Origin of the sequence: Methylorubrum salsuginis (genome assembly GCF_900114375.1) — a bacterium.
GTDB lineage: Bacteria > Pseudomonadota > Alphaproteobacteria > Rhizobiales > Beijerinckiaceae > Methylobacterium > Methylobacterium salsuginis.
On sequence record NZ_FOSV01000027.1, the window covers coordinates 1 to 54,854 of the forward strand.

The 54,854-nt window shown below is 70.0% G+C and carries 58 protein-coding genes and 2 pseudogenes (1 of these 60 running past the window's edge); 32 read left to right on the plus strand and 28 right to left on the minus strand.

The annotated features are described in order from the left end of the window. The 3 genes and pseudogenes from BM140_RS21805 to hrcA all read right to left on the minus strand — a co-directional run. Positions 1-294 (minus strand): transposase (locus tag BM140_RS21805; protein WP_131803795.1); only part of this gene is annotated, 294 nt, incomplete at its 3' end. A gap of 52 nt (positions 295-346) precedes the next feature. After that, a pseudogene (locus BM140_RS21810) lies at positions 347-556 on the minus strand (transposase); the annotation flags it as partial. Between the two features lie 22 nt (positions 557-578). Then, the gene (hrcA, locus tag BM140_RS21815) at positions 579-1,670 is read right to left on the minus strand and encodes a heat-inducible transcriptional repressor HrcA (protein WP_091951190.1); all 1,092 of its coding nucleotides are present in this window, start codon (positions 1,668-1,670) and stop codon (positions 579-581) included. A gap of 214 nt (positions 1,671-1,884) precedes the next feature. Between hrcA and BM140_RS21820 the strand changes: the two genes are divergently transcribed. From BM140_RS21820 to hemW, 4 genes are all read left to right on the plus strand, one after another. Continuing rightward, positions 1,885-2,184, plus strand: coding sequence for a hypothetical protein (locus tag BM140_RS21820; RefSeq protein ID WP_091951078.1), 300 nt, complete (start codon positions 1,885-1,887; stop codon positions 2,182-2,184). Between the two features lie 158 nt (positions 2,185-2,342). Continuing rightward, a complete protein-coding gene (rph, locus tag BM140_RS21825; protein ID WP_091951080.1) occupies positions 2,343-3,056 on the plus strand; it encodes a ribonuclease PH in 714 nt (237 codons plus the stop codon). Beyond that, entirely contained in the window at positions 3,053-3,688 is a 636-nt protein-coding gene (rdgB, locus tag BM140_RS21830) for an RdgB/HAM1 family non-canonical purine NTP pyrophosphatase (protein WP_091951083.1), read from the plus strand. Before rph ends, rdgB begins: the two co-directional genes overlap by 4 nt. A gap of 131 nt (positions 3,689-3,819) precedes the next feature. Next, entirely contained in the window at positions 3,820-4,998 is a 1,179-nt protein-coding gene (hemW, locus tag BM140_RS21835; RefSeq protein ID WP_091951085.1) for a radical SAM family heme chaperone HemW, read from the plus strand. A gap of 4 nt (positions 4,999-5,002) precedes the next feature. Here hemW and BM140_RS21840 read toward each other — a convergent pair whose 3' ends face one another. Further along, positions 5,003-6,199, minus strand: a complete 1,197-nt coding sequence (locus BM140_RS21840; RefSeq protein ID WP_091951087.1) for a penicillin-binding protein activator — start codon at positions 6,197-6,199, stop codon at positions 5,003-5,005. A 118-nt stretch (positions 6,200-6,317) separates the two neighbouring features. Here BM140_RS21840 and rsmI point away from each other — a divergent pair, with 118 nt between their 5' ends. Next, the gene (gene rsmI / locus BM140_RS21845; protein WP_091951089.1) at positions 6,318-7,259 is read left to right on the plus strand and encodes a 16S rRNA (cytidine(1402)-2'-O)-methyltransferase; all 942 of its coding nucleotides are present in this window, start codon (positions 6,318-6,320) and stop codon (positions 7,257-7,259) included. Next, positions 7,243-7,632, plus strand: coding sequence for a YraN family protein (locus BM140_RS21850; RefSeq protein ID WP_091951090.1), 390 nt, complete (start codon positions 7,243-7,245; stop codon positions 7,630-7,632). The genes rsmI and BM140_RS21850 overlap by 17 nt, the downstream gene beginning before the upstream one ends. A gap of 11 nt (positions 7,633-7,643) precedes the next feature. On the opposite strand, the gene BM140_RS21855 is transcribed toward BM140_RS21850, so the two are convergent. Continuing rightward, positions 7,644-8,978, minus strand: a complete 1,335-nt coding sequence (locus tag BM140_RS21855; RefSeq protein ID WP_091951093.1) for an ATP-binding protein — start codon at positions 8,976-8,978, stop codon at positions 7,644-7,646. Further along, positions 8,975-9,643: a response regulator transcription factor gene (locus tag BM140_RS21860; RefSeq protein WP_091951096.1), complete on the minus strand. Its 669-nt coding sequence runs from the start codon at positions 9,641-9,643 to the stop codon at positions 8,975-8,977. Before BM140_RS21860 ends, BM140_RS21855 begins: the two co-directional genes overlap by 4 nt. 175 nt (positions 9,644-9,818) lie before the next feature. On the opposite strand from BM140_RS21860, the gene BM140_RS21865 reads away from it, so the two are divergent. Continuing rightward, positions 9,819-10,490 carry a DNA-binding protein gene (locus BM140_RS21865; protein WP_091951098.1) on the plus strand — a complete coding sequence of 224 codons (672 nt, stop codon included), beginning with the start codon at positions 9,819-9,821 and terminating at the stop codon, positions 10,488-10,490. Positions 10,491-10,678: 188 nt separating this feature from the next. Then, positions 10,679-12,181, plus strand: a complete 1,503-nt coding sequence (locus tag BM140_RS21870) for a phosphomannomutase/phosphoglucomutase (protein ID WP_091951100.1) — start codon at positions 10,679-10,681, stop codon at positions 12,179-12,181. A 117-nt stretch (positions 12,182-12,298) separates the two neighbouring features. On the opposite strand, the gene BM140_RS21875 is transcribed toward BM140_RS21870, so the two are convergent. Next, the gene (locus BM140_RS21875) at positions 12,299-12,796 is read right to left on the minus strand and encodes a pilus assembly protein N-terminal domain-containing protein (protein WP_091951102.1); all 498 of its coding nucleotides are present in this window, start codon (positions 12,794-12,796) and stop codon (positions 12,299-12,301) included. Between the two features lie 347 nt (positions 12,797-13,143). Here BM140_RS21875 and BM140_RS21880 point away from each other — a divergent pair, with 347 nt between their 5' ends. From BM140_RS21880 to BM140_RS21925, 10 genes are all read left to right on the plus strand, one after another. Continuing rightward, positions 13,144-13,329, plus strand: a complete 186-nt coding sequence (locus BM140_RS21880) for a Flp family type IVb pilin (protein ID WP_091951192.1) — start codon at positions 13,144-13,146, stop codon at positions 13,327-13,329. Between the two features lie 167 nt (positions 13,330-13,496). After that, entirely contained in the window at positions 13,497-13,679 is a 183-nt protein-coding gene (locus BM140_RS21885) for a Flp family type IVb pilin (RefSeq protein WP_091951104.1), read from the plus strand. A 221-nt stretch (positions 13,680-13,900) separates the two neighbouring features. After that, positions 13,901-14,413 (plus strand): A24 family peptidase, encoded by a 513-nt coding sequence (locus BM140_RS21890; RefSeq protein ID WP_091951106.1) that lies wholly within the window; start codon positions 13,901-13,903, stop codon positions 14,411-14,413. Positions 14,414-14,611: 198 nt separating this feature from the next. After that, positions 14,612-15,394, plus strand: coding sequence for a Flp pilus assembly protein CpaB (cpaB, locus tag BM140_RS21895; RefSeq protein WP_091951108.1), 783 nt, complete (start codon positions 14,612-14,614; stop codon positions 15,392-15,394). 11 nt (positions 15,395-15,405) lie between these two features. Beyond that, on the plus strand, positions 15,406-16,899 hold the full coding sequence (locus BM140_RS21900; protein WP_091951110.1) for a type II and III secretion system protein family protein: 1,494 nt from the start codon (positions 15,406-15,408) through the stop codon (positions 16,897-16,899). A 105-nt stretch (positions 16,900-17,004) separates the two neighbouring features. Continuing rightward, positions 17,005-17,745: a CpaD family pilus assembly protein gene (locus tag BM140_RS21905; protein ID WP_091951112.1), complete on the plus strand. Its 741-nt coding sequence runs from the start codon at positions 17,005-17,007 to the stop codon at positions 17,743-17,745. 64 nt (positions 17,746-17,809) lie between these two features. Further along, positions 17,810-19,054: a CpaE/TadZ family protein gene (locus tag BM140_RS21910; RefSeq protein WP_091951114.1), complete on the plus strand. Its 1,245-nt coding sequence runs from the start codon at positions 17,810-17,812 to the stop codon at positions 19,052-19,054. A 61-nt stretch (positions 19,055-19,115) separates the two neighbouring features. Then, positions 19,116-20,570, plus strand: a complete 1,455-nt coding sequence (locus BM140_RS21915) for a TadA family conjugal transfer-associated ATPase (RefSeq protein WP_091951116.1) — start codon at positions 19,116-19,118, stop codon at positions 20,568-20,570. After that, on the plus strand, positions 20,567-21,538 hold the full coding sequence (locus tag BM140_RS21920; RefSeq protein WP_091951118.1) for a type II secretion system F family protein: 972 nt from the start codon (positions 20,567-20,569) through the stop codon (positions 21,536-21,538). Before BM140_RS21915 ends, BM140_RS21920 begins: the two co-directional genes overlap by 4 nt. A 163-nt stretch (positions 21,539-21,701) precedes the next feature. Continuing rightward, positions 21,702-22,676, plus strand: coding sequence for a type II secretion system F family protein (locus BM140_RS21925; RefSeq protein WP_091951120.1), 975 nt, complete (start codon positions 21,702-21,704; stop codon positions 22,674-22,676). A gap of 3 nt (positions 22,677-22,679) precedes the next feature. On the opposite strand, the gene BM140_RS21930 is transcribed toward BM140_RS21925, so the two are convergent. Continuing rightward, a complete protein-coding gene (locus BM140_RS21930; protein WP_091951122.1) occupies positions 22,680-23,735 on the minus strand; it encodes a siderophore-interacting protein in 1,056 nt (351 codons plus the stop codon). 304 nt (positions 23,736-24,039) lie between these two features. On the opposite strand from BM140_RS21930, the gene BM140_RS21935 reads away from it, so the two are divergent. The 5 genes from BM140_RS21935 to BM140_RS21955 are packed head-to-tail and all read left to right on the plus strand — an operon-like array spanning position 24,040 to position 29,023. After that, positions 24,040-24,258 (plus strand): MbtH family protein, encoded by a 219-nt coding sequence (locus tag BM140_RS21935; RefSeq protein ID WP_091951124.1) that lies wholly within the window; start codon positions 24,040-24,042, stop codon positions 24,256-24,258. Between the two features lie 35 nt (positions 24,259-24,293). Beyond that, on the plus strand, positions 24,294-25,232 hold the full coding sequence (locus BM140_RS21940; protein ID WP_091951126.1) for a TauD/TfdA family dioxygenase: 939 nt from the start codon (positions 24,294-24,296) through the stop codon (positions 25,230-25,232). 10 nt (positions 25,233-25,242) lie between these two features. Further along, complete coding sequence (locus tag BM140_RS21945; RefSeq protein WP_091951128.1) at positions 25,243-26,064, plus strand: ABC transporter ATP-binding protein; 822 nt, start codon at positions 25,243-25,245, stop codon at positions 26,062-26,064. After that, positions 26,061-28,079, plus strand: a complete 2,019-nt coding sequence (locus tag BM140_RS21950; RefSeq protein WP_091951130.1) for an iron ABC transporter permease — start codon at positions 26,061-26,063, stop codon at positions 28,077-28,079. Before BM140_RS21945 ends, BM140_RS21950 begins: the two co-directional genes overlap by 4 nt. After that, positions 28,076-29,023, plus strand: a complete 948-nt coding sequence (locus BM140_RS21955) for an ABC transporter substrate-binding protein (protein WP_207549494.1) — start codon at positions 28,076-28,078, stop codon at positions 29,021-29,023. Before BM140_RS21950 ends, BM140_RS21955 begins: the two co-directional genes overlap by 4 nt. Positions 29,024-29,075: 52 nt before the next feature. On the opposite strand, the gene BM140_RS21960 is transcribed toward BM140_RS21955, so the two are convergent. From BM140_RS21960 to aqpZ, 4 genes are all read right to left on the minus strand, one after another. Next, positions 29,076-30,185 (minus strand): FAD-binding domain-containing protein, encoded by a 1,110-nt coding sequence (locus tag BM140_RS21960; RefSeq protein ID WP_091951196.1) that lies wholly within the window; start codon positions 30,183-30,185, stop codon positions 29,076-29,078. Between the two features lie 102 nt (positions 30,186-30,287). Next, positions 30,288-30,569, minus strand: a complete 282-nt coding sequence (locus tag BM140_RS21965) for a CsbD family protein (protein WP_091951132.1) — start codon at positions 30,567-30,569, stop codon at positions 30,288-30,290. Positions 30,570-30,676: 107 nt separating this feature from the next. Further along, positions 30,677-31,126 carry a PRC-barrel domain-containing protein gene (locus tag BM140_RS21970; RefSeq protein ID WP_091951134.1) on the minus strand — a complete coding sequence of 150 codons (450 nt, stop codon included), beginning with the start codon at positions 31,124-31,126 and terminating at the stop codon, positions 30,677-30,679. Between the two features lie 215 nt (positions 31,127-31,341). Continuing rightward, entirely contained in the window at positions 31,342-32,115 is a 774-nt protein-coding gene (aqpZ, locus tag BM140_RS21975) for an aquaporin Z (protein ID WP_091951136.1), read from the minus strand. Between the two features lie 461 nt (positions 32,116-32,576). On the opposite strand from aqpZ, the gene BM140_RS21980 reads away from it, so the two are divergent. Then, positions 32,577-33,554, plus strand: a complete 978-nt coding sequence (locus BM140_RS21980) for an HWE histidine kinase domain-containing protein (protein ID WP_091951138.1) — start codon at positions 32,577-32,579, stop codon at positions 33,552-33,554. 10 nt (positions 33,555-33,564) lie between these two features. Here BM140_RS21980 and BM140_RS21985 read toward each other — a convergent pair whose 3' ends face one another. The 5 genes from BM140_RS21985 to BM140_RS22005 form a co-directional block, all read right to left on the minus strand. After that, positions 33,565-34,764: an FAD-dependent monooxygenase gene (locus tag BM140_RS21985; RefSeq protein ID WP_091951140.1), complete on the minus strand. Its 1,200-nt coding sequence runs from the start codon at positions 34,762-34,764 to the stop codon at positions 33,565-33,567. A 148-nt stretch (positions 34,765-34,912) separates the two neighbouring features. Next, positions 34,913-36,694, minus strand: coding sequence for a response regulator (locus BM140_RS21990; protein WP_425287080.1), 1,782 nt, complete (start codon positions 36,692-36,694; stop codon positions 34,913-34,915). Next, positions 36,637-37,098 (minus strand): response regulator, encoded by a 462-nt coding sequence (locus tag BM140_RS21995; RefSeq protein WP_091951143.1) that lies wholly within the window; start codon positions 37,096-37,098, stop codon positions 36,637-36,639. The genes BM140_RS21990 and BM140_RS21995 overlap by 58 nt, the downstream gene beginning before the upstream one ends. A 5-nt stretch (positions 37,099-37,103) precedes the next feature. After that, positions 37,104-39,356, minus strand: coding sequence for an ATP-binding protein (locus BM140_RS22000; protein ID WP_091951145.1), 2,253 nt, complete (start codon positions 39,354-39,356; stop codon positions 37,104-37,106). Between the two features lie 240 nt (positions 39,357-39,596). Then, positions 39,597-40,628, minus strand: a complete 1,032-nt coding sequence (locus tag BM140_RS22005; RefSeq protein ID WP_091951198.1) for a sodium-dependent bicarbonate transport family permease — start codon at positions 40,626-40,628, stop codon at positions 39,597-39,599. Between the two features lie 226 nt (positions 40,629-40,854). Between BM140_RS22005 and BM140_RS22010 the strand changes: the two genes are divergently transcribed. The 3 genes from BM140_RS22010 (at position 40,855) to BM140_RS22020 (ending at position 43,834) form a co-directional block, all read left to right on the plus strand. After that, a complete protein-coding gene (locus tag BM140_RS22010; RefSeq protein ID WP_244535567.1) occupies positions 40,855-41,604 on the plus strand; it encodes a LysR substrate-binding domain-containing protein in 750 nt (249 codons plus the stop codon). A gap of 564 nt (positions 41,605-42,168) precedes the next feature. After that, positions 42,169-43,248 carry a molybdopterin-dependent oxidoreductase gene (locus BM140_RS22015; RefSeq protein ID WP_091951147.1) on the plus strand — a complete coding sequence of 360 codons (1,080 nt, stop codon included), beginning with the start codon at positions 42,169-42,171 and terminating at the stop codon, positions 43,246-43,248. Between the two features lie 172 nt (positions 43,249-43,420). Further along, a complete protein-coding gene (locus BM140_RS22020) occupies positions 43,421-43,834 on the plus strand; it encodes an ester cyclase (RefSeq protein ID WP_091951149.1) in 414 nt (137 codons plus the stop codon). A gap of 110 nt (positions 43,835-43,944) precedes the next feature. On the opposite strand, the gene BM140_RS22025 is transcribed toward BM140_RS22020, so the two are convergent. The 5 genes and pseudogenes from BM140_RS22025 to BM140_RS22045 form a co-directional block, all read right to left on the minus strand. Further along, on the minus strand, positions 43,945-44,514 hold the full coding sequence (locus BM140_RS22025; RefSeq protein WP_012322180.1) for a type 1 glutamine amidotransferase domain-containing protein: 570 nt from the start codon (positions 44,512-44,514) through the stop codon (positions 43,945-43,947). A gap of 26 nt (positions 44,515-44,540) precedes the next feature. Then, positions 44,541-44,728 (minus strand): annotated as a pseudogene (locus BM140_RS26425) (hypothetical protein); the annotation flags it as partial. A 224-nt stretch (positions 44,729-44,952) separates the two neighbouring features. Continuing rightward, positions 44,953-45,792 carry an aldo/keto reductase gene (locus BM140_RS22035; protein ID WP_091951151.1) on the minus strand — a complete coding sequence of 280 codons (840 nt, stop codon included), beginning with the start codon at positions 45,790-45,792 and terminating at the stop codon, positions 44,953-44,955. 33 nt (positions 45,793-45,825) lie between these two features. Beyond that, complete coding sequence (locus BM140_RS26010; RefSeq protein WP_244535569.1) at positions 45,826-45,975, minus strand: hypothetical protein; 150 nt, start codon at positions 45,973-45,975, stop codon at positions 45,826-45,828. Between the two features lie 260 nt (positions 45,976-46,235). Further along, positions 46,236-47,138 (minus strand): AraC family transcriptional regulator, encoded by a 903-nt coding sequence (locus BM140_RS22045; RefSeq protein WP_091951153.1) that lies wholly within the window; start codon positions 47,136-47,138, stop codon positions 46,236-46,238. A gap of 159 nt (positions 47,139-47,297) precedes the next feature. Here BM140_RS22045 and BM140_RS22050 point away from each other — a divergent pair, with 159 nt between their 5' ends. After that, a complete protein-coding gene (locus BM140_RS22050) occupies positions 47,298-47,876 on the plus strand; it encodes a DUF308 domain-containing protein (protein ID WP_091951155.1) in 579 nt (192 codons plus the stop codon). Positions 47,877-48,143: 267 nt separating this feature from the next. Here BM140_RS22050 and BM140_RS22055 read toward each other — a convergent pair whose 3' ends face one another. The 3 genes from BM140_RS22055 to BM140_RS22065 all read right to left on the minus strand — a co-directional run bounded on the left by BM140_RS22055 (position 48,144) and on the right by BM140_RS22065 (position 50,386). Further along, positions 48,144-48,956, minus strand: a complete 813-nt coding sequence (locus tag BM140_RS22055; protein WP_091951157.1) for an SDR family NAD(P)-dependent oxidoreductase — start codon at positions 48,954-48,956, stop codon at positions 48,144-48,146. Between the two features lie 237 nt (positions 48,957-49,193). Further along, on the minus strand, positions 49,194-49,865 hold the full coding sequence (locus BM140_RS22060; RefSeq protein WP_091951159.1) for a glutathione S-transferase family protein: 672 nt from the start codon (positions 49,863-49,865) through the stop codon (positions 49,194-49,196). Positions 49,866-50,011: 146 nt separating this feature from the next. Beyond that, positions 50,012-50,386, minus strand: coding sequence for a DUF427 domain-containing protein (locus BM140_RS22065; RefSeq protein ID WP_091951200.1), 375 nt, complete (start codon positions 50,384-50,386; stop codon positions 50,012-50,014). Between the two features lie 88 nt (positions 50,387-50,474). Between BM140_RS22065 and BM140_RS22070 the strand changes: the two genes are divergently transcribed. Continuing rightward, the gene (locus BM140_RS22070; RefSeq protein WP_091951161.1) at positions 50,475-51,389 is read left to right on the plus strand and encodes a LysR family transcriptional regulator; all 915 of its coding nucleotides are present in this window, start codon (positions 50,475-50,477) and stop codon (positions 51,387-51,389) included. A gap of 101 nt (positions 51,390-51,490) precedes the next feature. Here the strand turns inward: BM140_RS22070 and BM140_RS22075 are convergent, their stop codons facing one another. Further along, the gene (locus BM140_RS22075; protein ID WP_091951163.1) at positions 51,491-51,838 is read right to left on the minus strand and encodes an alcohol dehydrogenase catalytic domain-containing protein; all 348 of its coding nucleotides are present in this window, start codon (positions 51,836-51,838) and stop codon (positions 51,491-51,493) included. A gap of 18 nt (positions 51,839-51,856) precedes the next feature. Continuing rightward, on the minus strand, positions 51,857-52,606 hold the full coding sequence (locus tag BM140_RS22080) for an SDR family oxidoreductase (protein ID WP_091951165.1): 750 nt from the start codon (positions 52,604-52,606) through the stop codon (positions 51,857-51,859). A gap of 309 nt (positions 52,607-52,915) precedes the next feature. Here BM140_RS22080 and BM140_RS22085 point away from each other — a divergent pair, with 309 nt between their 5' ends. Next, the gene (locus tag BM140_RS22085; RefSeq protein ID WP_091951167.1) at positions 52,916-53,380 is read left to right on the plus strand and encodes an Rrf2 family transcriptional regulator; all 465 of its coding nucleotides are present in this window, start codon (positions 52,916-52,918) and stop codon (positions 53,378-53,380) included. Then, positions 53,370-54,074: a class I SAM-dependent methyltransferase gene (locus BM140_RS22090; RefSeq protein ID WP_207549495.1), complete on the plus strand. Its 705-nt coding sequence runs from the start codon at positions 53,370-53,372 to the stop codon at positions 54,072-54,074. The genes BM140_RS22085 and BM140_RS22090 overlap by 11 nt, the downstream gene beginning before the upstream one ends. A gap of 15 nt (positions 54,075-54,089) precedes the next feature. Here BM140_RS22090 and BM140_RS22095 read toward each other — a convergent pair whose 3' ends face one another. Next, positions 54,090-54,560: a YidB family protein gene (locus tag BM140_RS22095; protein WP_091951172.1), complete on the minus strand. Its 471-nt coding sequence runs from the start codon at positions 54,558-54,560 to the stop codon at positions 54,090-54,092. 258 nt (positions 54,561-54,818) lie between these two features. Here BM140_RS22095 and BM140_RS22100 point away from each other — a divergent pair, with 258 nt between their 5' ends. Continuing rightward, on the plus strand, positions 54,819-54,854 hold the start of the coding sequence (locus tag BM140_RS22100) for a hypothetical protein (RefSeq protein WP_131803926.1). 369 nt of this gene lie beyond the right edge of the window; 36 of the gene's 405 nt are visible here — the first part of the coding sequence; its start codon is at positions 54,819-54,821; its stop codon lies beyond the right edge, outside the window.

The window sequence follows — 54,854 nt, forward strand, 5'->3', positions numbered from 1 at the left end:
CCAGTCGATCTCACCGGCCGCGTGCAGGCGCTCCAACAGGACCTGATGCAGCCGCGCCCACACGCCGGCTGCCTGCCAGTCGCGCAGACGCCGCCAGCAACTCATGCCGCTCCCGCAGCCCATCTCGGCCGGTAGCATCTCCCAGGGTAGGCCGGAGCGCAGCACGAACAGGATGCCGGTCAGCGCCGCCCGATTGTCGATCGGAGGCCGTCCGCCCTTCGGGCGCGGCCGAGGCGGCGGCAGGAGCGGGGCAATCTCCGTCCAGAGATCGTCGGGAAGCAGAGCGCGAGCCATGCCCCACCAACGCACCATCCACCGCTTCGTGCCGTTCTGTTAGGCGCTCTTAGCTCTTCGAGATGCCGGTCCCGCCCATGGCCTGGACGAGGTCGTCCACCGAGCGGGTCGAGATGCCCTGGATGTAAGCCTCTTGGATCACGGCCGTGAGCGCCTTCTCGGCCATGCGCCGAGGTTCCAGAAAACCTGGGAAGTATGAGCCCTTGCGCAACTTGGGGAGGTGCAGCTCGACCGTGCCGGCCTGCCTCTGCCAGTCTCGATCACCACACAAGGGGATTGAACATCTAGCGCGGCCGGTCGAGGAGCCCCGAGACCACGCGGGCGGTGTAGTCGACCATCGGGACGATGCGGGCATAGTTCAGCCGGGTCGGTCCGATGACGCCGACGACGCCGACGATCTTCTGGGTGCTGTCGCGGAAGGGCGCGGCGATCATGGAGGAGCCCGAGAGCGAGAAGAGCTTGTTCTCGGAGCCGATGAAGATGCGCACGCCATCGCCCTGCTCGGCGCGGGCCAGGAGCTCGATCACGTCCTTCTGGGTCTCGAGGTCGTTGAACAGCAGGCGGATGCGCTCGAGATCCTCGGCCGCCCGCAGGTCGTCGAGCAGGTTGGCCTGACCCCGGACGATCAGCTGGCGCGCCTCCGACGGGCCGACCGTGGTGGCGAGGCCGGCATCGACCAGCCGCTCGGTGATGGCGTCGAGTTCGCGCTTCATCGCCTTGCGACCGGCCTCGATATCGGCCCGCAGCGCGTCGAGCGTGCGTCCGCGCAGCCGCGCATTGAGGAAGTTCGAGGCTTCCTGGAGCGCCCCCGCGGGCAGGCCCGGCGGCAGGTCGAGCAGGCGGTTCTCCACCGTGCCGTCGGTCGAGACCAGCACCACCAACGCCCGGTCGGCATCGAGGCGGACGAACTCGACATGCTTGAGGCCGGCATCGACCTTGGTGGTCAGCACCACGCCCGCGCCGCGGGAAATGCCCGAGAGCAGGGACGAGGCCTCGGCCAGAGCCGAATCGAAGGTGTGGCGCGAGGCCGCCGCCTGCATCTGCGCCTCGATGCGGGCCTTCTCCTCCCGATCGACGTCGCCGATCTCCATCATGGCATCGACGAAGAACCGCAGGCCCATCTCGGTCGGCAGACGGCCCGCGGAGGTGTGGGGCGCGAAGATCAGGCCTGAATGCTCCAGATCCGCCATAACGTTGCGGATCGAGGCCGGCGACAGGCTCATCGGCAGGATGCGGGCGAGGTTGCGCGAGCCGAGCGGCTCGCCGGTGGTGACGTAGCTCTCGACGATCTGCCGGAAGATCTCGCGGGCGCGCTCGTTGAGGGCGGAAAGCGCCTGGGGCTGGTGACGCACGGTGTTGAACGGGATGTCGGACACGGTGAACTCGACTGGGCGGGTGATTGTGGGCGCAAGGCCGCTCGCGATCAATCCTCCCGGTGCCGGTCGAAAGCGCGCGACAGGATCGACGATCCGTCAACGATCTCGGCAGGTCGAGGGATCGTTCTTCCCCCGCTCACGGTTAGCGCAGGACCGAACGCCTCCCGGCGCGCGGATCGACACCATAAAATTCCCCAGGAAGTGGAGAACGCCCGTGAAGCTCGGCGCCTCAAAGACCCTTCTCAAGGCCGCAGCCGTCGCGATCGCCCTGTCGGGCTTCGGCCTGACCGCCGCGCCGCACCAGGCGGAAGCCGCTCCGATCACCGTGCCGGCCGAGGCCACGGCAGCCGCCGCCACCGAGGCCACCCCGGTCGCCTACGGCTATGGCCACCGTCACGGCATGCGCCATCACCGGCACATGCACCGCCACCACATGCGCCATCACCGCCGCCACATGATGCGCCGGCATATGATGCGTCACCACATGATGCGCCATCACCGCCACTACCGCTAAGGTCTTTTCGGAGTCGCGCTTCCCTTTTGGGAAGCGCCTTCCGGGGCTGTCATCCTTCGGGCTGGCGGCCCTTGTCATGTCCGGACCGGAGTTGCCGCGCGGGGCCGCAGCGCCTAAGAGCGCCCACTTCCGAATTCTGATCCTGGAGAACCCTGCGGATGCGGCCGTCCAAGCGCGCGCCCGACGAGTTGCGTGCCGTCTCGCTGGAGCGGGCGGTCGCCCGCTACGCCGAGGGCTCCTGCCTCGTCAGCTTCGGCAACACCCGCGTGCTCTGCACCGCCACCCTCGAAGAGCGCGGGCCGCCGTGGCTGCGCGGCTCGGGCAAGGGCTGGGTCACGGCCGAATACGCGATGCTGCCCCGCGCCACCCACGAGCGCACCCGCCGCGAGGTCAATTCGGGCAAGCCGTCCGGCCGCACGCAGGAGATCCAGCGGCTGATCGGCCGCTCGCTCCGCGCCGTCACCAACCTTCCCGCGCTCGGCGAGCGCCAGATCACCATCGATTGCGACGTGATCCAGGCCGATGGCGGCACCCGCACCGCCTCGATCACCGGCGCCTGGGTCGCGCTCCACGATTGCCTCGCCTGGATGCGATCCCGTTCGATCATCTCGGTCGATCCCCTGAAGGATCACGTCGCGGCGGTCTCCTGCGGGATCTACAAGGGCCAGCCCGTGCTCGACCTCGACTATGCCGAGGATTCGGCCGCCGAAACCGATGCGAACTTCGTCCTCACGGGCAAGGGCGGCATCGTCGAGGTGCAGGGCACGGCCGAGGGCGAGCCGTTCTCGGAGGCGCAGTTCATCGAACTGCTGGGGCTGGCCAAGGCCGGCATCGCGCAACTGGTCGAGTTGCAAAGGAAGGTGATCGCATGAGCGACCATCGCATCCTCACCGGCAAGGTCGTCATCGCGACCCACAATGCCGGCAAGCTCGTGGAGATGCGCGAACTCCTCGCGCCCTTCGGCGTCGAGGCGGTCTCGGCCGGCGAACTCGGGCTGGCCGAGCCCGACGAGACCGGCACGATGTTCTCGGAGAACGCGGCGATCAAGGCGATTGCCGCGGCGGAAGCCTCGGGGCTTCCGGCCTTCGCCGACGATTCCGGCCTCTGCGTCGATGCGCTGGACGGCGCGCCGGGGCTTTTTTCCGCCCGCTGGGCCGGTCCGGACAAGGATTTTTCCGGCGCCATGGCCCGGATCGAGGCGGAACTGGACAAGCGCGGCGCCACCGACCGGCGCGCCCACTTCGTCTCCGCCCTCGTGCTGGCCTGGCCCGACGGCCATACCGAATTGTTCGAGGGCCGCGTCTTCGGCGACCTCGTGGCGCCCCGCGGCACCCTCGGCTTCGGCTACGACCCGATGTTCCGCCCCGAGGGCATGGACCGCACCTTCGGCGAGATTTCTTCGGAAGAGAAGCACGGCGTCGATTGGCAGAGCGGCAACGCCCTGTCGCACCGGGCCCGGGCCTTCGTGACGCTGGCCGACGCCTGCCTGCGCCGGCCGGGATAGTTTTTGTGAGGGGGCGAAGAGAGCCTACATCACGCTCAAAGCCGCTCCTTCCCCACTCCCCTCATCTTAAGGTGCTGCGCAGCAGCCCCGAAGGAGCCGGAACGGGTGGGCGCCCCTCGACCAGCAAAAGAATGCGCCCCGTGACACCGCCCGACCATCCGACCCGCGACGCGGGCTTCGGAATCTACCTGCACTGGCCGTTCTGCGCGGCGAAGTGCCCGTATTGCGACTTCAACAGCCATGTCCGCCACGGCGGCGTCGACCAGCCGCGCTTCCTCGCAGCGTTCCGCCGGGAGATCGCCCATGCCGCCGCCTCGGCGCCGGGGCGCACCGTCACCAGCATCTTCCTCGGCGGCGGCACGCCCTCGCTGATGGCGCCCGAGACGGTGGCGGGCCTGCTCGACGCGGTGGCGGGCGCCTGGTGCATCGCCCCCGACGCGGAGGTGACGCTGGAGGCCAACCCCACCAGCGTCGAGGCGACCCGCTTCCGCGGCTACCGGGCGGCGGGGGTGAACCGCGTCTCGCTCGGCGTGCAGGCGTTGAACGATGCCGACCTCAAGCGGCTCGGGCGGCTGCATTCGGTGGACGAGGCGCTCGCCGCCGTGCGGGTCGCGGCCGAACATTTCGAGCGCTTCTCGTTCGATCTGATCTACGCCCGGCCGGAGCAGACGCCGCAGGCCTGGGCGCAGGAACTGCGCGAGGCCATCGCGCATGCCGCCGAGCATCTCTCGCTCTACCAGCTCACCATCGAGCCCGGCACGCCGTTCTTCGGCCTCGCCCAGGCCGGCCGCCTCGTGCCGCCGGACGACGACGTGTCGCGCGCGCTCTACGACGTGACGCAGGAGATCTGCGCGGCCCACGGCCTGCCGGCCTACGAGATCTCGAACCACGCCCGCACGGGTGCGGAATCGCGCCACAACCAGCTCTATTGGCGCTACGGCGAATATGCCGGCATCGGCCCCGGTGCCCATGGCCGCCTCGTCCTGCCCGAGGGGCGCACCGGCACGTTGACCGAGAAGGCCCCGGAGGCCTGGCTCGCCCGCGTCGAGCGCGACGGCCACGGCATCGTCGAAACCGAGAGCCTGTCGGCCGAGGACCAGGGCGACGAGTTCCTGATGATGGGCCTGCGGCTCGCCGAGGGAATCGACCCCGCCCGCTACGCCGCCCTGAAGGGCCGCCCGCTCGATGCCGGGCGCCTCGCCGCGCTGGTCTCGGACGGGCTGGTGGCCCAGCGCGAGACGGGACGCATCGCGGTGACGCCGCGGGGCGCGCCGGTGCTGAACGCGGTGGTGGCGGAACTGGCGGCGTAAGGCGTTAAATCCCCGACGGCCCCAGCACCTTCGGCGCCGGGCTCACCACCGCCGCCGCGTTGCCCCGGATCTCGTAGACCGCGAGCGTGCGCTCGCTGAGCCCGTCCGGCCGGAAGCGGAAGGTGCCCTCCAACCCCGAAAATCCCGCCGGGCTCGTGAGCGTCGCGTCGGCGAAGCGCTGGGTGCCGTATTGGCGCACCAGCGCCGCCGTGAGCGAGACGGCGTCGTAGCCGAGCGAGGCGGCGCGCGGCGGCGTCGCGCCGAACCGGGCCTGATAGCGCTGGGCGAAGCCCGAAAAACCCGCGGTGTCGGGCGCGGCGAACCAGCCGCCCTGGAAGGCGGGTTGCGACAACACCCGCGGGTCGTTCCAGAGCGCCAGCCCCATCGGGCGGACCCGTCCGGGCGAAAAACCGGCCTTCGTCAGGGCGGGAGCGACCGTCGAAAGCCCGTCCGGCGTGTCGGGCACGAACAGGGCGTCGGCAGGCGCGCTCGCGCCCGTCACGATACTGCGCAGGCGTTCCACCGCCGGGCCGGGATTGCCGGCCGGATAGCGCTCGATGGCGACGAGGCGGGCGCCGCGCCGGGCCACCGCCTCGCGGAACTGCGCCTCGACGGCGTTGCCGTAGGTCGTCTCGGGGATGAGCGCCGCGAAGGAGCGCCGCCCGGAGGCGGTGGCTTCCTCGACGATGCGGTCCACCTCCGATTGCGGCAGGAAGCTGATGAGGTAGACGCCCCGCGCCGCCACCCCGGCATCGGTCGAGAACGCCACCACGGGCTTGCCCGCGCCCCGGGCGATCCCCCCCGCCGCCTGGACGCTGGCGGCGAAGAGCGGCCCGAGCACGATCTCGGCGCCCTCGTTCAGCGCAGCTTGGGCCGCCTCGCGGGCCCCCTCGGGGGTGCCGTGGTCGTCTTTCACGAGGATCGACAGGTCGGGCTTCTGAAAGTCGTCATAGGCGAGTTCGGCGGCGTTGCGCAGCGCCGCGCCCACCGCCGCGCCCTGTCCGGTCAGCGGCACGATCAGCGCGACCTTGACCGAACCGGTGCCGATCCGCTGGCCCGACGCGGGGGCCGGTGCCGCCTCGGCGACCGGCGGCGGGGCGGAACGCGTGTCCGGCCGCGGCCCGTCGGGCCCGCCGACGCAGGCCGAGAGCGCGAGCGCCGCGCCGCACAGCATCGCCAACCGACCGCCCAACCACGCCATCGTCGAGCCTCCCCGCCCGCAACTCCCGATCACGATGGGCAAGCCCCGTAAAAAGTAAATGCGGGGCAGGCCTTCTCCACGGTCCGCAAACAGGCCTCGGCGTGCCATTGTCGCGCCGATGACACAGCGCAGCGACTCGAATGCCCGCCGAGAGGGGCCGGCCACCTTCACCGCCTTCGGCCTCGCGGCGGAAGCCGAGCGGCCGTCGCCCGGCCTCTACGTGGTGGCGACGCCCATCGGTAACCTGCGCGACGTCTCGTTCCGCGCGCTGGCGACGCTCGCCGCCGCCGACGCGGTGCTGGCCGAGGACACCCGCGTCACCCGCACGCTCCTGATGCATTACGGCATCACCACGCCGCTCCTGTCCTATCACGAGCATTCGAACGAGGCCGTGCGCGAACGGATGGTGCTGCGGCTGAAGGCCGGCGAGACCCTGGCTCTGGTCTCGGATGCCGGCACGCCGCTGGTGTCGGACCCCGGCTTCAAGCTGGTCCAGGCGGCGATCGCGGCCGGCATCCCGGTGACGCCGATCCCCGGCCCCTCGGCGGTGATGACCGCCATCGTGGCCGCCGGCCTGCCGACCGACCGGTTCTTCTTCGAAGGCTTCCTGCCGCAGAAATCGGGCGCGCGCCGCAACCGGCTGGAGGCGCTGGCGCCGATCCCCGGTACCCTCGTGGTGTTCGAATCCCCCCACCGCCTGCCCGAAATGCTGGCGGACGCCGCCGACGTGCTCGGCCCCGAGCGCCCGGCCGCCGTCGCCCGCGAGCTGACCAAGCTCTACGAAACGATCCGCCGCGACAGCCTCGGCGGGCTCGCCCGCCTCTACGCCGAGGAGGGGCCGCCCAAGGGCGAGGTCGTGGTGGTGATCGGCGCCGAGCCCGAGGACGCCAAGGCCCGCGAGACCGATGCCGGGCTCGACGCACGGATCGAGGCGGCGCTCGCCCGCCACTCGATCAAGGACGCGGCGGCACTCGTCGCCGACGAGACCGGCCAGCCCAAGCGCGCCGTCTACGCCCGCGCCCTTGCCCTCGCCCGCAAGAGCGATGACGAGCCCGCCTGACCGCGCGCAGGCGCGCCGCCGCGCCACCCATGGCCGCGGCCTCTCGGCCGAGACCTTCGCGCTACTGGCGCTCATGCTGAAGGGATACCGCCCGCTCGCCCGGCGCTATGCGGCGGCGGGCGGCGAGATCGACCTGATCGTTCGGCGCGGGCGCACGATCGCCTTCGTCGAGGTGAAGGCGCGGGCGAGCCTCGATGCGGCGGCCGGCGCCATCGACGCGCGCAAGCGGACCCGGATGTCCCGCGCGGCGCGGGTCTGGCTCGCGCGAAAGAACTTGCCGCCGGACGTGACCCTGCGGGCCGATGCGGTGTTCGTGGCACCGCGACGCTGGCCGCGGCACCTCCCGAATGCGTTCGAGTTGGAGGGGTTTTGAGGAATGCCGTGTCAGGCCGGCAGGCGCAGCCGCGCCAACAGGCCGCCGAGGTCGGAGCGCTCCAGGCTCAAGGCGCCGCCGTAGAGTTCGGCGAGTTCCAACGTGATCGGTAGGCCGAAGCCGTCGCCGGGGACGGTCTCGTCGAGGCGGCGACCGCGTTGCAGAACATGGGCGGCCTGCTCCGGCGTCAGGCCGGGGCCGTCGTCTTCGACCCGCAGTTCGATCAGCCCGCCGTCCCGCGCGGCCCGGATGCGCACGCGCGAGGCAGCCCAGCGGCAGGCATTGTCGATCAGGTTGCCTAGCATCTCGTCGAGGTCCTGCGCGTCGCAGGCCACGCTCGTGCCCGGTGCCACCTCGGTCGCGATGGCGACGCCGCGCTCGGCGTGCAGCCGGGACAAGGCGGCGGCGAGGTCGCTTGTGTGCGCGGAAAGATCGGTCCGCGTTCGGATCGAGCCGCCGAGCGCGGCGGCCCGCGCCCGGCGCAGGTGATGGCGCACCTGACGGTCCATCGCGGCGACCAGCGGGGCGAGGCCCGGTTCGGCCCCCCGCTCGGCCGCCATGGCGAGGGTGGCGAGCGGCGTCTTGAGGCCGTGGGCGAGGTTGGCGACGTGCGCGCGGGCGCGTTCGAGGTTGGCCGCGTTCTGGTCGAGCAGCAGGTTGAGTTCGGTGACGACGGGCCGGATTTCCTGCGGCTGCTCGGCGGGCACGCGCTCGCTTGCGCCGGCACGCACGGCGGCGAGGTCGTCGCGCAGGGCCCGCAGCGGGCGAAGGCCGAGCCGGACTTGCACCGTGATGCCGGCGATCAGGCAGATTCCGAGAAGTCCCAGCGCCAGCGCCAGCGTCTTGCCGGCCTCGCGCAAGGGCCCGTGGAGGGCAGCGGCCGGCGCGGCGGCCACGAGCACGATGTCGGGGCCGTCGCGGGGGCCGGGCAGGCGCAGGACCCGCAGGATCAACCCCTCGCCCCGCGGCCCGGTGCCGTCCGCCGGGACGGGGCGGCCGTCTTCGGGCTCGGGCACCTGCGGCAGCGCGAGATCGGCCGCGCCGAGGGACGGCGAGCGCAGGACGGCATCGCCGGCGCGGACCTGCCAGTACCAGCCGGACCGCGCCCGGTCGAAGGGCGGGCCGTCATGCGGCGCCGCTAGAATCGGCCCGCTCGGCCCCGGTTTCAGATCGGAGGACATCGCAAGGAGCTCACCGTCGAGGCGGGCGTCGATCTGGCCGCGGGCGAAGCGGTACAGCACGAGGCCGATGGCGAGCCCCGCCACCACCAGCGCCAGGGTGACGAAGACCAGCGCCCCGAGGAACAGGCGCCGCTGGAGCGATCCGCCGGGCCGCCGCGCGCTCACGCCTCGTCCCCCGCCTGCAGGCGCCAGCCATGGCCGCGCACGCTCTCGATCCGGGCCGGGGCGATCTTGCGGCGTAAGCGCGTGATGATGACCTCGACCGAGTTCGAATCGACCTCGGCGTCGCCGTCGTAGACCCGCTCGATCAGCTGGTCGCGGGGCACCACCGCATCCTTGCGCAGGATCAGGCAGGACAGGACCCGCCATTCGAGGCCGGTGAGGCGCAAGGGCAGCCCGTCGCGCTCGAAGCTGCCGAGCCCGGCATCGTAGACGAGCGGCCCGCAGGCGATCCGCGTCGCGCCGTTGGCGCTCGCCCGCCGCACCAGGGCGCGCAGGCGGATCACCAGCTCCTCGGTCCGAAACGGCTTGACGAGGTAGTCGTCGGCGCCTGCCTTGAAGCCCGCGACCTTGTCGCTCCAGCCGTCGCGGGCCGTGAGGATCAGCACCGGCAGGGTCAGCCCCGCCGCCCGCCAGTCGCGCAGCACCGTGACGCCGTCCACGATCGGCAGGCCGAGATCGAGCACCACGGCATCGTAGCGTTCGGTCTCGCCGAGATGGCGCGCATCCTCGCCGTTCACCGCGTGATCGACGGCGAAATGCTCGGCCCGCAGTGCCCGCAGCAGCTCGGCGGCCAGCGCGGCCTCGTCCTCGGCGAGCAGAAGCTTCATCGGTCGGGCGTCTCGCGCGGGCGGTGTCCAAGGGGCGGCGCGCTGTAGGCGCCGACCTTTAACGGAAACTGAACCGGCGGGTTCAGGCCGGATTTCGGGCGAGCCCCTAAACGATGCCCATCCCGGCGGACGAAAGCCCCACCGGAGCTTTGGAAGTTCACGAAGGACACGACCGATGACCGACCAATCGTCTAATGCCCTGCTCGACAACGCATCGAGCGAGCCCGCTCCGGCCGAGCCTCCGCGCCGTCCGGGCGCCCGCCGCGGCCTCGTCGTCGGCGCGCTCGCCCTGCCGCTGGCGCTCGGCGCCGCCGGTCTGTCCTTCGCCCAGAAGGGCGAGGTCGCGACCACGCCGCTGGAGCCGGTGGCGATCTCCGCACTCGCCCCGTCCGGCGCCGTGGCCGCCAGGGGCGAGGTCGCCGAGATCTTCGGCAACAAGTTCATCCTGCAGGACGCGACCGGCCGGACGCTGGTCGAGACCGGGCGCCAGGGCGAGGGCGGCGACCTGGTGCGCAAGGGCGAGACCGTGACGGTGAGCGGCCGGTTCGAGAAGGGTTTTCTGCACGCCGCCGCCCTGGTGCGGGCCGACGGCACGACGACGCGCCTGAAGCCCGCGGGCGGGCCGCCCCCCGGTGGCATCGACTGGATGAAGGACAAGCTCGGCCTCGGCCCCGAGATCGACCTTCCGGGCCTCAGGGCCAAGGTGGAGGCCGCGGGCTACACCGATATCCGCATCGCCAGGCGCGGGCCGAAGCATCTCGATGTCGCCGCCAAGGGTGGGGACGGGCGCGAGCGGATGCTCCATGTCGGCTTCGACGGCGAAATCCGCGAGAAGCGGGTGTTCTGATTCGTCCCGGCGACGGGCCCGCGGTTTGCTCGATCGTCGGGCAAACCGCATCGCATCCGATCAGGCGGCATCCGGCGCAGGCAGGTCTCGGTGTTCGAGGCGTCGGAAACGCCGTGAAGCTTCCCCCGGCCGTCCCCGCGGGCTACACGCGTCGTCGGTTCCACAACCGACGACGCGAAGGGCCCGCGATGTTTCCCAAGCCGCTGCCGAAGCTCGACCCCAACACCTTCGCCTTCGAGCAGCTGCCGCTGGTCAAGCCGACCGGTTTTCGCGAATACGACGCCCGCTGGTTGTTCCCGCAGGAAATCAACCTGATGGGGGTGCAGGCGCTCGGGCTCGGCATCGGCACCCTGGTGCACGAACTCGGCGTCAGGCCCGAGATCGTCACCGGGCACGATTTCCGCTCCTACTCCTCCTCGATCAAGCTCGCGCTCATCGCCGGGATGCAGGCCGCGGGTCTGCGGGTGAAGGATATCGGGCTCGCGCTCTCGCCGATGGCCTATTTCGGCCAGTTCGCCCTCGATTGCCCCTGCGTGGCCATGGTCACCGCCTCGCACAACGACAACGGCTGGACCGGCGTGAAGATGGGCGCCAACCGCCCGATGACCTTCGGCCCCGAGGAAATGACTCGGCTCAAGGAGATCGTCACCGGCGGCACCTACCAGTACCGCGACGGCGGCTCCTACGAGTTTGTCGAGGGCTTCGCCGAGACCTACCTCAAGGATCTCGTCGCACGGGCCAAGCCTGTGACCCGCAAGCTCAAGGTGGTCGCCGCCTGCGGCAACGGCACGGCCGGCGCCTTCGCCCCCGAACTGCTGAAGCGGCTGGGCGTCGAGGTGATCCCGCTCGATGTCGAGCCCGACTACACCTTCCCGCGCTACAACCCGAACCCCGAGGACATGGAGATGCTCCATGCCATCGCGCATGCCGTGAAGGAGCACGGCGCCGATGTCGGCCTCGGCTTCGACGGCGACGGCGACCGCTGCGGCGTGGTCGACAACGAGGGCGAGGAGATCTTCGCCGACAAGATCGGCGTGATGCTCGCCCGCGACCTGTCGAAGCTCCATCCCGGCGCGACCTTCGTGGTCGACGTGAAGTCGACCGGCCTCTACGCCGCCGACCCGGAATTGCAGTCTCGCGCGGTCAAGACCGATTACTGGAAGACCGGTCACTCCTACATCAAGCGCCGCGTCAACGAACTCGGGGCGCTCGCCGGCTTCGAAAAGTCCGGGCACTTCTTCTTCAACGAGCCGGTCGGCCGCGGCTACGACGACGGCCTGCTGACCGCGATCGCCGTGATCGAGATGCTCGACCGCAACCCCGAGAAGTCGATGGCCGACCTCTACCGGGCCCTGCCGAAGACTTGGGGCTCGCCGACCATGTCGCCCCACTGCGCCGACGAGGTGAAGTACGGCGTGGTCGAGGCGGTGACCGAGCGGTTCCGGGCGATGCAGGCCACGGCCGAGCCGGTGGCGGGCCAGCCGATCACGAGCCTCGTGACGGTCAACGGCGTGCGGATCACCACCGAGGACGGCACCTGGGGACTGGTGCGGGCCTCCTCGAACAAGCCGGAACTCGTGGTGGTGGTGGAAAGCCCCGTTTCGGAGGCGCGGCTGCACGAGATGTTCAAGGCCGTTGACGGCGTGCTCCGGGAGCACCCGGAGGTCGGGGCGTACAACCAGACGATCTGAGGCGTTCGCCGGGCCATCGCTTCGGGCGGTGGCCGTCTGCCGACGAACCGCTTCTGTGAAGCGCTCTCATTCCGGCTTCGCTTCGCGCCCCGGAATGAAGAGGGGGGAGACGGAAACTTACTTGCCCGTCGCCATCGACCGGCGCTGCTCGGCTTGGGCGCTGGTATCGGCAAAGTACTTCTGCGCGTCGCCGAGCTGGACCGAGGGCTGGCAGTTCGGCGTGCAGGAATAGGATTCGCGGTCGAGGCCGCGCTGCACGGTGATGATCGAGGCCTGCGGCGCCTGCACGCTGATGGTCGATTCCGCGAGCATCGTGCCCTTGTTGTCGAGCGCGATCAGGTTGGTGCTGCCGAAGCTCTTGCCCGTGAGCACCACGACGCCGTTCCGCTGAAGGGTGATGTCGGCGATCAGCGGATTGCCGACGATCACCGTCGCGGTCTTCTCCGGCAGCCGGATCACCTTGGCGTTGTCGACCGAGACCGAGACGACGCTCTGCGGCATCGGCTCGTTGGCGACGGCCACCCCCGTCAGAACGAGCTGCGCCGCGCCGGCGGCAAGAAGCGCGGCAAAGGCGGCGGCAAAGGCGGCGGAACGTACGAGGCGCGGGCGGGGCATGGGCTGTCGGTCCGGTCCGATGGGCCGGCGGGTGACCGCCGGGCGCGTGCCGCCCGGTCGGGTCCCTGTGGAATCCGTCCGGCGTCTTGCGAGCGGCAGAACAACAGGAAAGTGGTGAAGGAACCGCTAATTCCTGCAAGCAACGGTTCGCGAGAATCGTCCGAGTCACTGCGCAGTCGAAGCAACCGACCGTTAACTCAGCTCCCGAACTCCCCTCGCAGTCCGGCCTTCGACGGTCCATTTAACCCAAACGCAACGCGTCGGCGCTAACTCTAGCCCCGTCGCCGATCGAAGCCTGAACAGACTTTCGACCGTCGCTCAGGATGAACGTTCAAGTGGAGATCACCATGAAAGCAATCGCCAAGCGCTTCGCCGCCGACGAATCCGGCGCCACCGCCATCGAGTACGGCCTCGTCGCCGCCATGATGGGTATCGCCGTCGTCACCATCTTCACCGCCTTCCGCGGCAAGCTGTCGGAAGCCTTCGACACCATGGGCGACGCCCTCAAGACCCAGGCCTCCAACATCAAGTAAGGCCGCGGCGGCATCGGCCGCCGCACCGATCGCGATGGGACAGGGCTGCCGTCCGGCTCACGTCCGCCCTCCGTATCCCGCAGGCAGGTCCATTGCCTGTGCCTTGCCCCCTTGACCGACGGCCGTCCCGCTTCCGGGAGCCGCCTTCCGAAGCAGGAGATACCCTCATGAACCTCGCCAAGCGCTTCGTTGCCGACGAGTCCGGCGCCACCGCCATCGAATACGGCCTCGTGGCCGCCATGATGGGCATCGCCGTCGTCACCATCTTCACCGCCTTCCGCGGCAAGCTGACGGAAGCGTTCGACACGATGGGCGACGCCCTCAAGACCCAGGCCTCCAACATCAAGTAAGGCGACCGCACCGGCCGCCGCCCCGAGGGGCGGCTCGGACACGGAAGGTCTCGGGCATTCCCTCGGGCAGGGCCGCCGGACGCGGGCCGCTCGCGGGAATGCCCTTTTTTCGTAGAGCCGCGGCCCGAGAACCGAGAAACTCGTCTCGGATCCGGGATCCGGAACGAAAACCCTGCGGCCCGGACGGGCCCCGAACCGTGGACGGGAGCGACCCCTTGTCGATGAGCGCGGCCCATCTCCTCCTCTGCGTCGTGTTCCCCTTCCTCATGGCCTACGCCGCCGCGAGCGACCTCCTCACCATGCGTATCTCGAACCGGGTGACCGGCTTGGTGGTCGCGGGCTTCGCCCTCTACGCCCCGGCTTCCGGCATGGGCTTCGAGGAGATCGGCTTGCATCTGGCCGCCGGGGCGCTGACGCTGGTCGTCACCTTCGCGATGTTCGCCCGCGGCTGGGTCGGCGGTGGGGATGCCAAGCTCGCGGCCGCCACCGCACTCTGGCTCGGCTTCGGCAGTCTGATCGAGTACGTCGTCGTCGCCTCGATCCTCGGTGGGCTGCTGACGCTGGCGATCCTGTACGCCCGCACCCTGCCGATGCCCGCGCTGACGGTCCGTCTGCCCTTCGCGGTCCGCCTCCACGACATGAAGACCGGCATCCCCTACGGCATCGCCCTGGCGGCGGCCGCCCTCATCGTCATGCCGAGCGCCGTCGGGTGGGAGCGCCTCGCCCTGATGTGAAAAGCGCCGCGGGTGCCGGGCGCGGCTCCGACGGCGCGCCGAAGCGTTCGTCCGTCGAAAGCCTCGGCGGCACGGGTTTGACCGCCGCGACAGCCGCCACGAAGGCTTTGGTGACGGGCGGTTAACCTTAACTACACCAATCGCGGGCCACTATCGGAGCATGACGGCGGAGAGCCGTCGAACGGTTCCGCACCCGCCATGAAACCTGCCCGTCTCGCCGTACTGGCCGTCGCGATCGTCGCGGGCTGCGGCGCCGCACTGCTGATGAGCGGCGAAGAGAAGCCGCCCGCGCCCGTCGTCCGCGTCGAGCCCGCGCCGCAGATCCCGCTCGCCGAAGTGCTCGTGGCCGCCGCCGACCTGCCGATGGGCCAGACCCTCAAGGCCGAGGATCTGCGCTGGATGCCCTGGCCCGAGCAGGCCCTGTCGCCGACCTATGTCGAGCGCAAGGCCGCGCCGAAGGGCCTGGAGGATGCGGTCGGCTCGATCGTCCGCACGCCCTTCTCGGCCAGCGAGCCGATCCGCCCCGAGCGTCTGGTCAAGGCCGGCAGCGGCTTCATGTCGGCGATCCTGCCGCCGGGCATGCGCGCGGTGGCGATCACCATCGACAACCGCGGCTCCTCGGCGGCGGGCGGCTTCATCCTGCCCAACGACCGGGTCGACGTCATCAAGACGGCCCGTGACGAATCCGGCAATGGCAACGACCAGTTCGCCGAGACCCTGTTCACCGACATCCGCGTTCTGGCGGTCGGCCAGATCGTTCAGGAGAAGGGCGGTCAGAACGTCGTCACGGCGGACACCGCCACGCTGGCCCTGACGCCCTCCCAGGCCGAGGCCGTCACCCTGGCGCAGAAGGTCGGGCAGCTCTCGCTGGTGCTGCGCAGCGTTCAGGATGCGGGCCAGACCGCCACGGTGGCGGATGCCGAGCCCGAAGGAGCCATGACGGTGGTGCGCTTCGGCGTCGCCAAGCAGCAGCGCCGCTGAGGACGAGACCGATGTCCCTTGAGATTCGCAACCGGGCGCTGGCCCTCGCCCTCCTCGCCGGTTCCTGCCTCGCGGTTCCGGCCCCGGGCTCCGCGCAGGCCCTCTCCACCGGTTCGCCGGTGCTGACCATCGGTGCCGGCGAGTCCGGCTCCTCGCGCAAGGTCGAGCTGACCAAGGGCCGCTCGCTGATCATCGACCTGCCGCGCGACGCCAAGGAAGTGTTCGTGGCCAACCCCGCCGTCGCCAACGCGGTGGTGCGCTCCAGCCGCAAGCTGTTCCTGATCGGCATCGAGAACGGCGCGACCTCGATCTTCGTAATGGACGCCGACGGGCGCCAGATCGCGGCGCTCGACGTCACCATCGCCCGCGACATCAACGTGCTGAAGCAGTCGCTCCAGCAGAGCCTGCCCGCCGGCCGCTTCGACGTGAAGGCGGTGGGCGACTCGATCGTGCTCTCGGGCAGCGTCGGCTCGGCCTCCGAGGCGCAGCAGGCGGTCGACATCGCCAACGCCTTCGTCGGCATCGCGGGCGGCATCGGCGGCGTGCGCGGCGCGGTGATCAACAACCTGACCGTGCGCAACAAGGATCAGGTGATGCTGCGCGTCACCGTGGTCGAGGTCTCGCGCAACGTCATCAAGCAGTTCGGCATCAGCACCACCGGTAACTGGGCGGCGCTGAACCCGGTCGACGCGGCCGCGGCCGCGGGCCCTCGTTTCCTGAACAATGTGACGCCGTTCCCGCTCACGAGCACCTACGCGCCCGACGGGAACGCCTTGACAGCCTCGGTCAAAGCCGGCGGCTTCTCCCTGCAGGCGACGCTCAAGGCCTTCGAGCAGGCCGGCGTCTCGCGCATCCTCGCCGAACCGACGCTCACCGCCATCTCGGGCGAGGCCGCCAAGTTCACTGCGGGCGGCGAGATTCCGGTTCCAGGCACCTGCACGGCCAACTCACTCGGGACGGGCTGCCAGATCTCGATCACCTACAAGCCCTACGGCGTCAGCCTCGCCTTCACGCCGGTCGTGCTGGCGGAGAACCGGATCTCGATCCGGGTCGCGACCGACGTGACCGAACTCGACCGACAGAACAGCTTCACCTTCGCCTTCTCGGCCAGCGGGCGGACGACGGCGATCCCCGCCACCACCAAGCGTTCCTCTGAGACGACGGTCGAACTCGCCTCTGGCGCGACAATGATGACCGCGGGCCTGATTGAGCAGAAGAACCGCGCGGCGGTCACGGGCCTGCCCGGCCTGATGAACCTGCCGATCCTGGGTGCCCTGTTCCGCTCGCGCGACTACCAGCGCGACGAGACCGAGCTGATGATCATGGTCACCCCCTACATCGCCAAGCCGATGGAGGCGCGCCAGGTGCAGCGCCCCGACGACGGCTTCGTCGATGCGCCGGACGGCAAGGCGGTGCTGCTCGGACAGATCAACAGGCTCTACGGCACGGTCGGCGGCGGGCTCGGCCCGGCCTATCGCGGACGCGTCGGCTTCATCGCCGACTGAGCCCGAGACCGAGCGCAGGACCCCCGCAGCGGGGCCGGGCCGAAGGGTCCGGCCGGACCCGATGATCGCGGGCGCGACACGCGCCCCAGCAGGATCGAACGATCGATGCCCTCCTCCTTCCGCCTCCCCGTCCGCGCCCTGGCCCCCGTCTCCGTGCTGGTGCTGGCCGGCCTGCTCGGCGCCTGCCGGGCCGACCGCGTCGCCACCACCGGCTCGACCGCCCCGATCGACGTGCGCACCCGGCACCCGATCGTGCTGGCGGATGCCGACCGCACCCTCGACGTGTTCCCCACGGGCGTCGGCCATATCGATCCGCGCCAGGCCGCCGACATCGAGGCGTTCCTGCTCGAATACCGCCGCTACGGCCGCGGCCTCATCACCCTGGAACTGCCCCGCGGGGTCGCGCCCTCGCTCGCCGGCCCGGTCGAGCGCACCGGGGCGGCGATCCGCCGGCTGGGCGCCGAGATGGGCGTGCCGCCCGGCGGCTGGATCGTCGGCGGCTACCCGATCGCCAACCCGGCGCTGGCCTCGCCGGTCCGGCTCACCTTCCAACGGATGGAGGCGAAGGTGTCGAGCAAGTGCGGGCTCTGGCCGCGCGATCTCGGCACGAGCGACATCCGCTCCGACTGGTCCAACGAGCCGCAATGGAATCTCGGCTGCGCGACGCAGTCCAACATCGCCTCCCAGGTCGCCGATCCGGTCGATCTCGTGCGCGGGCGTCCCGAGGGCCGCATCGACACGGTGCGCCGCACCCGCGACATCGGCGAACTGCGCCAGGGCAAGGATCCGTCAACCCAGTGGCGGCAGGATGGGACGACGAGCGTCAAGGAGGCGGTCAAGAACTAGCGCAACCTCGTACTCGCTTCGCCGACACGCCCTCCTCAAGACCTTCGAACCGGAACAACGCGTCATGCCGGACATCCACGAGGCCACGGAACGCACGATCGCCCCGGTGCCCCGGATCACGATCCAGGCATTCTGCGAGACGCCCGAAACGGCGGCCATGATCGAGGGGGTCGTCTCCGACCGCCGGATGCAGAAGGCGCACGTCAAGGTGCAGATGGGCGGCGGCGCGGCGGCGGTCGAGGCCTATCGGCACGCCCCGACGCCCAACGTCATCCTCATCGAGTTCGTCGGCACCAAGTCGCGCCCGCTCGAGTGCCTCGACCAGTTGGCGGAAGTCTGCGACGAGGGCACCAAGGTTCTCGTCGTCGGCCACGTCAACGACGTACTGCTCTACCGCCAGTTCATGCAGCGCGGCGTCAGCGAGTACCTGATGGCGCCGGTCGAGCCGGTGGCGCTGATCGCGGCGGTGTCCGACCTGTTCACGGCGCCCGGCGCCAAGCCGGTCGGGCGCACCATTGCGGTCTACGGCGCACGCGGCGGCGTCGGCGCCTCGACCATCGCCCACAACCTCGCCTGGACGGTGGCGCGCGAGCACGGCACCTCGACGGTGATCGCCGACCTCGACATCGCCTTCGGCACCGCCAGCCTCAACTTCAACCAGGACCCGCCCCAGGGCATCGCCGAGGCGGTGTTCGCCCCTGAGCGCCTCGACGCCAACCTGCTCGACCGGCTGCTGTCGAAATGCGCCGACAACCTCAGCCTGCTGTCGGCGCCGGCCACCCTCGACCGCACCATCGACCTGACCGAGCCGGCCTTCGACGCGCTGACCGACCTTCTGAGGGCGGCGGTGCCCTGTATCGTCATGGACGTGCCGCATCGCTGGTCGGCCTGGACCCGGCGGGTGCTGGTGGCCGCCGACGAGATCCTCATCGTCGCTTCGCCCGACCTCGCCTCTCTGCGCAACACCAAGAACCTGCTCGCCCTGCTCCAGGCGAGCCGGCCCAACGACGCGAAGGCGCGGGTGATCCTCAACGGCGTCGGCATGCCCAAGCGCCCCGAGATCGCGGCGGCCGAGTTCGCCAAGGCGCTCGACGCGACGATCCAGGCCTCGATCCCCTTCGATCCGGCCCTGTTCGGCACCGCGGCCAACAACGGCCAGATGATCGCCGAGGTGCAGGCGGGCGCCAAGGCGGCGGAAATCTTCTCGGAGGTCGCGGCGGTCGTCACCGGCCGGGCCGAGGTGAAGCGGACGCGCGCCAACCTGCTGGAGCCGCTGCTCGCCCGCCTGAGCCGCAAGAAGGCTTCGTGAGCGTGGCCCGCGCCCCCGCTTTCGCCCCGTCCCTTCCCGCCAGTTGAGGGCGCACGGCGCCATGTTCGGACGACGCTCCGCCACCGCAGCGGCCCCCGCCGCCCCGGTCGCCCCGGCCGGAAAGCCGGCCCCGCCCGCGCCCGTCCTGCAGGACGAGCCGCGCGCCGCGCGTTCCGAGGCGCCCCCGCCCCGGCCGGCGCCGGTGGCGCCGCCCGCGCCGCAGAAGTCCGAGGATTATTTCCGCACGAAGAGCATGATCTTCGGCGCGCTGATCGAGGCGATCGATCTCGCCCAGCTCGCCCGGCTCGACCCGGAATCGGCCCGCGAGGAAATCCGCGACATCGTCTCGGAGATCATCGGCCTCAAGAACATCGTGCTGTCGATCGCCGAGCAGGAGGAACTGCTCGACGACATCTGCAACGACGTGCTCGGCTACGGCCCGCTCGAACCGCTGCTCGCCCGCGACGACATCGCCGACGTGATGGTCAACGGCGCCGACCGGACCTTCATCGAGGTCGGGGGCAAGATTCAGCTCACCAACGTACGCTTCCGCGACAACCAGCAGCTGATGAACATCTGCCAGCGGATCGTCAGCCAGGTCGGCCGGCGCGTCGACGAATCCTCGCCGATCTGCGACGCGCGCCTGCCCGACGGCTCCCGCGTCAACGTCATCGCGCCCCCGCTCGCCATCGACGGGCCGGCGCTGACCATCCGTAAGTTCAAGAAGGACAAGCTCACCCTCGACCAGCTCGTCCGCTTCGGCGCGATCTCCCCCGAGGGCGCCAAGATCCTGCAGATCATCGGCAAGGTCCGCTGCAACGTCGTGATCTCCGGCGGTACCGGCTCGGGCAAGACGACGCTGCTGAACTGCCTCACCGCCTATATCGAGCACGACGAGCGGGTCATCACCTGCGAGGACGCCGCGGAGCTTCAGCTCCAGCAGCCGCACGTGGTCCGGCTCGAGACGCGCCCGCCGAACCTGGAGGGCCAGGGCTCGGTCACCATGCGCGACCTCGTCAAGAACTGCCTGCGCATGCGGCCCGAGCGGATCATCGTCGGCGAGGTGCGCGGGCCGGAGGCATTCGATCTGCTCCAGGCCATGAACACCGGCCACGACGGCTCGATGGGCACGCTCCACGCCAACTCGCCCCGCGAGTGCCTCGCCCGTATCGAATCGATGATCACCATGGGCGGCTTCTCGCTGCCCTCGCGGACCTTGCGCGAGATGATCACCGGCTCGGTCGACGTGATCATCCAGGCCATGCGCATGCGCGACGGCTCGCGACGCATCACCCACATCACCGAGGTGCTGGGGATGGAAGGCGACGTCATCATCACCCAGGACCTGTTCGTCTACGACGTGCTCGGCGAGGACGCCAATGGCCGCCTGATCGGCCGCCACCGTTCCACCGGCATCGGCCGCCCGCGCTTCTGGGACCGGGCGCGCTACTACGGCGAGGAACGGGCGCTGGCCGAGGCCCTCGATGCCGCCGCGGTCGACGGAGAGGCGGCGTGAGCGCGGCCAACCTCCCGCTCGCGGTCGGGCTCGTCGCCGTGGCGGCGGGCGCGGTCGCTTATGTCGCGCTCAACCCGTTGCTGTCGGGGGAACGCCGGGCCGAACAACGTCGCAGGGCGCTGGGCCAGAGCACCGCGGCGGTGACCGAGCGCACCAACGCCGCCAACCGCCGCGAACACGTCGCCAAGAGCCTCAAGGAACTGGAGGCCAAGAAGGACAAGACCAAGGTCACCCTGGAGCTGAAGATCGCCCGGGCCGGCCTCGATTGGAGCCGCAAGAAGTATTACGTCGTCTCGACCCTCGTCGCCCTCGGTCTCGGCTTCGGCGTCCTCCTCGTGTCGGGCCGCCCGCTCGTCGCCCTGCTCGCCGTCTTCGTCGGCGGGCTCGGCGTTCCGGCCTGGATCCTCAAGCACCTGCAGAAGCGGCGCATCGCCGCCTTCATCGACGAATTGCCCAACGCCATCGACGTGGTGGTGCGCGGCCTCAAATCCGGCATCCCGCTGGGCGACTGCCTGCGGATGATCTCGCGCGAGGCCAAGGAGCCCCTGCGCAGCGAGTTCCGGGTCGCCAACGAGGCGCAGGCGCTCGGCCTGCCGATGTCGGAGGCGATCCAGCGCATGTACGAGCGGGTGCCCGTCACCGAGGTGAACTTCTTCGCCGTGGTGATCGGCATCCAGGCCAAGGCCGGCGGCAACCTGTCGGAGGCGCTCGGCAACCTCTCGCGGGTGCTGCGCGAGCGCAAGAAGATGGCCGGCAAGATCGCGGCGATGAGCATGGAGGCCAAGGTCTCGGCGGCGATCATCGCCGCTCTGCCCTTCATCGTCGCCTTCACCACCTACCTGTCGAGCCCCGACTACATTTCGCTGCTCTGGACCACGGCCATCGGCAAGATCGCCCTCGCGGCCTCCGCCCTGTGGATGGGTTTGGGGATCGCGATGATGCGCAAGATGATCAACTTCGACGTGTAACGATGGATGCGTCGGGCCGACCTTTGGCCGGGCCCGACGCATCCGGCGGACGACCGCCACCGCGCCGTCGCGCGGGCAGACGACGACGAGACAGGCTCATCGTCGTCCGGGGGAGGACGCTTCGGCCCGGTGCGGCGCTGCGTCGAGAAGCGGGAGAGGATCGATGCTGGATCAGTTGGTCGATGCGGCGCTTCAGCCGCGCTTCGTCGCCACCGTCCTGACGGGCATTGCCGCCGCCGCGACCGTGTTCACGCTGGTCCAGCCGCTGCTCGAGACCGATACCCTCGCCAAGCGGATGAAGCTCGTCAGCGACGAGCGCGAGCAGATGCGCCTGCGCGAGCGCGAACGCCTGTCGAACCGCGCGACCCTGCGCAGCGAGCCCAAGGCCTACATGAAGCGCGTGGTGGAGCGGCTCCATCTGACGCGCTGGCTCGGGACCGAGACGGCGAAGGCCAAGCTGGTGCTCGCGGGCTATCGCGGCGCGAGCGCCGAGACGGCGTTCCTGTTCTTCCGCCTCGTGACGCCGACCGTCGTCACCGTGCTGGCGCTGTTCTATCTGTTCGTGCTGGAGGTGCTGGACCAGCCCTTCCTGATCCGCACCGGCATCGTGCTGATGGCGGCCTTCGTCGGCATGAAGCTGCCCGAGGTCTATCTGAGCAACGTCACCTCGAAGCGTCAGGCCCAGATCCGTCAGGCTTGGCCCGATGCCCTCGACATGTGCCTGATCTGCGTCGAGTCCGGCATGTCAGTGGAGAACGCCTTCCGCCGCGTCAGCCTGGAGATCGCCGGGCAATCGGCCGTGCTCGCCGAGGAACTGGCGCTGCTCAACGCCGAGCTGTCCTACCTGCCGGACCGTCGCGTGGCCTATGAGAACCTCGCCCTGCGCACCGGCCTCGAACCGGTGAAGTCGCTGACCACGGCGCTGATCCAGGCCGAGCGCTACGGCACCCCCGTCGGCCAAGCGCTCCGCGTGCTGGCCCAGGAAAGCCGCGACACCCGCATGAACGAAGCCGAGAAGAAGGCTGCGGCGCTGCCGCCGAAGCTGACCGTGCCGATGATCGTGTTCTTCCTGCCCGTGCTGTTCGTGGTCATCATGACACCCGCGGGCATCCAGGCCTATTCGATGATGAACAAGTAGGGCTCAGCCTCCGTTCGCCGTGGCCGGTTTACCGGCCCGCTCCCAATAGCCGACGACGAGGTGGCGCTCGCGGGTCAGGCCCCGCTCCGACCGCAGATGCTTTCTGAGCGCTCGGGCGGCCCCGGCCTCGCAGCCGGCCCAGACGAACAGGTCGTTGCCGTCCGGGAAGTCGAGGGCGCGGATCGCCGGAACGAGCCGGCTCTCGGCCCCCCGCTCGAGCCAGCGCACGCCGACGCCCTCGGGGGCCGCCAGCGGATAGGCCGGCTCCGCCCCCTCCGCCTCGATCAGCACGACGCCGCGGGCCTCCGGCGGCATGGCCTCCAGTGTCCGGGCGATGGCGGGCAGAGCCGTCTCGTCGCCCGCGAGCAGGGTCCAGGCGGCGGGCGGCACCGCGCGGCCGAGGGGACCGGCGATGCCGCAGAGCGCCCCGGGTCGGGCCTCCATCGCGAAGCGGGCGCCGGGCCCCGGATCGTCGTGGAGCACGAAGTCGATCTCGACCCTGTCGGACGAGGCCCGGCGGATCGTGTAGTAGCGCACCTCCGGGCAGACCGGGGCGTCGGGCCAGAGGGTGCGCCCGTCGGGACCCGGACGGGGCCATTCCGGCCGCGTCACGCCGGGCGGCGGCAGGTAGAACCGCACGTGCAGGTCGTCCGTGACGGCAAAGCGTTCGAGATCGGTACCGGTGAAGGTGAGGCGGCGCATCCGGGGCGTCAGCGCCTCGGAGGCGACGAGGCGCAACTCGCGGAAATTCGAGAAGGTCGCCGCCCCCGCCGCGAAGCCCGACCAGGCGATGACCGGCTCCTCGCCCTCGGCGAAGTCGACGATGTTGGCGGCGAGCAGGGCGCGCAGCATCTCCAGGCCGCCCTCGTCCTGCGCCTCGACCCGCACCCGCAAGGCGCCGCCCACCGGTTCCAGGGTGCCGGTGCCGACGCCGAGTTGCATGACCACGTGCCCCCCCTGCCGCTCGTGGGCGACGTCGTGGGCGCTCAGGTGATCGACGAGGTCGGCGGTGAGCCTGTGCGGATCGGCGAGCGCCACCGTCGCTTCGGAGAACAGCATCGCGGAGCGGCTCCTCGGATCGCCTCTGAATCTTTTCGCCGGCCCGCCTCGCCTCGATGGCGGGGGTGAAAGACCGAGGCGGTCGACCGGCAGCCGGTTTAAGGAGCGATCTCCGGCAACGTCAACGTTGTGCGAATTGATGCTGGCGACCTCTTGATTGTACTTGTTCCAGAGTGGGGCCTGTCGGCATCGCCCGATGAAAAGCCCCTTCCCCTAAATTCTCCGGCCCCCCGTTCGTCCCCTTTCCAACCTGCCCGGAGCGGTCGCCGCGCCGCCCGAGGCGCCCCGAGGGGAGTTCTCACCGTTGAGCTTCGACCGCGACGACATCCTGTTCCACGTGGTGGTGAACGACGAGGACCAGTACTCGATCTGGCCCGACTTCAAGCCGACCCCCGAGGGGTGGCGCCGCGTCGGGGTCAGCGGCGACAAGGCCGCCTGCCTCCAGCACATCGAGACCGTCTGGACCGACATGCGCCCGCGCAGCCTGCGCGAGGCGATGGACGGCGACGCCGCCCGCGCCTGACCCTCATCCTTCCTCTCACGCCGAAGAGGCCGACCATGCCCGCTCCCGCTCTTCCCGTCCTGCTCGAAGGTTCGGGCCCGCTGATCGCGGCGATCGAGGCCCGCGATTCCGAGATCCGCGACGCCCTCGGCACCGTCGGCGGCGTTCTGCTGCGGGGCTATTCGGTCGAGAGCGTCGAGGCGTTCCGGGCGTTCGCCGCCGGCTTCGGCCATCCGCTCCTGTCCTACGAGTTCGGCTCGACGCCGCGCAGCAAGGTAGAGGGCGGGGTCTATTCCTCGACCGAGTATCCGGCCCACCGCGAGATTCCGCTCCACAACGAGCAATCCTATACCCGCGACTGGCCGCTGCGGATCTGGTTCCACTGCGTCACCGCCTCGCCCGAAGGCGGCGCCACCCCGCTCGCCGACAGCCGCGCGATCTACCGGGCGCTCGATCCGGCCCTGCGGGACAAGTTCGCCCAAAAGGGCCTGCGCTACGTGCGCAACTTCGGCAACGGCCTCGACCTGCCCTGGACCAAGGTGTTCAACACCGACGACCGCGCCGCGGTCGAGACCTATTGCCGGGACCACGCCATCGACTTCACGTGGAAGGAGGACGGTGAGCTGCGCACGAGTCAGCTCTGCCAAGCGGTGGCCAAGCACCCCCGCACCGGCGAGGACGTGTGGTTCAACCAAGCCCACCTGTTCCACGTCTCCGCGCTGGACGAGGTCGAGCGCGAGGTGCTGCTCGACACGGTCGGGGAGGACGAACTCCCCCGCAACGTGTATTTCGGCGACGGAAGCCCGATTCCCGACGACGACCTCGACGCCGTGCGCGCCGTGTTGAAGGCCGAGAAGGTGAGCTTTCCCTGGCAGGCGGGCGACGTGCTGATGCTCGACAACATGCTGATCATGCACGGCCGCGAACCCTATGCCGGCCCGCGCAAGGTCGTCGTCGCCATGGCCGAGGCGCACGGGATGAACAGGGCAGCATGAGTTCGACTGCATGAGCGAGGCCGCGATCCTTCGGGGCCGTGGCCTCACCGTCGCCTACGGGGCGCGCCGCGTCCTCGACGGGCTCGACGTGGCGATCGCACCGGGGGGCGTGACCGCGCTCTGCGGGGCGAACGGTTGCGGGAAGTCGACGCTGTTGCGCTCGCTCGCGGGCTTGCAGCCGCTCCAGGCCGGCACCGTCGAGATCGACGGGCGCCCGCTCGGGGAGTTGAAGCGGCGCGAGCGCGCCCGGGCTCTGGCGATGCTGGCCCAGGCCAACGAGGTGCCGGCGGGCCTCACGGTGTTCGAGTTGGTGGCCTATGGGCGCCACGCCCATCGCCGGCTGATCGGCGGCCTGTCCTCGGCCGACCGCAGCGCGATCCTCGACGCGCTGGCCGCCACGGGCCTGCGCGACCACGGCGCCCGCGAGGTCGCGGCCCTATCGGGCGGCGAGCGGCAGCGCGCCTGGATCGCCATGGCGCTCGCCCAGCAATGCCGCGTCCTGCTCCTCGACGAGCCGACGACCTGGCTCGACGTACGCCATCAGGTCGAGCTGGTCCTGGCGCTGAAGAACCTCAACCGCGAGCGCGGCATCACCATCGTCTGCGTGCTGCACGACCTCAATCAGGCGGCGGCGATGGCCGACCGGGTGCTGCTGATGAAGGCGGGCCGCATCCTCCATGACGGGCCGCCCGCCGAGATGCTGCGCCCGGCGCCGCTGGCGGAGGTCTACGGCGTCGAGATGTGGCGGCTCGACCATCCGGATTCGGCCGCCCCGCTCTGCGTGCCCGCCTTCGCCCCGGCCCGGCGCCAGCCGCTCGAAGCCCGCCCGTGATCGCGCTCACCGTCGATCGGCCGGCGCCGGCCCGAGCGTCGCCGGGCCTCCGGCTCGGCCTGATCGCCGCCGTCCTCGTCGCGCTTCTGGCGCTCGCGCGCCTGTGGCCGACGCTCCATGCGCTGACGACGGCGCACGGCCCCGCCGAGGCGGAGGCCGCCCGCTTCCTGTTCTGGGAATTGCGCCTGCCGCGGGTGCTCGCGGGGCTGGCCGCGGGCGCCGCCTTCGGCGCCGCCGGCGCCCTGTTCCAGGCGGTGACCCGCAACCCGATCGCCGCCCCCGACCTTCTGGGCGTCACCGCGGGCGCACAGGTCGGCGTGCTGCTCGGCCTCACCGTGCCGGCGCTCGCGGCGGTCTCGGGGCCGCCGCTGCTCTTCCTCTGCGGACTCGGCGCCGCCGCGCTCGCGCTCACCGCCGCCGGAGGATGGCGCGCTTCGCCGCTCCGGCTGCTGCTGGCGGGCGGCGCCTGCGCCCTCCTGCTCAATGCCGGCCTCACCGTGGCGCTCGCCCTGTTCGAGCAGAACATCGCGGGCCTCGCCCTGTGGAGCGGCGGCGCGCTCTACCAGCCCGGCGCCGCGGGACTCACCGAGGCCGCCCTGTGGCTGCTGCCGCCCCTCGTCGCATTGCCCTTCCTGCTGCGCGGTCTCGAAGCCCTCTCGCTCGGCGACGACGCCGCCACCGGCATCGGCGTCGCCGTGCTGCCGGTGCGGTTCGGGGGCGTGGTGACGGCCACCGCCTTGACCGCCTTCGCCGTGGCGCTCGCGGGCCCCATCGGCTTCGTCGGGTTGATCGCCCCGAACCTCTTGCGGGCCGTCGGCATCCGCCGGTTCGGCAGCCTTCTCGCCCTCTCCGCGCTGACCGGCGGCGGCCTGCTGATCGCCGCCGACGGCGCGGTGGCGGCCCTGAGCTTGTCCGCCGGGCTCTCGACCGCCGTCGCCACCGCGCTGGTGGGCACGCCGATCCTGCTCGTTCTGGTGATGCGCGGGCGCGCCCTGACGCCGCCCGACCGCGGCGAGGTCGCGGCCTCCGGCCGGGCGGCCTCGCTGGCGGTGGTGGCGCCGGCCCTGCTCGTCGCCCTCGTGGCGCTCGCCGCCTTCGGCCTCGCCTGGGGCGAGACATGGCTTCCCCCCACCCGCTGGATCGCGGCGCTGACCGGCTCCGACCCGGAGGCCGCGCTGATCCTCGGCATCCGCGCCCCCCGCATCGCGGTGGCGGTGATCGCCGGGATGATGCTGGCGGCGAGCGGCGTCGTGCTCCAGAGCGTGGTGCGCAACGCGCTGGCCGGGCCGGAGCTTCTGGGCGTCACGCAGGGCGCGGCGCTGACGACGCTCGCCGGCCTGCTGGCTTGGCCGCTGATGGGTCGGCCCGAAACCTTCGCGCTGGCGCTCGCGGGCGGGCTCGCGACGCTCGGTCTGATCCTCGCCATCAACCGCCGCCGCCGCTTCGCGCCGCTGCCCGTGGCGCTCACGGGCCTCGCCTTCAGCGGGCTGTTCGCGGCGTTGACCTACGCGGTCATCGTCGAGACCAGCGCCCAGCCGGCTCGCGCCCTGATCTGGCTCGTCGGCGGCACCTATGGCCGGGCATGGCCCGATGCGGTCGCGCTCCTGCCCTGGCTCCTCGTCAGCCTGCCGGCGCTCGCCTTCCTCAGCCGCCCGCTCGATCTGCTGACGCTGGGCGACGACGCGGCGGCCGGGCTCGGCCTCGATGTCGGCTTGCTGCGGGCCCTCGCCCTCGGGCTCGCCGCTGTGCTGGCGAGTGCAGCGGTCGCCATCGTCGGCCCGCTCGCCTTCGTCGGCCTGCTGACGCCCCACCTCGCCCGCCTCGTCGGCTTCCACGCGCATGGCGACCGGCTGCCGGTGGCGATGGGGCTCGGCGCGCTGCTGACGGTGGCCGCCGACATCGTCGGCCGAGGCGCCCTGGCGCCGACGGAAATTCCGGCCGGGGCGCTCACCGCGCTGATCGGCGCCCCCTACTTCCTCTGGCTGATGTCCCGCGGACGAAAGGGCGCGCGATGATGTTTTCGGTCTCGCGTCGCAATTTCCTCGTCGGGGGCCTCGCCGCCTCCACCGGCCTCGCGGCGGGCCCTGCTCGGGCAAGCGACCTCGTGTTCCGCCGCTCCGCCGTCCTGCCGGCCCCCGCCCGGCGGGTCGTGGCGCTCGAATTCCTCCTCGCCGAGATGCTCGCCGCCGTCGGCGTGCCGCCGGTCGGGATGTCGGACCCGGCGCTCTATCCCGGCTGGATCGGCGTCCTCTCGGAGCGTCTGAAGGATGTCGCCGATGTGGGCACCCGCCAGCAGCCGAGCCTGGAGGCCATCGCCCGGCTCAAGCCCGACCTGATCCTCGGCGTATCCTATCGCCACGCCCCGCTCTTCGACGTGTTCGAGAGCATCGCCCCCACCGTCCTCCTCGATTTCGCCCCGGTGCCCCCGGCGACGCGGCTCGATTCCGCCTTCTCGCTCCAGACCATGATCGGCGGCTTCGTCGGGCAGCGGGCGCAAGCCGAGCGCGCCGACGCCGAAGTGTCGGCCGGGATCGCGCGGGACGCCGGGCGCCTCGCGGAGGCCGGGCGCAGCGGCCGGCGCCTCGTGGTGCTCCAAGAATTGAGCGGCCAGGACACTTATTGGGTGTTCACCGCCGACAGCCTCTCGGCCGGTCTCGCGGCACGGCTGGGCCTGCGCTTCTGGCCGCCCGACCGCAGCCGCGAGGGCGTGCGCCCATTGACCTCGGAGGATCTCCTCGCCCTCGACGATTGCGACGTGATGCTGGTGAGCACCACCGGCCCCGACGTGACCCTGGCGACCAAGACCCGCAGCGCCGCGTGGCAGCGGGTGCCGGCCCTGCGGGCGGGACGGGTCGGCCTGATCGAGCGCAACATCTGGAATTTCGGCGGACCCGCCTCGGCCCTGAGGCTGTCGAACCGCATCACCGACCTGCTCCTGCGGGCGCCCGCGGCGGGCTGACACGCTCCCACATCGGGCTTTCAAGTGACGACGGGGCGGCTCGCGCAGGCCGTCAGGACAGCAGCCGGGGGATGGCCGAACGCAGCTTGAAGAAGCCGCGGGTCGCGAGCGGCCATGCCGCCTCGTCCCAGGCCCGTCGCAGGCGCGCGCACCCGTCGGGCAGCGCCTCGGCCGAAGGGCCGACGGGTGTCCAGGCCGCGACGACGGGCAACCCGCCGGCCCAGTCGGGCTCGACGGTCCGGATATCGCAGCCGAAATGCGACGCAGCACGCTCCAGCGCATCCGCCATCGCCGCCGCGTCCGCCGCCCGCACCGCCGCCGAGGCGCCGGGCGCGTGGACGACCAGACCGCCGACGCGCCGGACGGTGGCGCCGCCCAGCGGCAGGCTCTCGGGGTGCAGGTCGTCGAGATGCAGCAGCAACGCGATCTCGCCCGTCGGCAAAGGATCGGCGGGCGCGAGCCTCACCTCCCGCGGCGGCACGTCCTCCTCAAGCGGGTCCGGAAACGCGTCGAGGCCGTCCGGATCGAACCGGCCCTCGGTGTAGCGCCGGATGTTGTCGGCCCGCGCGACGTAGTGCTTGCCCCGCGTATGCAGGCCCGCCACCCAGCGCCAGGACAGGGTGTTGCTCGCCGGGTCGCCGTCGAGGAGATGGCGCAGGAAGAAATCGGCCCCGAGCGTCCAGGGCAGGCGCAGCGAAAACATCCAGATCGAGGCGAACCACATCCGGGCGTGGTTGTGCAGCCAGCCGGTGGCGAGGAGTTCGCGCGCCCAGTCGTCGAAGCCCGCGATGCCGGTGCGTCCCTCGACCGCCGCCGCATAGGTGCGGCGCAGGCCGGGCTCGGCTTCAATGCGCCGCCGCTGCGCCTCGAGCTGGGAAAGGTAGCCGGTCCAGGCCTCTGGATGGGTTTCGAGATGTCCCTTGAAGTAGGTCCGCCAGAAGACTTCGGTGACGAACTTCTCCGCGCCCTCCTCGCCATGAGCCGCTATGGCGGCCTCCACCACCTCCGCCTCGGTGAGTAGGCGGCGGCGTAGGTAGGGCGAGAGGGCCGAGGTCGTGGAAGCCTTGTCCGGCCCCCGGTCGGTGTTGCGGGCCACCGCGTAATCCGCGCCGGCGCCGTCGAGAAAGGCCGCCAGCCGCTCGAGGCCGGCGGCGCGGGTCATGGGGAAGCTGCGATCCATGTCGCCGAGATAGCGCAGGGCGGCGCACCATCGGTGCGACCCAATCGCCGGCCCCGGCCGTGATCGACCGGAGCCGGGGGCGGACTACTTGTCGAGGGCGTTCTCGACCGTGTCCTTGGCCTTGCCCTTCTCCTGCTGGGCCTGGCCCCGCAGCTTCTGGGCGCGGCCCTCGGCCTTCAGGTCCTCGTCGTCCGTCAGATTGCCGACGCCGCGCTTGGCGCTGCCGATCGCTTCGTTGCCGAGGCCCTTCAGCCGATCGACCGCGCCCGCCGTGGTCGGCGTGTCGTCGGCCAGGGCCGGGGCGGCCGCCGCAAGCGCGAGGCCGAGGAGGGCGCCGCGAAGGGCAGAGGTGCGGAGGCGGCTCATTCGGTTCTCCGGGGTTCGAGAGGGGAGGGTGATCTGAACGGTCGAGCCCGGCCTCGCAAGGAGACGACTGTCCCGGATCGAGGCATCGTGAACGGTGCTACGCCAGCTCACTTCTTCGGCTCGGAGCCGAGATAGACGTATTCCGGAGCGGCGCGGAGCTGGTCCTTGTCGGTCTCGATCATCGCATCGAGGGCGCCACCGTCCTTGCGCGACAGCTTCAGGGTCTCGGGGGCCACGGCGACGTATTTGGCGTTGAGGCCGAGGAAGCCGCCGACGCTCACGACGTAGGACTTCACCGCGCGCTTGTCGTCGAACACGATGTCGGCGACCGAGCCGATGCTCTCGTTGGCGCCGTTGCGGATGGTCGTCCCGATCAGCTTCGAGGCGACCACGTCCTCCGGGGCCTGCGCCACGAACTTCGTCCGCAGATCGTCGTTCAGGGTCGCCGGTTGGGCCGGGATGGGCGCGGCTTCCTTGGGCGCCTGCGCGGGCTCCTGGGCGAGGGCCGGTGCGCCGGCGAGCAGGGTGAGGGCACACAGCAGCGGGCGAAGGGTCATCGGATCGGTGTCCTCGTCGGGGTCGGGGAAGGGCGGGGGAGCCGGGCAGGGTCTCGTGCGGCGCCTGCCGCCCCTGTTGCGCCGCGGCAAGAACGGATCGCGGACGGGTCGGTTCCGGCGACGCTTGGGCGAAATTTGGTATTCGCGCACCCCTCACGCCGTCTTGATGGATCGGTCGCCGACGCCCGGTTCGGCCGGGCGCCGGCTTTGCCGGATCAGAATTCGGTCGGCTTGGCGCCGGCCCGGTCCATGCGCTGCGCGGTCTCACCGAGGAGCGCCTGCATGGCCTGCCGCTGCGGCATCTGCAGAACGGGATCGAGAGCGCGGATCGTCCGGTAGAGCAGGGCGGCGGCGGCGGCACCCAGGAGCGGCGCGACGACGAACAGCCAGAGCTGCTGGAGCGCGGCGCCACCGGCGAACAGGGCCGGGCCGATGCTGCGGGCCGGGTTGACCGAGGTGTTCGTCACCGGGATCGACACGAGGTGGATCACCACCAGGACCGCGCCGATGGCGAGACCGGCAAAGCCCACCGGCGCCTTGAGGTCGGTCGCGCCGAGGATCGTCAGCACGAGGAGGCCGGTCAGGAGAAACTCGATGAGGAAGGCGGACGCCATGGTGTAATGGCCGGGCGAACGCAGGTCGTAGCCGTTGGAGGCGAAGCCGGTGGCGACGGCATCGAAGCCCGGGCGCCCGCCGGCGATGACGAAGAGGACGGAGGCGGCGGCGACGGCGCCGAGAACCTGGGCGATCACGTAGGCCGGCAGGCGGCCCGCGTCGAACTTGCGGCTCAGCGTCAGGCCGAGCGTCACGGCCGGGTTCAGGTGGCACCCCGAAATCGGGCCGAGGGCGTAGATCAGGGCCATCAGGGTGAAGCCGAAGCTGAGCGCCACGCCGCTGTAGCCGATCTGGTCGCCCGCGAGCACGGCGCTGCCGCAGCCGCACAGGACGAGGATGAAGGTGCCGACGAACTCGGCGAAGTAGGGGCGCATGGTCGGTGTCTCCCTTCGTGGATGCGCAGTGTCGGGGTGGGATCGATGAGGCCGGCGCGCACGCGACCGCCGCGGCGCGAGGACGGCGTCCCGGTCTACGAGGTCGGGGTCCGGTGAGCGGCCCGCCCGGCGTGGGGCCGGGTTCGGGCGATGGTGCCTCGGTCGCGCGCCGACGCCATCCCGTCACCCGACCGCTGGCCGGGACCGCGTTCGTCGACCCTCGACGAAGACCTGCGAGAGGCCGGGGCGACGAACAGGCCCTCAAGTGGTCGCCCGATCTCGAGGCGCAATGATATGAAAATACCAGTAGAACGGTTTTTGTTGTTCGGATATCCGACGGTCCCACCCGGTCCGTGACGCGCGTCGATCGAGCCCAGCCTTGTCGACGGAGCCTCAGCCGTTCGGGTGTGTTGATTTCCGCGGCATTGGCCGTCTTACCGCGTCGTCACCGCAGGATTGCCATGGCCGAGGGGCCCGAACTGACCGGCGAGGGATGGACCCTCGAAAGCTTCACGGGAGCGATCCATCGCGGCGGCGTCGGCCTCTGGGCGTGGTCGCCGAGTCGGCGGCTCGCGCAGCTCGACAGCCTGTGCCGTGAATTCTGGGGCACCGACGCGCCCGTGGTGTCGATCGACGCGCTGTTCGCCCGCGTCAACAGCGAGGACCGCGCGGCGATGCGTCAGGCCTGGATGGCGAGCGCCGCCGACCCGCGTGCCTACAGCTTCGATTTCCGCATCGGCGACGGGCCGGAGACCCGCTGGATCTCGGCCCGCGGCGTCGGCGGGGAGGCCGGGCAGGTCGGGGAATGGGTGCAGGCGATCTTCCTCGACATCACCGAGCGCAAGCGGGCCGAGGAGGCCGAGCGGCTGCTCGCCGCCGAACTCGCCCACCGCGTCTCGAACATGTTCACCGTCGCCCGTGCGCTGACCGCGATCGTAGCCCGCGACGCGACCTCGGCGCCGCTCTTCGCCGAGGACCTGTCGCGCCGGTTCGGCGTGCTGCACGAGGCGACGACGCTCGCGACCCGCTCGCACCGCCTCGATCAGGGCAGCGTCCGGCTCCAGCACCTCGCCGAGCGCATCCTCACGCCTTACCGCGACGGCGCCGAGATCCGGGTTGCGATCACGGAGGACGCGGTCGTCGATCCGGACCACGTCAACGATTACGCGATGATCTTCCACGAGTTGGCGACCAACTCCGCCAAATACGGCGCGCTGTCGGGCGGGGGCACGCTGCTCTTGCGCGGCGGCGTGGCCGACGGGGCGCTGACGCTCTCGTGGCACGAGACCGGCGCGCCCTCGGGCGGCCTCAAGCCCGAGGGCACCGGTTTCGGCTCGCGCCTGCTGCGCCAGACGATCGAGCGCAGCCTCGGCGGTCGGTTCGAGCGTGTCATCGACGCGGGCGGATTGCGTTTCGAGATGAGCGTGCCGGTCGGGTGACCCGGCGGCGTCACGCCTCGGCGAGCCCGTCGTAGCGCGACAGGTCGGGCTCCGGCCCTCGCTTAGTGAAGAACCGCGCCGAGAGGCCGCGAAGGCGTGGCTGGCTGGCGAGCCGCAGGGCGCCATGCAGCAGGTGAATGCCGAGGCGACTCTTCGGATGCATGATCCGCGGTGCGATCTTGGGTACGCCCGCGGCCTCCCCGACCATCGGCCGCATCGCCCGCTCGTAGGCGGCCAGCGAACCGAGCACGTCGCCGCCTCGGGAAAGCTCGCCCGCGAGCACGGTGGCGCCGGTCACCGCCAGGGTCGCCCCGATGCCGGCGAGCGGGGTGACGCACCACGCGGCATCGCCCGTCAGCACGACGCGTCCGTTCGACCAGCGCGGCATCCGCACCTGTCGCAGGACGTCGAAGTAGAAGTCGTCGGTCCCCTCCAGCGCGGCGAGGACGCGCGGCGTCTCCCAGCCGGCATCGGCGAAGCGTTCGCGCAGAAACGCCTTCTGGCGGGCGGCCTCCCAGTCCTGCCCGCCGGGCAGCGGACCGTGGAGCGCCAGCATCGCCCGCGTCGTCCCGTGCGGGTCCGGCCGCAATTGCACGCTGCGGCCGCCCGGCGCGTTGTACCAGCGCCAGAGCCGGTCGTCGGAGGGCACGCGCGGGATCGTCAGGTAGGCGATGGTGAGGTCCATCGGGCGCGGCGCATTCTCCCCCGGAAAGACGAGCTCGCGGGTCGCGGAGCCGACGCCCTCGGCGACGATCACCGCATCGAAATCCTCGGTTCGGCCGCTGGCGAAGGCGACGGTCGCGGCCTCACGCGTCTGCTCGATCCGCGCCACGGTCTCGCCGAACCGGAACCGCGCCGCGTCCCGCGCCGCGTCGTAGAGAAGGCGGGCGAGGTCTCCGCGCAGGATCTCCATCTCGGCGGTCGGCCCGTCGCCCTGCGAGCCTCCGGCGGGAAAGTGGGCGACGGGACGGCCCTGGCGATCGACCCAGGCGGTGCCTTCCTCGCCGGTGCCGCCGGCGAGCGCCGCCCGTTCCAGGCCCATCCGCCGCAACGCCTCGCGCCCGACGCCGCGGATGTCGACGTTCTGGCCGCCGTCGCGGAAGGCCTCGGCGCGCTCGACCACGGTGACGTCGAAGCCGGATCGGCCGAGCCACCACGCGGCGGTGTTGCCGGCGATGCTGGCGCCGGTGATCAGGATGCGACGTGCCACCGACCTTCTCCATCGGGCAGTCGGGACGGATCGCGCATCGTCCCGAAAGGTGGTGTCCGGCGCTCGGAAAAACGACGATGCGGAACACGAACCGAGAGGATCGCGCCCGCATGGCGGCCGGTGCGGCATGCCGTGACCGGGAGGGCCCTCAGCCGTTCCGGCTGCGATCCGAGACCAGGCGCAATCCCGGAGACGCGCGTCCGGCCAGGGCCGTGGCCACCTTGTGCTCCAACTCCCCGTCGCGGAACGGCTTGAGCACGATGGCGTCGGCCCCGTCGGCCCCGGCCTGGGCGAGCGCCTCGGTGTCGGCAAAGCCCGTGACGAATAGAACCGGCATCGCCGGCCAGCGCTTGCGGATCTCCCCCGCGGCCTCGGCGCCGTTCATGCCCGGCATGGCGAAGTCGAGCACGATGAGATCGACGTCCGAATCGGCATCGAGGGCGGCGAGCGCCTGGAGGCCGGAGGCCGCCTCGCGCACGGTGTAGCCGACTTCCGAGAGCCGGGTCGCGGTCACCTCGCGCACGCCCGCGTCGTCGTCCACGACGAGGAGGACGGGCCGACGGCCCGGCGGATGCACCCTCGGGTCCAACGCGGGTCCGAGCGCGGGGGGCGCTTCGGCGGCGCCCTCGGCAACGCGCGGCAGGTAGACCTTGATCGACGTGCCCTCGGCCGGCACCGTGTCGATGCGGACGCCGCCGCCCGATTGCTTGACGAAGCCGTAGACCTGGGCGAGCCCGAGGCCCGAGCCCTTGCCGGTCTCCTTGGTGGTGAAGAACGGCTCGAACACCCGCTCCAGAACCTTGGGCGTCATACCGGTGCCGGTGTCGCTCACCGAGATCATCACGTATTCGCCGGGCTGGGGCTGCTCCGGCCGGGTCGGCGTTTCGCCGACCGTGACGTTGGCGGTTTCGATGGTGAGGCGCCCACCCACCGCCATCGCGTCGCGGGCGTTGATGGCGAGGTTGAGGATCACGAGCTCGATCTGGGTCGCATCGACGAGTGCCGGCCAGAGATCGTCCTGGAGCGTGGTCTCGATCTGGATCGCCCCGCCGATCGAGCTCTGCAGCAGGTCGCGCATCGACACGACCGTCTGGTTCAGGCTCACCGGGGTCGGCACCAGCCGCTGGCGGCGGGAGAAGGCGAGAAGCTGGGCGGTCAGCTTCGCGCCGCGAGCGGCCGCGCCGCGCATCAGGTCGAGCCGGCGCTTCGAGCGCTCGTCGGTGACGGCGCGGTCGAGAAACTCGATGTTGCCGGCGATGACGGTGAGCAGGTTGTTGAAGTCGTGCGCGACACCGCTGGTCAGCTGCCCGACCGCGTCGAGGCGCTGGACGAGGCGCAGGGCATCCTCGGCCCGCTCGCGCTCGACGATCTGGTCCTGAAGCGCCGTGTTGGTGGCGGCCAGCTCCCGGGTCCGCTCCCGGATGCGGGCCTCCAGCGTGTCGTTGAGTGCCTGCAGCGCGGCCTCGGCGGCGCTCTTGTCGTCCCGCGCGCGCTTCTCGGCGAGCGCCCGCACGATGGTGCGGGTCATGCGTCCCAGCCGCTGCTTGGTGACGTAGTCGGTGGCGCCGTTCTTGATCGCCTCGACCGCGACCTCTTCGCCGAGCGTGCCCGAGCAGAAGATGAAGGGCGTGTCCGGGCATTGCTGGCGCGCGATGCCGAGCGCACTCACGCCGTCGAAGGTCGGCAGCACGTAATCGGCCAGGATGATGTCGTGGCGTCCGGGGTGGGCGGCGGCGGCGAACTCGTCGCGGGTGATGACCCGCTCGATCACCACCGGATGGCCGAGATTCTCCAGCTCCGCCTCGATGAGTTCCGCATCGAGATCGCTGTCTTCGAGGTGCAGGATGCGAAGGGGGCCGGTTCGCGGCCCGATTATCCGTTCGATGGCCAGCCTCCCCTGTGCGGCGGCGGCTCGTTCAGAAGCGCCCAGAACACGCCGATCTCCTTGATGGCGGCGAAGAACTCGTCGAAGGCGACCGGCTTCACCACGAAGGCGTTGACGCCGAGATTGTAGGAGCGGACCACGTCGGTCTCCTCCCGGGAGGAGGTCAGCATCACCACCGGGATGCCGCGCGTGGCCGGATCGCCCTTCACCTTGGCCAGAACCTCCAGCCCGTCGACCTTCGGCAACTTGAGATCGAGCAAAACCACGGCCGGATCCTGCACCGCCCTGTTCTCGTGCGGGCCGCGACGGTAGATGAAGTCCAGCGCCTCGGCACCGTCGCGGCAGATCACGATCTGGTTGGCGAGCTGGCTCGATTCGAGGGCGGCCAGCGTCAGCTCGATGTCGTTGGGGTTGTCCTCGACGAGGAGGATCGGCTTCAGGGTCGCCATGGCGGTTACGCCTCCTCCCTCAAGGGCAGCGTGAAGTAGAAGGTGGCGCCGCGGTCCGGCACGCCCTCGGCCCAGGTCCGGCCGCCGTGGCGCTCGACGATGCGGCGCACGTTGGCGAGTCCGATGCCGGTGCCTTCGAACTCCTCGACCCGGTGCAGGCGCTGGAACACGCCGAACAGCTTCTCGACATAGGCCATGTCGAAGCCGACGCCGTTGTCGCGCACGAAGAACACGGCCTCGTGGTCCTGGGGCGGCAGCCGCCCGACCTCGATGACGGCCTCCGGGCGCCCGCGGCTGTATTTCACGGCGTTCGAGAGCAGGTTCTCGATCACGAGGCGCAGCATCACCGGGTCGGCGTGGACGCGGCCCAGCGGGCCGATCTCCCAGCGCACGGTCCGGTCGGGCGGCACGTCGCGCAGCACCTTGCGCCGCACTTCCTCGACCAGGCCGTTCAGGTCGCCGCTCACCTTGTTGAGGGCATGGCGGCCCATCTGCGAGAAGGACAACAGGTTGTCGACCAAGGTGCCGGCCGAGAAGGCGGCCTCGATGATGGTCTCGACGTAGTGGCGGCCCTTGTCCGTGAGGTGGCTGCCCTCGCGGTTCTTGAGCAGGTTCGCGTAGCCGACGATGTGCCGGAACGGCGCCCGCAGATCGTGGCTGACCGAGTAGGAGAACGCCTCCAGCTCCTTGTTGGAGCGCTGCAATTCCTCGCTCATCGCGGCGAGTTCCTCGGCCCGGCGCAGCACGATGCCGAGCACCGAGGCGCGCAGGTCCTTGGCGGCCTCGACCTCGGGCACCGACCAGGGCAGCGAGCGGCCCTTCACCGTCTCCTTCCAGATCTCGAAGGATTTGCGCGGGTGCAGCCGGTCGGGGCCGCCCGCCGGATCGGGCCGGGCCGCCTTGACCGGGTTGCCGCCCCACTTGACGGTGCGGACCACCTCGGGCCGGAACCACAGCACGTAGCTGGCGTAGCGCTTCGAGATCGAGATCGCGAGGAGCCCGCTCGCCCGGTCGGCGAAGCCTTCCGCCCGCGAAAATTCTTCGGCCAGCGCGTCGGTGGCGACCACGTCCTCGGCCTCGCCGCGCTCGGACAGCCACTCGTAGAGGGCGCGGACCTCGCGCTCGGGCGGCGTCGATCCCAGCAGGCGGCAGCGATCCGCCGTCACCACCGCCGCGCCCGAGGCGTTGACCAGCGCCAGCACGTCGTCGGGGTGGTTGAGCAGGCCGTCGATGAAGCTCTCCTCCTCGGCCATGTAGGCCAGGAGCCGCGCCTGCACTTGGCCCAGGGCGAGGCGCTGCTCCGCCTGCTCGCCGCGGACCTTGGCCGAGAGCTGCAGGGCGAAGATCTGGGTGAGGAAGTCGCAGGCGTTGCGGGCCTGGAGCGGCACCCGCTTCGGGTTTTGGTTGTGGCAGGAGACGAGGCCCCACAGCGCGCCGTCGACAAGGATCGACACCGACATCGACGCCATCGTGCCCATGTTGCGCATGTACTCGACATGGACCGGTGAGACCGAGCGCAGCACCGACTGGCTCAGATCGAGCGGCTTGCCCGCGGGCGTCGTGCCGGGGCGGATCGGCACCGGGGCGTAGCCGGCATCCGGGATGATGCGCAGGCGGTTGCGGCGATAGAGTTCGCGCGCCTGGGCCGGGATGTCGGAGGCGGGGAAGCGCAGGTCGAGATAGCTCGGCAGCACGCCGTTGCCGTCCTCGGCCAGCACCGTGCCGTGCCAGTCGCGGTCGAAGCGATAGACCAAGGCCCGGTCGAAGCCGGTGACGTGGCGGATGTCCTCCGCGAGCAGTTGGCAGAGATCCTCGACGCTGCCCGCGGCGTGCAGCCGCTCGACGAAGGCGCGCAGACGCGGCGTCAGCGCATCGAGCCCGGCATCGCCCGAGGCGTCCTCGGTCTCCTCCAGTTCGAGCACGACGAGGTCGTCGATCCGGTGCGCCGCCACCTCGTAGAACTGCCGCGCATCCTCCGGCCCGAGCGCGACGGTCCGCAGATAGGTGGCGCCGTCCTGGCTCTGGCCGCCGTCGAGATAGCGGCGCACCAGCGCGTCGAGGATCGGAAAGGCGGTCTCGAGACGGGCGCCGACGGGGGCCGCGGCCGGAGCGTTGGCGCTGGCCTGGACGATGCGGCCCGACGCATCGAGGGCGAGCAGGAAGCCGTGCGGCTGCACGCTGCCGACGATGTGGATCGGCTCACGATCGCAAGCCGTCAGATCGAGCGAGAGCCGGGCTGCCGTGTTGTGCTGGTTCAAGCCTGGATTCCATCCGCGACCGGATCGGCCCGCGGGCCCGCGCCCCTGATACCAGCCATATGGGGGAGGCGGATATAGGCCAAAAGCACTGGTAGCGCCGGTGTCCCCCGGGCGGATCGTCCCAGGCCGGGAGCGCCGTGGGGGAGAGTGTGACCGCTCCCGACACGTGCCGCCGCACGGACCGGGCCGACCGTCCGAGGGGTAGACGGTTGGCCCGTCCGCCGTCGCCGGGGCGGCGCGTCAGCCGTAGAGCGCCTGCGCCATGGCTTGGTAGAGCGGCAAGCCGAACGCGATGTTGAACGGGAAGGTGATGGCCAGCGAGCAGGTCAGGTACAGGCTCGGATTGGCCTCCGGCAGCGCGAGCTGCACGGCCGCGGGGGCGGCGATGTAGGAGGCGCTGGCCGCCAGCGTCGCGAGGACGATCGCGCCGCCCAGGGACAGGCCCGCCGCATGGGCGATGACGAGGCCGAGCGTCGCGTTCAGGAGCGGCATCAGCAGGGCGAAGCCGACGAGGAGGAGCCCGGCCTTGCGGAACTCGCCCGCGCGGCTCGCCGCCATGTGTCCGAGAGCCAGCAGGAACACGCACAGGGCACCGGGAAACAGATCGACGAAGAAGGGCTTGACCTTGGTGAGGCTCGCCGGCCCGGCCATCGCACCGATGGCGAGCCCGCCGATCAGGATCAGCACGCTCTTCGAGGACAGCACTTCGGCCAGCAGCGCCTGCCCACCGCCCTGCAGGACCGGTCCGGTCCCTCCGAGGAGCGTGGCTCCCCCGCCCGTCGCGACGATCCGGCCGGCCGAGGCCGTCTCGGCCACCCGCGCGAGCCCGATCGCGACGATGATCGCGGGCACCTCCATGACGGCCAGCAGCGTGGCCGCGTAGCCCTCATAGGGGACGGCTTGGCGATCCAGCATGGCGGTCACCGCCGCGAAGGTCACGGCGGAGACCGATCCGTAATGCGCCGCCAGCGCGGCCGCGTCCGGCACCGAGAGGCCGACGAACCGCCGGAGGCCGGCGTAGCACCAGAGCGGAATGATGCTGCAGAGAAGCAGCGCCCCGGCGATCGGCCCTGCCACGGTCTGCGGCGAGACGTGGCTGAGTTCCGCCCCGCCGCGCAATCCGATCGAGAGCATCAGATACATGGACAGGGCCGCGAAAACCGGTTCGGGGACGCGCAAATCCGAACGGACCGCGACGGCGAAGGCGCCGAGCGCGAAGCAGAGGACGGGGGGCGACAGCAGATTGGCCTGAAGGAGGTCGAGGGCGGTCATGGTGCGGTGCATCCTGATGAGGGAGGCCGCATCCGTGCATCGGACTGACCATAGGCGATACCGCAATGTCTTGCGTCCTATCATTGCGATTGGCAATGATAGGACATGCTGCCCAGCCTGAACCTCGAACTCGTCCGCACCTTCCTCGCCGTCGTCGATGCCGGAGGGCTGACGCGGGCGGGCGGGCGAGCGGCTGCGGCTCAGCCAGCCGACCGTCAGCCTTCAGATGAAACGGCTCGAGGACACCCTCGGCCGTCGCCTGATCGAGCGTTCTCCGCGCTCGTTCCGGTTGACCAACGAGGGTGAGATCCTGGCGGCGCACGGTCGGCGGATCGTGGCGCTCGCCGACGAACTCGTGGCCAAGCTCGTCGAGCCGACCGTCTCCGGCCTCGTCCGGCTCGGCACGCCGGAAGATTTCGCCACCGCTCATCTGTCCGGCGTGCTGGCCGCCTTCTCCGCCGCGCACCCGAACGTCGCGCTCGAAGTGACGACCGATCTGACCCTCAACCTCATCGAACGGTTCGGCGCCGGCGAGTTCGATCTCGTCCTGATCAAGCGCGAACCTCTGGGCCCCAGCGAGGGTGTCCGCGTCTGGCACGAGGCCCTGGTCTGGGCCTGCGCCGCGCACCGCGAACATCTCTTCACCGATGCCGGGAACGACCTGCCGCTCGTCGTGTCGCCGCGCCCCTGCGTTTACCGGAAACGGGCGATCCGGGCCCTCGATCAGGTGGGACGGCGCTGGCGCGTCGCCTACACGTCCACCTCGCTGGCAGGGTCGCAAGCCGCGGTGCGGGCCGGCCTCGGCGTGACGGTCCTGCCCAAGGACATGGTGCCGGCCGATTTTTCGGTGCTCGAGGGGCCGACCATGCCGGATCTCTCGGCAACCGAGATCGCGCTGATGGCCGCCGCATCCCTGCCCGTACCGGCCGCCAAACTCGCCGAACACATCGTCACCTCGCTCGAACGGGGCGTCTAATCCGGGCAGACACGCTGTCGCGGCAGGTCGTGCGGAAGGCGGCCGATCCCGTACAGAACAAGCTCGATCCCGCGCTCATGGTGCCGTATCCGAGACTTCCATATTGCCCCAGCGCAAGTGCTACGTGTACAATGAGGAGTCGCCGATACTTGTCCGACCAACTGGAGAGAGAGGGTGACCTAAGATATTCCGCCCTCGTTCCCAAGGCATGGCTAAGGCACAGGAATGAGAGGGAATCTGAGGTGACGAAACCCGCTTCGTCGGGTATCTGGCAAGAGCGTTCGTCCAGGGCGCAGGGCCTGTAGCTCAATGGTTAGAGCCGACCGCTCATAACGGTCCGGCCAAACCATCGATCCCCTGGGCGGGACTCAGCTTTTTTCCGGAAGGGCACGAGAAACGGCCCGGAAAAGCTCGGTCCAAGAGGGTCGTCGAGGCGTCCGGCGAAGGCTCGACCGAACCGGGCGATGATGCCAGGTCGCCGCCACCCTGGTCCCTGCATCGCCGGTTGAGCCTTGCCGCCGCCGACGCGTTCACTCCCGACACCCCACCGGAACGGGAGTCCCGATGTCGAGCCTGACCGAGCGCAAGGCGCGCCTGACCGTCCACGGCGACCAACCCTACAACGCAGAACCGCCCCTCGACCGATTGCGGGCCTCCTACCGGACACCGGCGGAAGACTTCTACGTCCGCACGCACGGCGACCTGCCGGACCTCGACGAGGCGACTTGGCGGCTCACCGTCGATGGCGGAACCGGCCCCGCGCTTGAGTTGTCGCTATCCGATCTGCGGACCCGCTTTCCGGTAGCCATGGTCACGGCCACGATGCAGTGCGCCGGCAATCGCCGCGCCGACATGCGGGCGGTCGCCCCGGTCTCGGGCGACCCATGGGATGCGGGAGCCATCGGCACCGCCGAATGGACCGGGGTGCGGCTCTGCGACGTCCTGCGCGAGGTGGGGGTCGCCGAGCGCGTCGGCCTCCATGTCGCATTCGAGAGCCACGACATGGTGGAAGGCCATCCCTATGGCGCCTCCATCCCGCTCGCCAAGGCCATGGCGCCCGAGACCCTGCTGGCCTACGCCATGAACGGCGAAGCCCTGCTCCCGGAGCACGGGTTTCCGGTCCGCGCGGTGGTGCCGGGCTTCGCCGGCGTGCGCAGCCCGAAGTGGCTCCGGAGACTGACCGTCCAGGACCATCCCTCGGACAACCCGATCCAGGCCGGCGATTACAAGCTGTACCCGGCGGACGTGACCGCCGAGACCGCCGACCCCGCCAATGGGCACACCATCGATACGATGCCGTTGAACGCGGCTATCTGCGAGCCGGCACGCGGGGCCATTCTCAAGCCGGGGGGCAACAGGATCCGAGGCTACGCGGTAAGCGGCGACCGAACCATCGTACGCGTCGACGTCTCGGGGAACGGCGGCCGGTCCTGGGTGCAGGCCGAGCTCGAACGCGACGCGGCGGCTCCGTTCGCGTGGACGTTCTGGAGCACGAGCCTCGACCTGCCTTTGGGCGAGCATGAGCTCGCGGTGCGCGCCTGGGACGAGGCGGGCCAGACGCAGCCGGCGCTGCCGGACGAGACCTGGAACCACAAGGGCTACCTATGCGCCTGCTGGCATCGGGTAAGGGTGAACGTCACCTAGGGACGGAACGGCCTGGCATGTCGGCTACCGCCACCCTCATGGACGGCGTCATGCCTGGCGGTCATCCCGATCCTGTCGCGCATGGCGCCGGCAACATCCCACGGTGGCGAGAGTTTCACGTGCGTCGAGGCGCCGGGCGCGCCTCCGCCGGCCCCGAACCCCAAGGAACGTCATGTCCCGCGAGACCAGCATCCAGGCGACCGAGAAGTTCGGAGAACTCGTCAACGGCGGCCAATTCGACGCCTTCCCCGAGGTCGTCGCCCCGGACTGCCACGACCACGACCCGGCGCCGGGCCAGCACATGGGTCCCGAGGGATACAAGGCCTTCTTCACCGAACTCCGCACCGCGTTCCCCGACATGCAGGTCGAGGTGAAGAAGCTCGTCGCCGACGGGGACAGCGTCGCCTTCGCCTATACGCTCACCGGCACGCACCAGGGTGACTTCAACGGCCACAAGCCGACCGGGAAGGCCATCAAGGTCCGCGGCATGCAGATCGGCCGCTTCGTCGACGGCAAGATGGTCGAGCGGTGGGGCTCGTCCGACGAGCTCGGCATCCTGAAGCAGATCGGCGCCATCGAGGGTTGATGGAGGCATCCGCGAAGGCGTCCCGGCCGCGGGACGTCCTTGAGACATGACCCGGGGCGGCCCATGGGCCGCCCCGGGTCTCAAGAGCCGATTTTCGGCTTCCCGACTCCTCAGGCGCTCCGGGCTTGGTCGGGATGGCGGCCCTCCGCGAACTCCTCGACGATCTTGGCGCAGAAGGCCGGCAGGTCCTTGGGCGTGCGGCTGGTGACAAGCCCCTTGTCGCAGACAACCTCCTCGTCGACCCAGGTGCCGCCGGCGTTCTCGATGTCCCGCCGAACGGTGGGGTAGGAGGTCAGCGTCCGGCCCTTCACGACGTCGGCCTCGATCAGGGTCCAAGGCCCGTGGCAGATGACCCCGACCGGTTTGCCCGCGGCAAAGAAGTCCCGGACGAACGCCACGACATCCTTGCTCGCCCGGAGCTTGTCGGCGCCGACGCAGCCGCCGGGCACGACGAGGCCGTCGTAGTCCGCGGCCGACGCCCCCTCGATGGTCCTGTCCACCTTGTAGCGGTTGGCGGGATCAAGGTCGTTGTTGACTGTCTCGGCTTCGCCGGCCTCCAGACCGATGACCGTCACGGTCGCCCCGGCCTGCTTCACCGCCTCATGCGGCTTGGCGAACTCCGGATCCTCGGTGCCGCGCGGTGCGATCAGGATCGCGATCTTCTTGCCCTGCAAGCTCATGTCATCGTCCTTCTGGGTGTCGGAACCTAACGGAGGCACCGTCGCGCCGTTCCGAACAACCGGATGCGGTCGATGCCGGAGGTATCCCGGCTGCGACGCCGTTTTCGCGGTGGCGGACGGCGCTCAGCGCCCGATAGACCCGGAGACGCGCCGGCATCACCGAACCGAGCGGCCGGTGCGCCGCCAGACTGTGTGCTGGGCGGAAAGTCATCTCACGGGATACGAAAGAGTTCCTTTGCGGCCCGAAGGGGCGCCCATCCGCCGAACGGTCGCCACGACGCATGTTCTAGGCGCCTTCACCTCTCGGCAGGCAGCGTGGGTCGTTCGGACGATCCGCCGATCCGCGAATCCCCGCCCAGCGGCGGGATCGTCCGCGGCCGGGTGGGGATGCGAGACGGCGGGACGATCATCTGCCCTGACCAAGCGGGCATCACGGGCCTACAACATGGGAAGGTGGCGTGGTCGGGGACCCCGCGGAAACGCTGCGTCGATCCGCATGAACTCGTCTTCCGTCAGCCGCAGCGGGCCAGCGCTGGCGTTGTCGGCGGCATGCTCGGGACTGGACGCCTTGGGGATCGTGAAGGTGGACGGCCTCCACGCCAGGAACCGGAGCGCGACCTGACGGGCGGTCGCGCCGTGGTTCGCCGCGACCTCATCCAGGACGCGGCCGCCCGATGTTCGTGGGCCAGGGAAGCTGCCATGGCCGAATGGGCTGTAGGCGACGACGGCGACGCCGTGATCCTCGCACCAGGGCTGGACGGCGTGCTCGATTGCACGCTCCTCCAAGTGGTAGAGAACCTGGTTGCAGGCGATGCGGCCCTCGCCCCCGGCCTTCCAGGCGGCTTCAAGGTTGGGCACATCGAAGTTGCTCACCCCCCAGGACAGGATCTTGCCCTGTTCGCGGAGCCGCTCGAAGCCGGCGAAGGTGTCCTCAAGGGGATGCGAGCCAGGCCAGTGCAGCAGGTAACAGTCCAGCCTGTCGGTGCGCAGGCGCGCGAGCGAGCGCTCGCAGGCCGCCACCGTCCCGGCAAGCGAGGCGTTGCTGGGGAGGACCTTGGAGACGAGGAACACGTCATCGCGCCGACCGGCGATTGCCTCGCCGACCACGGTCTCGGCGTCACCGTACATCTCGGCGGTATCGATGTGCGTCATGCCGAGGTCGAGGCCGCGGCGGAGCGCTGCGACCGCGGTGGGCCGGTGCGCGTCGTCGATGTACCAGGTTCCCTGGCCAATCACTGCAACCTCGCGCGGCACGGGACCAAACGGGCGCTGCTCCATGGATTTCCCTCCATCCGTGGACGGCACGTGCGCCTAAGGCGCGAACACCGCGCGCACGCAGCCGTCCGTCTCGTGCCTAAACATGTCGTAGCCGCGCGGTCCGTCCTCAAGGGAGAAACGGTGGGTGGCGAGGCAGGCCCGGTTGAGCTCGCCCTTCTGGGAGTGCTTCAGCGGCCGGTCCATGTCGGCTTGTCCGTGTTGTTGGGCGGTGCGCACCGTCATAACGCACCGTTTGGTCGCGCATTCCGTCGTCGCTGTACCCTACCTAAAGAATCGGATGCTGCGAACTTGCGCTTAGGCGTGCCTTCCAAAGTCCGCTGATGTGTCACAACATGAGCAGGTTCGGGCACATTAGCCCCCCACCAACGAAGCCGTGCTCGATGTCGAACCTGCACCGCAAACGAACATGCCTGTGCTGAGCGCCCTCGTAGGAAGCCGCAGTCCTACTCGCGTGATCCGGCCACGCTCGGCGGCGCAGGTTCGTCCCGAGGCGGGTGTCCGAACATGGCCTTGTAGGCGCGGCTGAAGGCTGCCTCCGACTCGTATCCGACGCGTAATGCGACTTCTCCGACACGCGCCTCGCGGGCGACCAGCATGTCCCGGGCGAGCGTGAGCCGCCACTCGTTCTGGTAGCGTAGGGGCGAGCGCCCGACGAGCGCGGTGAACCGGTCGCAGAAGCTCGACCGCGACATGCCGGCCGCGTCCGCCAGGGCCTCGACGCCCCAGGGCCGCGACGGACGCTCGTGCATGACCTTCAACGCCCGGGCAATGCGGGCGTCCGAAAGCCCTCCCAGCCATCCGGTGGGGTGCCCACGCCGTACCCAGGTCCGTAGGGTGCGGATGACGATGACATCGATGATCCGCGAGATCATCAGGGCCGCGCCCGGCTCGTCGTCGGTCACCTCGACCATCAGGAAGGGCACGATGCCATCCAGCCACCCCGCCCCCTCGTCGCGCTGGATGTGGATGCGTTCGGGCAGGGCCGAGACCATGCCGCGCAGGGCGTGGGGGTCGAACCAGAACCGACAGACGATCACCGACGCATGCGAGGCGGACGCCACCAGCCTGGCCCCTCCGAGCCCGCGGGGCAGAAGCACGAGATCGCCCGCGTTTATGACGACGCTCTCCATGCCATCGCCCTCGACGAGGAGCGAACCCTCGGCGACCACGAGGACATGGGCGGCCCCGGCCTCTAGGTCCAGGCTCGCCGACCGCGCGACCTCAAGGGACCGGACGTGGTCCCCGGTGAGCTTGATCTGCGCCAGGACGAGGGAGAGGAGGTCGCCGGTGGCGACGCTTGGTCCACCCTCCGGATGAACGGTCAAGTTTTCGAGCGATCCGGTCATGGGTGCCATCGGCGTCCGTTTGTAAAAGTGCCTTCCGAAGCGAGGCATATCCCCCTGCAAAGACACCGCTTTCACGAGACCCGGCGGATCAGTCGCCGGCGTCTTCCGCGTGATTATTCGTCGCCCGGATCCTCCGCCTCGCCCCCGAAAGGAACGTCTATGACGACCGTCCAGAAAACCGGCCGTGACACTACGCACTGGCTGAGCTCGTATTACTTCCTCCGCGCCGGGGTTTCCGTCGGCTGGGTCGCTGCCGCCTTCACCATCGGAAAAGCCATGCCGCCGGCTGCGGCGGCGCTCCTGGTCGCCTACCCCGCCTGGGATGCCGTCGCCAACGTCATCGACGCACGTCGCAGCGGCGGCTTGGCCGCCAATCCCAGCCAAGCCCTCAACGCGGCCGCCAGCACCGTCGTCGCCGTCGCGGTGGCGGTCGCGCTCGGTTCCGGCATGCACGCGGTGCTGGCAGTGTTCGGTGTCTGGGCAATCCTGTCCGGGCTGTTGCAGCTCGCGACCGGCGTGCGGCGCTGGCAGGAGGGCGCCCAGTGGGCGATGGTGCTCAGCGGAGCCCAATCGGCCCTCGCGGGCGGCCACTTCATCTTCAAGGCAAACGGCGTCTCGACGCCGGCGATCACGGACATCGCGCCCTACGCCGCGTTCGGCGCCGCCTACTTCCTGGTCTCGGCCGTATGGTTGACCGTGGCGCAGGCGCGGAAGGCGACGACGGAACGGACCGCATGAACCTGCGTGGCGCCGGCGGAACGCTCGAATCGCGCGTAGCCGCCGGCTGCCTGCCTTGAGCCCGTCCTCGGCGAACGGGCCTCGGCGTTTCTCGACCACCTGACGCGGGCGTTCCCGCGGGGCACGCCGGAGGAACTCGCGGCCTACATCGGCGCGTGAGGTGCGGACCAGTGCCTCAAGGCCTGCGCATCAACGAGGGTGCGGCGGGCGTCCTCGGTCGGCGGCCGGTGTTCCCGCAAGCAGCCGGTGTCCAGTGACCGAGGTGGTCTACGCCACGAAGCGGACGACGCCGCCCTCGACACGCAGCGCCGCACCGCTGGTCGCGGATGCCTGGTCCGAGCAGGCGTAGACGATCATGTTGGCGACCTCCTGGGTCGTCGCGAACCGCCCGAGCAGGCTCGTCGGTCTGAGCGACGCCAGGAAGGCCTGCTCGGCTTCCTCCTGGGTGATACCCTGGTCCCTCGCCTGCCGCGCCATGAGGTTGCCGAGGATCTCGGACCGGGTCGGGCCTGGCAGGACCGCGTTCACCGTGACGCCCGTGCCCGCGACCGCCTCGGCCAGCCCGCGCGACACGGCGAGCTGCGCGGTCTTGGTCATGCCGTAGTCGAGCATCTCCTTAGGGGTGTTGACCGCGGACTCGCTGCTGACGAACACGACCCGTCCCCAGCCCTTGCGGACCATCCTCGGGAGGTAGTGCCGGCTCGCGCGCACGCCGCTCATCACGTTGAGGTGGAACAGCCCCAGCCAGTCGGCGTCGGGGATGGCGGCGATGTCCTCGATGCCCGCGTAGGGGCGGAGGTGGGCCGTGCCGACGTTGTTGACGAGGATGTCGGCGTCCGGGACCTGCGCGACGAGCGCCTCCACGCCTTCCATCGTCGAGAGGTCGGCGGCGACACCGGATACGTCGCCGCCGGGAACGGCGTCCCGGATCTGCCGCACCGCCTCGTCGACCCGCGCGTTGCCGCGACCGTTGACGACGACCGCCGCGCCGGCTCGCGCCAACCCTTCGGCCGTCCCGCGGCCGATGCCGGCGGTGGACCCGGTCACGATGGCTTTCCTGCCGGTGAGAACGATGTGCATGATGTCGGTTCCGTTGACATTCGCCTGTCGGGAGGGAGCCGTACGCCGGCTCGGCGGGCTGCGGGGCGAACCTCACGAGATCCTGGCGAGCGAGCGAGCGACGCCGAGCCGAAGCACCGTTGGAGGTGGGCCGACGCGGACTTGGCCGCCCGCCGTGCCGCCGGGGAGAGGCCACCATGCCCCCTGCCGGTTCGCACCCTTCCGGTTGGCGGTCAGGCAGGGCGCGAAGGCGAAATTTCAGAGTGTGACGCCGACGCTCGCCAGGAAGGTGTCCATCCGGTCGTCGACCTCGGCCTTCGTTTCCGCCCACGCCGGGAACGACCGGAGCAGGTTGTCGTGCCAGGCGACGAGGTTCGGGAACTCCCCGAGCGGGAACCTTGCGCGGCCTGCCTGGGAGAAGGGAGCCGCGACGTCGAGGTCGGCCAGGGTCAGGGCATCGCCGACCATGAACGCGCGGCCTTCGAGATGCTTGTCGAGCACCTTCGCCGCCGCACGGATCTTGCCCTCCGCGAAGGCGATGAGGTTCTCGTCCTTCGGCAGGTTCATGACGGTCTTCCCGACCCGCTCGTCGAAGATCGTGACGGTGAAGGTGCGCCACTGCTCGCCCGACCAGAACATCCACTGGAGCACCCGGGAGCGATCCTTCTCCGTGGTCCCGAGCAGCGGCGAGTTCATCTTGTTGGCCAGGTACAGGTTGATCGCCGCGGCCTCGTAGAGGACGAAGTCCCCGTCCACCAGGACCGGCGTCAGGCCGTGCGGGTTGAGACGCAACTTGAACTCCTCGGTCTGGCTCTCGCCCTTGAACAGGTCGACCTTCACGCGCTCCAGCTCGATGCCCATGATTTTCGCGGCGGTGGTCACCCGGCGCAGGCTGCCCGAACCGGGGTCGCCGTAAATCTTCATCGTCATGGCTTTTCCTTCCGTCCCGGGCCCGTTGCGACCCGTCGAGAAGGGATGTGGCTCATTCACTCAGAGAATAATATTGACGAAGAAGCCATACGAACTATTCTCATTCAGAATGGTGAGATGGATCTCGCAGGCGGCTATCCAGGGCCTTAGTCAGCCAGTTCGACAGACAGACGGTCGGGGTAGAAAGCCAAGCGCCCGGTGATTTCACCCACCGCCTCGAAGGGTGCCTCGTAGGTCCAGACGGCGTTCATCCCCGCGTCCCCGAGAGCGGGTATGCTGTAGTAGTTCGCATCGCCCTTGTATGGACAATAGGTCGTGTGCTGGGATCTCACCAATTGGGACATGTCGACGTCGCTGCGAGGAATGTATTGAACAGGCGGATAGGACGCCTCCGTGAGGGTCAGCGCGTTCCGTGTTCGTGCGATGTGCAGCATGTCCCTACTGACAAGGACCATTGACCGGCATTTTCCAATGGCGATGGGATGGCTTGCATCGGGCGTCAGAATTTTGCGATTGCTCATGGTAACTCCCCTCAAGGTCTCTTTATAGCCGGCGAACAAGCTTACAAGATTTATGAAAAAATAGCTTCTATCCTCTCGCGGAATGTGAATGATGGATAAGTTGGATGCGATGCGAACGTTCGTGCGCGTCGTCGAGAGCGGAAGTTTCTCGCAGGCGGCGCGGGATCTGAACGTCAGCCAACCGACGGTCAGCAAGCAGCTCGCCGCTCTTGAGGCGCGCCTCGGGACGCAGCTCCTGGCAAGGAACTCCCGCACCCTCGCCGTGACGCCTGCCGGGCAGGACTACTACGAAGACACCCTGCGCATCCTGCAGGACCTCGACTTCGCCGAGGAGAGGGTCGCCGCGGGACAGTCGGCCCCCTCTGGCCTGGTCCGCGTCACCCTCTCCCCGGCATTCGGGAGGATGCTCGTCATCCCCCGGCTGGCGGCGTTCAGGGAAACCTTCCCCGACGTGTCGGTCGAGATGGAGGTCTCCGGTAGGCACGTCGACCTCATCGAGGAGGGAATGGACGTCGCGATCCGCATCGGCCGGCTCTCGGACTCCGCCCTCGTCGCGCGACGCATCGGCGACATGCGGATGATCACCTTGGCGTCGGCCGGCTACCTTGCCCGGCACGGTACGCCGAGGACCCTGGACGAACTCAGCCACCACCAGCGCATCGGCTACGTATACCAGGGGAACATCGTCGGCTGGGGCTTCGACGTGGACGGCCGGCAGGTGACGGTCGACGGCGGCGGGGCGTTCCGCACGAACGACGCCGAGCATGTCCGCGGCGCGGTGCTCGCAGGCCTCGGCATCGCCCACCACGCGAGTTGGCTGTTCACCGACGTCCTGGCCTCCGGTGAGGTCGTCCGCATCCTGGACGAGTATGCGCCGCCGGCCTTCCCGATCCACGCGGTCACCGCCGCCGGACGGCGCATGCCCTCCCGCGTGAGGCACTTCATCGAGTTCCTCGCGGCGATCTGCGCCGAGGAGCCGGAGTTGAGGGTGGGCGACGGGTAAGCCAGTCAACACATCGTCCATGACATCGCTGCCGGTGAACATGCGCGATGCCCTTCGAGGGGCATCTGGTCCTGAACCATGGTTAGGGACTGGCATGCCCTCTACCAACGATGCGTCCTTTCTCGCAGGTGAGGGACGTGCCATGCGTGAAACGGCAAACAGTCCCGATCAGGGGGCACCACGGTACAGGCGTCACGGCAGGAGCAACGAGATGCCTGAGACTGTGACCGCAGATAGCCGACGCGGTCCCCGCCCGCGAAGCCGTCCACGCCCGGGCCGACCGCGGTGACGGTGCCGGCAGCCTCGATGCCCATGACGCGTCCTGGCACGTCCCGGGAGATCAGCCCATTGCGGTGCAGGACGTCGAGGTCGTTGAACCCGATGGCTTCCTGCGTGAGCTTGACCATGCCGGCGGCCGGAGCACCGACGGCGCGCTCCTCGGCCCGCATGACCTCCGGGCCACGACGTCAGACCTGCGCCCAGCCGCCGTCGACGGTGAGTTCGATGCCGGTCACGTACGACGCGTCGTCCGAGGCCAGGAACAGGGCCGCCTTTGCGATATCGTCGCCCGTGCCGATGCGGCCGGCCGGCACCTGTGCCTGGATGCGGGCGTTGATCCCGTCGATGCTGTCGACCGGTATCCCGGTCTTGCGCATGATGCCCGTCGCGGTGTGCCCGGGCGCCAGGGCGTTCACGCGGATGCCACGGCCCTTGAGGTCCGTCGTGAGGGTGCGCGCGAACGAGCGGATCGCGGCCTTCGTCGCCGAGTACACGCTGAAGTCCGGCAGGCCCTTGGAGCCGGCAATCGACGTGTTGAGGATGACCGACCCGCCGTTCGGGATGAGCGGCAGCAGCCTCTGGACGGTGAAGAACGTGCCCTTAGCGTTCGTGTCGAAGGTGTAGTCGAAATCTTCCTCCTTGACCTGCTCGAACGGACCGAGGCGGGCACCGCCCGCGTTGGCGAACAGGACGTCGACACGACCGTGCTTGTTCTCGACGTGGACCTTGAGGGCGTCGAGATCCGTGAGCTTGCCGATATCACCGCGGAACGCCTCGACGGATCCCCCGATCTCCCGCACGGCGGCATCCAGGGTGTCCTGGTTTCGGCCGGTGATGATGACGGTGGCGCCCTCCTCGACGAACAGGCGCGCGGTCGAGCGACCCATGCCGTCGCTCCCGCCGGTGATGACTGCTATCTTTCCATTGAGCTTACCCATTGTGCTATCCTTTTCCTGATCTCGTCATGCTCGCGACGATGTTCAGGCAGGATATTCATCGGCATGGTTCGTCTGTAGCACGGCGGTGCGAATAGTATCCATTCAAGCGAAGAATGACGGGTTACACTCATCGGGCTGGCGCTCGGCGGACGTCCGTCCACCCTGTATGTTTCGCACGATGCAGCGTGCGCCCATCAAATACGGCAAGGGTTCAATCCTCGGAACCGTCCCGAGCGAAGGTCGGGAGCCGTACGGCCATGGATCGCAGCCGATTGACAGCGTGCCGTTTCATGCAACATCATAAGTTTCATGAGACCGGATGGCAGATTGTCGGGCGTGCTGCACGTCCTTCTCCACATGGCCGAAGCCGACGGGCCGGTGACGTCCGAGCGGCTGGCCATGATGATGGGGACCAACCCGGTCGTGGTGCGCCGGACGATGGCGGGACTGCGCGACCTCGGGCTCGTGGCGTCCGGGAAGGGGCATGGCGGCGGCTGGACCATCGCCTGCGACCTCGACCGGGTGACCTTGCACGACGTCTACGTCGCGCTCGGCTCTCCGCAGGTATTCGCGATGGGGCATCGGAGTGAGGAGCCGACCTGCCTCGTAGAACAGGCGGTCAACGCCGCCCTCGCGGACGCCTTCCGGGACGCCGAGTCCCTGCTGCTCTCGCGTCTGGGCGACGTCAAGCTGGCCCGTCTCAGCGCCGATTTCCATGCGCGCTTGGCCAAGCGCGGACCGTGCGGGCAGGAGGCCCAATCCGATGACGCATAGCGCGCAGCCTGAACCTATGGACTTCGTGGCGTCCTTCTCCGACCCGGAGGCAGCCGCTCGCTATTCCGACGGCCCGCGCCGCTTCGTGCCGGGCTTCGAGGCGCTCCACCGGATGACAGGCATCCTGCTCGCCGAGCACGCACCGCCGGACGCGCGCGTCTTGGTCCTCGGCGCCGGGGGTGGGCTGGAACTGCATGCCTTGGCCGAGGCACACCCGGAATGGACCTTCGTCGGCGTCGATCCGGCGGTAGAGATGCTTCGCCAAGCGGAGCGGACGCTCGGACCGCTGATGAGCCGTGTCACCCTCGTCGAGGGCTACATCGACGACGCGCCCCTCGGTCCCTTCGATGCGGCGACCTGCCTGCTCACCCTTCACTTCCTCGACCCGTCGGCGCGGGAGGCCACAGTCCGGGCCATCCACCGGCGGCTCAGGCCGGGCGCACCGTTCGTGGCGGCGCACGGAAGCTTCCCGCAGGACGACACCCGCTCGCGATGGATCGCCCGGTACGAGGCCTATGCGGTCGCGTCCGGCGTCGAACGCGACCAGGCTGCGAAGGCCCGGGCCGCCGTGCAGGCCCACCTGCAAACCCTCGCGCCCGAGACGGATGCCGCCGTGCTACGGGCGGGCGGCTTCCACGATGTCGAGCTCTTCTTCGCCGCCTTCACGTGGCGTGGCTGGATCGGACGTGCGTGACCGGCGGGAGCTCGGCTAGGCTGGCATCCGACCGTCCGGCGTGTAGCGGTCGACCGCCTGGGGAAGTTCGCGCGACAGCCGTGACAGGAGTTCCTCCCGGGACAGCCCCGTGCGCTGCGTCAGGGCCGCGAGGACGTCCGGCCCGATGGCCTGCTCAAGGTGCTGCGGCGGTAGCTCCTGGTTCGGCCCCTGGGCGACCCAGGACTGCGCGGCCGCCCCGTGACCGGCTTGCTGGAAGCGCTGGAGCATCTCGCCCAAGCCGTTGTTGAGGAACCCGCCTGGGGCCTCGCCGCGCCGGTCCCCAAGCAGGCCGCCGAGAAGCCCTCCGAGGCCGCCTGAACCACCGCCTGCCTGACCGGGACCCGTGGGCGCCGGAGCGGCCTGGCCTGTGCCGCCCAGCATCTCCGCGAGCTTGTCCCGGTTCTGGTAACCGGCGAGGGCCAGCAGGCCCAGCAGGGCCGTCATCGAGGGGTAGCCGTCACTCATGGGTCACTCCTGCTTGCGGCGGCAAGACGGGCCATCCGCCGATGGGGTCGGGACGGGAAACGCGCCCAGGCGCCGATGCGATGCATCCCCCCGTCGCCCCTCACCCCCATCGGTACCGACCGGCCCGTTCGTGCCGGCCATGGTGAACCGGAAACCCTCACGTCAGATCGCTGCGATCAATGTACCCTGCGACGCGTCCGGCGCCACTTCCCTTAACCGACCGCGTCCAGGCTGCCCTCGGTTCAACGGGAGGGTGGCATGAAGAATTGGAAGGAACGTGCCCTGCAAATGGAG

Coding starts and splice junctions, on each gene's coding strand:
- BM140_RS22005 (WP_091951198.1), bottom strand. CDS start 40,628: ATGACCGCCCTCGACCTCCTTCAGGCCAATCTGCTGTCGCCCCCCGTC.
- BM140_RS22075 (WP_091951163.1), bottom strand. CDS start 51,838: ATGCGGGCCGAGGAGCGCGCCGTCGGTGCTCCGGCCGCCGGCATGGTC.
- BM140_RS21870 (WP_091951100.1), top strand. CDS start 10,679: ATGTTTCCCAAGCCGCTGCCGAAGCTCGACCCCAACACCTTCGCCTTC.
- rdgB (WP_091951083.1), top strand. CDS start 3,053: ATGAGCGACCATCGCATCCTCACCGGCAAGGTCGTCATCGCGACCCAC.
- BM140_RS21995 (WP_091951143.1), bottom strand. CDS start 37,098: ATGGCGACCCTGAAGCCGATCCTCCTCGTCGAGGACAACCCCAACGAC.
- BM140_RS22055 (WP_091951157.1), bottom strand. CDS start 48,956: ATGCACATCGTTCTCACCGGCAGGAAAGCCATCGTGACCGGGTCCACC.
- BM140_RS21965 (WP_091951132.1), bottom strand. CDS start 30,569: ATGAGCCGCCTCCGCACCTCTGCCCTTCGCGGCGCCCTCCTCGGCCTC.
- BM140_RS21850 (WP_091951090.1), top strand. CDS start 7,243: ATGACGAGCCCGCCTGACCGCGCGCAGGCGCGCCGCCGCGCCACCCAT.
- BM140_RS21980 (WP_091951138.1), top strand. CDS start 32,577: ATGGCCGAGGGGCCCGAACTGACCGGCGAGGGATGGACCCTCGAAAGC.
- BM140_RS22065 (WP_091951200.1), bottom strand. CDS start 50,386: ATGAGCAATCGCAAAATTCTGACGCCCGATGCAAGCCATCCCATCGCC.
- BM140_RS21915 (WP_091951116.1), top strand. CDS start 19,116: ATGTTCGGACGACGCTCCGCCACCGCAGCGGCCCCCGCCGCCCCGGTC.
- BM140_RS22090 (WP_207549495.1), top strand. CDS start 53,370: ATGACGCATAGCGCGCAGCCTGAACCTATGGACTTCGTGGCGTCCTTC.
- BM140_RS21865 (WP_091951098.1), top strand. CDS start 9,819: ATGACCGACCAATCGTCTAATGCCCTGCTCGACAACGCATCGAGCGAG.
- BM140_RS21840 (WP_091951087.1), bottom strand. CDS start 6,199: ATGGCGTGGTTGGGCGGTCGGTTGGCGATGCTGTGCGGCGCGGCGCTC.
- BM140_RS22095 (WP_091951172.1), bottom strand. CDS start 54,560: ATGAGTGACGGCTACCCCTCGATGACGGCCCTGCTGGGCCTGCTGGCC.
- BM140_RS21945 (WP_091951128.1), top strand. CDS start 25,243: ATGAGCGAGGCCGCGATCCTTCGGGGCCGTGGCCTCACCGTCGCCTAC.
- BM140_RS26010 (WP_244535569.1), bottom strand. CDS start 45,975: ATGGACCGGCCGCTGAAGCACTCCCAGAAGGGCGAGCTCAACCGGGCC.
- BM140_RS21900 (WP_091951110.1), top strand. CDS start 15,406: ATGTCCCTTGAGATTCGCAACCGGGCGCTGGCCCTCGCCCTCCTCGCC.
- hemW (WP_091951085.1), top strand. CDS start 3,820: ATGCGCCCCGTGACACCGCCCGACCATCCGACCCGCGACGCGGGCTTC.
- BM140_RS21905 (WP_091951112.1), top strand. CDS start 17,005: ATGCCCTCCTCCTTCCGCCTCCCCGTCCGCGCCCTGGCCCCCGTCTCC.
- BM140_RS22010 (WP_244535567.1), top strand. CDS start 40,855: ATGAAACGGCTCGAGGACACCCTCGGCCGTCGCCTGATCGAGCGTTCT.
- BM140_RS22060 (WP_091951159.1), bottom strand. CDS start 49,865: ATGACGATGAAGATTTACGGCGACCCCGGTTCGGGCAGCCTGCGCCGG.
- BM140_RS21890 (WP_091951106.1), top strand. CDS start 13,901: ATGAGCGCGGCCCATCTCCTCCTCTGCGTCGTGTTCCCCTTCCTCATG.
- aqpZ (WP_091951136.1), bottom strand. CDS start 32,115: ATGCGCCCCTACTTCGCCGAGTTCGTCGGCACCTTCATCCTCGTCCTG.
- rsmI (WP_091951089.1), top strand. CDS start 6,318: ATGACACAGCGCAGCGACTCGAATGCCCGCCGAGAGGGGCCGGCCACC.
- BM140_RS22070 (WP_091951161.1), top strand. CDS start 50,475: ATGATGGATAAGTTGGATGCGATGCGAACGTTCGTGCGCGTCGTCGAG.
- BM140_RS21960 (WP_091951196.1), bottom strand. CDS start 30,185: ATGACCCGCGCCGCCGGCCTCGAGCGGCTGGCGGCCTTTCTCGACGGC.
- BM140_RS21880 (WP_091951192.1), top strand. CDS start 13,144: ATGAAAGCAATCGCCAAGCGCTTCGCCGCCGACGAATCCGGCGCCACC.
- rph (WP_091951080.1), top strand. CDS start 2,343: ATGCGGCCGTCCAAGCGCGCGCCCGACGAGTTGCGTGCCGTCTCGCTG.
- BM140_RS22020 (WP_091951149.1), top strand. CDS start 43,421: ATGTCCCGCGAGACCAGCATCCAGGCGACCGAGAAGTTCGGAGAACTC.
- BM140_RS21875 (WP_091951102.1), bottom strand. CDS start 12,796: ATGCCCCGCCCGCGCCTCGTACGTTCCGCCGCCTTTGCCGCCGCCTTT.
- BM140_RS22015 (WP_091951147.1), top strand. CDS start 42,169: ATGTCGAGCCTGACCGAGCGCAAGGCGCGCCTGACCGTCCACGGCGAC.
- BM140_RS21885 (WP_091951104.1), top strand. CDS start 13,497: ATGAACCTCGCCAAGCGCTTCGTTGCCGACGAGTCCGGCGCCACCGCC.
- BM140_RS22045 (WP_091951153.1), bottom strand. CDS start 47,138: ATGACCGGATCGCTCGAAAACTTGACCGTTCATCCGGAGGGTGGACCA.
- BM140_RS21970 (WP_091951134.1), bottom strand. CDS start 31,126: ATGACCCTTCGCCCGCTGCTGTGTGCCCTCACCCTGCTCGCCGGCGCA.
- BM140_RS22025 (WP_012322180.1), bottom strand. CDS start 44,514: ATGAGCTTGCAGGGCAAGAAGATCGCGATCCTGATCGCACCGCGCGGC.
- BM140_RS21910 (WP_091951114.1), top strand. CDS start 17,810: ATGCCGGACATCCACGAGGCCACGGAACGCACGATCGCCCCGGTGCCC.
- BM140_RS22080 (WP_091951165.1), bottom strand. CDS start 52,606: ATGGGTAAGCTCAATGGAAAGATAGCAGTCATCACCGGCGGGAGCGAC.
- BM140_RS21940 (WP_091951126.1), top strand. CDS start 24,294: ATGCCCGCTCCCGCTCTTCCCGTCCTGCTCGAAGGTTCGGGCCCGCTG.
- BM140_RS22085 (WP_091951167.1), top strand. CDS start 52,916: ATGAGACCGGATGGCAGATTGTCGGGCGTGCTGCACGTCCTTCTCCAC.
- BM140_RS22035 (WP_091951151.1), bottom strand. CDS start 45,792: ATGGAGCAGCGCCCGTTTGGTCCCGTGCCGCGCGAGGTTGCAGTGATT.
- BM140_RS21930 (WP_091951122.1), bottom strand. CDS start 23,735: ATGCTGTTCTCCGAAGCGACGGTGGCGCTCGCCGATCCGCACAGGCTC.
- BM140_RS21955 (WP_207549494.1), top strand. CDS start 28,076: ATGATGTTTTCGGTCTCGCGTCGCAATTTCCTCGTCGGGGGCCTCGCC.
- BM140_RS21860 (WP_091951096.1), bottom strand. CDS start 9,643: ATGAAGCTTCTGCTCGCCGAGGACGAGGCCGCGCTGGCCGCCGAGCTG.
- cpaB (WP_091951108.1), top strand. CDS start 14,612: ATGAAACCTGCCCGTCTCGCCGTACTGGCCGTCGCGATCGTCGCGGGC.
- BM140_RS22050 (WP_091951155.1), top strand. CDS start 47,298: ATGACGACCGTCCAGAAAACCGGCCGTGACACTACGCACTGGCTGAGC.
- BM140_RS21925 (WP_091951120.1), top strand. CDS start 21,702: ATGCTGGATCAGTTGGTCGATGCGGCGCTTCAGCCGCGCTTCGTCGCC.